The following is a 52824-nucleotide window of genomic DNA, read 5'->3' on the forward strand; positions in this document are numbered from 1 at the left end:
GGCGCATGTCATCGGGCCCCTGCGGGGCAAGCTGGCCCTGGGTGTCGCGGGTCGTGGCGAACTGTTCGGTGCGCAGGGTCAAGGCCTGCAGCGGACGGGTCAGCCGCCCGAGGATCAGGGCAATGACGCCGACCAGCAGGCCGTAAAGCAGCAGGGTCTGGCCGACGAGAGTCAGCCCGGGGCGGAAGCCCGCCGCGGGGACCAGCACACGGGCGATCAGCCAGCGCGGATTGTTGTCCATCCTGACCGCGGCAAGCATGACGCGATCGGGCTTGAGCAAGCGGCGATCGGGGCGCAGCCGGCGCCGCTCATCCAGCCGGCGCTGAGCCGGAAGGTCATCAACAAAGGCCCGGTGAATCACCCGGACATCGGCAAAGTCGATGCCCTGTTCGGTCAGCACCCGGCGCAGTTCGGCCTCGCTCTCGGCGTCGCGGCGGTCGGTCGGCAGCATTGCTACAGCATCAGCCACCTGCAGCCGCATGCCGCGGGGGCGGGTTCGCGTGATCGGCGAATCTTCCGGAATCAGCGCAACGTCGCCGCGCGCCACCGGCAGCAGGCGCATTGCCGCAGTGTGCACCAGCGCGGCGTTGCGGCGGTCATTCTGCGCCGAGTAGAGCAGGGTCGCGCTGATCGCCTGGGCCAGTAGCAAGGCGAGCGCCACCGCCAGGAGCAATTGCCCCTGCAAGCTGCGGGGCCACAACCGGCGAAGCGGATTGGCGGGCACGTGCGTGCTAGTCCTGCGGAGCGGATACGCGCCGGACGTCGGCAGCGAGCATATAGCCGCCGCCCCAGACGGTCTGGATCAGGGTCGGATTGCGGCTGTCCGGTTCGATCTTGCGGCGCAGGCGGCTGACCTGGTTGTCGACCGCGCGGTCGAACAGGTGCGCCTCGCGCCCCTGGACCATGTCGAGCAGCCGGTCGCGATCAAGCACCTGACGGGGATGTTCGACAAAGGCCATCAGCAGGCGGAATTCAACCGAAGAGATTGGCACCAGGGCGGCATCGGGGGCGGTGAGGCGGCGCTTGAGCGGATCGAGCGTCCAGCCTTCAAATTCGAACAGTTCGTCTTCGGCTGGACTGGTTCCGCCCTTCGCGGCGCGGCGCAGGACCGAGCGGATCCGCGCGACCAGTTCGCGCGGCTCGAAAGGCTTGACCACATAGTCGTCGGCACCGATCTCCAACCCGACCACGCGGTCCATCGCTTCGCCCTTGGCAGTCAGCAGGATGGTGGGGATGCCGCGGGTTTCCGACAGGTGCCGGCACAGCGACAGACCGTCCTCGCCCGGCATCATGATGTCGAGCAGGACGATGTCGGGTGCCCCGTCACGCAGCGCCGATCGCGCTTCCGCGGCGTTGGCGGCCTGCAGCACGCCAAACCCCTGGCGCGACAGATAGTCGGCCAGGGGCTGGCGCAGGGCCTCCTCGTCATCGACGAGGAGGATGCGGGATTGCACTGCGTCGTTCATGCGGGCGCAGGGTCAGCGTTAGCCGGCCGGCGGCGGCGGCATGTCGTCGCCCATCTGACCACGCATGCCTTTCATGTGGCTGCGCATCTTGGCCATGGCCGCCTTGCGCTCTTCCGGGGTGACCTTGCCGTCACGATTGGTGTCGGTCATGTCGAAGTGCTTGAGCGCGCCGGCGACGGCTTCGTCCCTGGTCACTGCGCCGTCCTTGTTGGTATCGGCCATCTTCATCATCATGCCGCCGCCGCGGCCGTGCCTGCCGCCGTGCCGGCCCATCTTGCCGCCTTCATCGCCCATCGCCATGCCGGCGTGGTCGCCGTGGTTCTGGTGGCCGGCCATGAATTCGGCGCGCGACAGTGCGCCATTGCGGTCGGTGTCCATCGCATCGAACTTCTTGCCCATCATCGCGGCGCGGTCGGCCTGGTCGATCCTGCCGTCGCCATTGGCGTCGTGCTTGGCGAACATTGCTTCGGCCTTGGCCTGCGCATCGGCGCGGGTCACGGTGGCATTGGCGTCGGGGCCGCCCCAGCCGCGCTGGTCCTGGGCTGCGTGCGCAATCCCGGCAGCGGCCAGAACCATGGCAACGGCCGACAGGCCCTTGGTGATCGTCTTCATCGCTAAACTCCTTCAATCGGAAACAGGTGAAGCCGCAGAGCCTGTCAAGGGGGGAGGGGGAACCTTGGCTCTGCGGCTTCCTGTACGCTTTGTAGGCTGCGGATGTCGCGCGATTATGCCGCGCGGCACCCTATTTGTCGCAATTTGTCGCAGGCTTCGCAGGGCGTTCATCCCGGCGACACCTGCCGCCTTCAACCCATGACGAAGGCGTTGAGCTTGTTGCCGTCGGGGTCGCGGAAATAGGCAGCATAGAAACCGCCGTCGCCGCGCGGTCCGGGCGCGCCTTCATCGCTGCCGCCATGGTCGAGCGCGATCTTGTAGAGCCGGTCGACCTGGTCCTGGTCGCGCGCTTCGATCGCCACCATCACCCCGTTGCCGACCGTCGCGGCCGCACCATCGAACGGCTTGGTCGCGGCAATCCCGCAGCCGCCGCCCGGGGTGCCCCAGGCGATGAAAGTGTCGAACTCCATCATGCGCCCGGTGCCCATTTCTGCCGCGATCGCGTCATAGAATTGGGCTGCGCGCGGCAAGTCGTTGGTGCCGACGGTGACATATCCGATCATGATCCTGCTCCTTTGCGAGTCGGGTAGAACATTACAGGAACAAAGCTGCGGTCACAAGGGTGCGCAGGCATCCTTGAGCCAGGCCAGCGCTGCACCATCGAGTTGCGGCGATAGCAGCGCCCAAACCCTGGCGTGATAGGCGTTCCACCAGTCGACCTCTTCGCGCGTCAGCAGGCTGTCATCGACCAGGGTATGGTCGATCGGCGCAAAGGTCAGGGTTTCGAAGCCATAGTATTCGCCTTCCTGCCCGGCGATCGTGCGGCGCTCGACCAGCACCAGGTTTTCGGTGCGGATGCCGAAGTCGCCCGCTTTGTAGTAGCCGGGCTCGTTCGAAAGGATCATGCCGGGCAGCAGTTCCTGCCCGGTACCGGCCTGGCCGCCTTGGGCCTTGGCGATGCGTTGCGGCCCTTCGTGGACCGAAAGGAAGCTGCCGACGCCGTGGCCGGTGCCGTGGGCATAGTCGACCCCGGCCTGCCACAGCGCATAGCGCGCCAGCGTATCGAGCTGGCTGCCGACGGTGCCCTTGGGGAAAACGGCCAGGGCGAGCATGATGTGGCCCTTGAGGACGCGGGTGAAGCGGTCCTTGTGTTCGGCGCTTGGCTCACCCGGTCCGATCCACACCGTGCGGGTGATGTCGGTGGTGCCATCGGCATACTGCCCGCCGGAGTCGACAAGGTAGACCGACGATGGCGCGATAGGGATATTGCTGTGCTCGTCGACCTTGTAGTGCGGGCTGGCGGCGTGCGGCCCGGCGGCGCTGATCGTGTCGAACGACAGGTCGCGCAGCAATCCGGTTTCCTCGCGAAACGCCTGGAGCCGCGCCGCCGCGGACAACTCGTCAAGCCCGCCCTTGGGCGCTTCGATGCTCAGCCAGTGCAGGAACCGGGCGATGGCCGCGCCGTCGCGGGCCTGAGCGGCGCGCTGCCCGGCCTGTTCGGCGGGGTTCTTGACCGCCTTGGCCAGCACGGTCGGGTCGGTCAGCTCGACGACCTGCGCGCCCGCGCCGGACAGCGCGGCGAAGACCGCCTGGACCGAGCGCTCTGGATCGACCGCGACCTTCTTGCCGGCCAGCGCCTGCAATTGCGGGACGAAAGCTTCGCGTGTGCGAACCGTCACCGCGTTGCCGAGGTGCGCGCGCAGCTCGGGCGTGACCTTGTCCTCGGCGATGAACAGCTCGGCGGTGCCGTCGGCATGGGCAAGGACAAAGGACAAGGCGACGGGCGTGCGCTCGACATCGCTGCCGCGAATGTTGAGCAGCCAGGCCACCCCGTCGAGCGCCGATACCACCGCCGCGTCCAGCCCGCGCGCGGTCAGCCATTCGGCGACGTCGCTGCGCTTGGCTTCGCTCGACTGACCGGCCAGATCGGTCGGGTGAACCAGAGCCGGGGCCAGGCTGGGCGCAGGCTGATCGGACCAGATCGCGTCGATCGGATTGCCCTCGACCGGGACCAGACTGGCGCCCCTGGCTTTCAGCGCGGTCGTGGCGGCATCGACCCACGGCTTGCCATGAAGCCACGGATCGAAGCCGATCTTCGCTCCTTCACGCGCATTCTCGCCCAGCCAGGCGGCGAGCGAGGTGGCGGGAACCGACTGGTATTCGAACAGGCGGCCATCCACCTGCTCACGCACCTGCAGGGTGTAGCGCCCGTCGACGAACACCGCCGCCTTGTCGGCCAGCACCGCCGCGCTGCCGGCCGATCCGCCGAAGCCGGTCAGCCAGGCGAGCCGCTGGGCATAGCCGCCGACGTATTCGCTCATGTGCTCGTCCGAGATCGGCACCACGAACCCGTCGAGGCCGCGTTTCTTCAGTTCCTTGCGCAGCGCGTCAAGCCGCGCTTCGTGGGTGTTCATCAGCATGGGTTGCAGTCCTTCTGCCCCCAACATAGAGCCGGATCATGGCTCTTACCACACCCCCCGTCGCCGCGAAGCATCCGCACGTCGAAACGCAACACGGGATTGCGCTGTCCGACTACTATGCCTGGCTGCGCGATCCGGGCTATCCCGAGGTCAAGGATCCCGCGATCCTCGCCCATCTCGAGGCCGAGAACGCCTGGTTCGAGAGCCGCATGGCCGGCCAGCAGGACCGCATCGACATGCTGTTCAAGGAGATGCGCGCGCGGATCAAGGAGGCCGACAAGTCGGTCCCGCAAAGGGACGGCGACTGGCTCTACTGGATCGAGTTCGAGGAAGGCGCCGAATACAAGAAGTGGTGGCGCAAACCTGTGGCCGGCGGGCCGGACGAACTGATCCTCGACGAGGTCGCCCTCGCCGCCGGTCTCGACTATTTCCGCCTCGGCGCGATCGCGGTGTCGAACGATGGCAAGCTGCTCGCCTGGTCGGTCGATGACAACGGCTCGGAACGCTTTACCGCGCGGATCAAGGTGATCGCCACCGGCGAAATGCTCCCCGATGAGATCCCCGGCACGCTGTCCAGCCTGGTCTGGGTCGCGCAGGACAAGGGCCTGGTCTACAGCCTCGCCAACGAGCAGTGGCGCATCGACAATGCCCGGCTGCACTGGCTCGGCACGCCGATCTCAAGCGACGTTGAGCTTTACCACGAAGACGACGAAGGTTTCCGCGTCGGCGCCTCGCTTTCGGCCAATGAGGAATGGCTGATCATCGGTACCTCGGATCACGAAACCAGCGAGATCAGGCTGGTGCCGACCGCCGATCCGCTGGCCGCTCCGATCCTGATCTGGCCGCGCCAGACCGGGGTCGAGTACGATGTCGACCTGATTGAGGACATCGTCTTCATCCACTCCAATGCGCACCACGAGAACTTCACTATCGACTTTGCCCCGCTGGCCGAGCCGACCGTCACCGCGCCGCTGATCGCGGGCAGCGACGACGTCTATCTGACCGGGTTCGAACTGTTCGCGGATTTCTGGGTGGTCGAAAGCCGGGTCCGCGGGCTCGACCATATCGAGGTGCGCTATTACGGCGACGATGACCGGGTCGAGCCGATCGACTTTCCCGAAGCGAGCTATGTCGCCGGGCTGGGCGACAACCCCGAATGGGCAGTGACCACGCTGCGATTGTCCTACGAAAGCATGGTCAGCCCAGCCTCGGTGATCGACTACGATGTCGCGGCGCGGACGTTGACCACGCTGAAAGTCCAGGAAATCCCCTCGGGCTACGACGCCGCGCTCTACGCCACCGAACGACTGGAGATCGCGGCGCGCGACGGGACCATGGTGCCAGTCAGCGTGGTCTACCGCAAGGATCGCCAGCCGGGCGGGCCACTCCATCTTTACGGCTACGGCGCCTACGGCATCGCGATCGACCCCGGCTTCTCGACCACGCGGCTTAGCCTGGTCGACCGCGGCTTCGCCTATGCCATCGCCCACATCCGCGGCGGCGACGATCTGGGCCGGGCGTGGTACAAGGCGGGCAAGCTGGCAGCGCGGACCAACACCTTCACCGACTTCGTCGATGTCGCCAAGGGCCTCATCGAGCACGGCTATACCGCCGCGGGCAAGATCAGCATCTCGGGCGGCTCGGCCGGGGGCGAGCTGATGGGCGCGGTGATCAATTCAGACCCCGACCTGTGGGGCGCGGTGGTCGCCCATGTGCCCTTCGTCGACGTGCTCAACACAATGCTCGACGCCAGCCTGCCGCTGACCCCGGGCGAATGGCCCGAATGGGGCAACCCGATCGAGGACAAGGCCGCGTTCGAACTGATCCGCAGCTACAGCCCCTACGATCAGGTCAAGGCCCAGGCCTATCCGCCGCTGCTGGTCACCGCCGGGCTCAATGACCCGCGGGTGACCTATTGGGAGCCGGCCAAATGGGTCGCCCGGCTGCGCGAACTTAAGACCGACAACAACGAACTGCTGCTCAAGACCAACATGGGCGCGGGCCACGGCGGCAAGTCGGGCCGGTTCGAGAGCCTCAAGGAAACGGCGGAGGAGTTCGCTTTCATCCTGTGGCAGCTGAGCATCTAGGCCTAGACGGTCTCTTCGCCTTTCCAGCGTTCGATTGCTTTCATCGCCGGCTTGGGCAGGTCCATCTCCTTGGCCAGCTCGGCAATCAGGTCGCGCGCGGGCGGGTGCACTTCGCCAAGTCGGACGTAGAGCGCGGAATTGGTGAAGATCAGACCGAAACCGCCGCGATCGCCGAAGCGCGGGGTTTCCTTGGGCAGAGGCGCAGGATCGAACCCGGGCACCAGTTTCCATTCCAGTGCCAGCTTGCGGCTGTTGAGCGTGATGAAGAGCTCTGGCGCGAGCGCCGCGAATGCGTCATCGGACAGCTTGGCGATCAATCCTGCAGCGATCGCCACCGCGTAGCGTTTGCGGCCATCCCGGGCGCGGTGCAGCCAGTCGAGCAGGAACGGCCCGGCATCGGGACCAAGCGGATCGGATCCGGCGCTTTGCAACAGCCGCACCGTCTCCTTGTGCACAGAGTGACCAAGGGGATCGCTGGCGACCGCGGCCTTGAACGCGGCCACGGCGATCTGGCGGCTGGCGACAGCGGCGGCGAGATCGTCTCGCAATGCTGCGAGCCGTTCGGCAGGCAGCGGCATCACCGTTTCGGGCAAGGTTACGATCCCGGCGAGGCGGTCATCGAGTTTGCCGATCCACTTCCCCCGGCCATAGACATAGCCGATCCGCCAATGTCTTTGCCCGCCGAAGATCGCGGTCCAGTGAAAGGCTTCGAACAGCGGCAGAAGGGCAATCGTGTGAACCTGTCCCCACACCAGCGACCGGCACACTCCGTCATCGACCGTCACTTTCAGCAGACCGGGAGCCAGGGCGCGCAACGATGCCTTCCAGGGCGTGCTGGTGAGTCGAACTGCGTCGCTTGGAACCTGACCTTTCCGCTCCAGCATCGAGAACGCGCCATGGTTCGTGAGTTGCCACCCTTCGGGCATGGCTGCACCAGCAATTTCGCGCACCGCTTCTAGTGACATGGGATCGAGCCGGTAACAGCCCCGCCCGCTGGCCGGATCATCGCGGTCGATCATCCACAGGTCCGCAATCGCATACCGGTTCAGGATGTCGTACGGCGTGCCCCAGGTGAAATTGTCGCCCAGCGCCACAGGCTGGTCCGTAATCGCCGGCGGTGAAAAGGCCTTCCATCCGGCCAGCAGTCGCCGTTTTTGGACCTGTCCGACGACAAACAGCACCACCCACAAGCCGAAGTAGGCTGCCGGAATCACGCTCAGCCAGATTGTGACCTTACCGGCCATGGCCTGCGCAGCGAGCACGACCATGGCACAAAGGATCAGAACGGCCTGGATGATCCGGCCGCCCAGCGCCATGACCGCCCAGGCCAGGATCGGGACCGACATGGTCAACCCGAGCAAGCCCGCCGCGAACAGCATGCCCGGCCAGCCCGGCCCTACCGCATGAGCCACCGGCGTCAACGCGCTGCGGATGCCCCAGGCAATGATCAGCGCAATCGCCACAGGAAAGACCAGCGGGTGGAACGGCACCGGCATGGTGCCGATCGGGAAGACCCAGCGAAAGCCCAGCTTGCGCCCCCACGTGCCCAAAGGCCCCTGCATGAACCAGCCGAACCGATTGGGCTTTTTCCCCGTCATGGCGCGGGCTATGCCACGAAACCATGGCGAAATTCCAAATGAACTTCACTGCCGGGCCCGGGCACATCGACGAGCTGGGCCACGTCAACAATGCGGTCTGGGTCACCTGGATCCAGGATCTGGCGACCGGCCACTGGGCCGCGGTGGCTGCGCCCGATCACCAGGCGGCCTATGTCTGGGTCGTGACCCGGCACGAGATCGACTATCGCGGCAATATCGCGCTGGGTGAAAGCGTGACCGGGGAGACCTTCATCCCGACCGGCCCGACCGGGGCGCGGTTCCAGCGCCGGGTCGATTTTCGCGCATCCGATGGCAAGGTGATCGTCAGCGCCAACACCACCTGGGCGATCCTCGATCGCGCCTCGGGCCGGCTGGTCCGGGTGCCCAGGGAAGTCGCCGAACCGTTCCGGCCCTTCGCCGACGAGGTTTAGCCCAGCACCTGCTCTACCGGCACGTAGTCATAGCCCAGGTCGCGGGCCACCGCCTCATAAGTGATCTGGCCTTCGTGGACGTTGAGGCCGGCGGCGAGGTGCGGGTTGGCCTTCAGCGCCGCCTTCCAGCCCAGATCGGCGATGCGCAGCGCGTGGGGCAGCGTGACGTTGTTGAGCGCATAGGTGCTGGTCCGCGCCACCGCGCCGGGCATGTTGGCGACGCAGTAATGGACGATCCCGTCGACGACATAGGTCGGATCGGCGTGGGTGGTTGCCTTGCTGGTTTCAAAGCAGCCGCCTTGGTCGATCGCGACGTCGACCAGCACCGCGCCGGGCATCATCGTCTTGAGCATGTCGCGGGTGACCAGCTTGGGCGCGGCGGCGCCGGGGACCAGCACCGCGCCGATCACCAGATCGGCCGCGGCAACCTCGCTCGCCAGCGCAGCGCGGCCCGAATAGAGCGTGCGGGCGCGTCCTTCGAAATGGCTGTCGAGCCGTTCGAGCACGCCCGGATCGCGGTCGAGGATGGTCACGTCGGCGCCCAGGCCGACCGCCATCTGCGCGGCGTTGAAGCCGACCACGCCGCCGCCGATGACCACGACCTTGGCCGGGAGCACCCCGGGGACGCCGCCGAGCAGCACGCCGCGCCCGCCGTTGGCCTTTTCCAGCGCGGTTGCGCCGGCCTGGATCGACATGCGTCCTGCAACCTGACTCATTGGCTTCAGCAGCGGCAGCGAATTGTCGATCCCGGTGACCGTTTCATAGGCGATCGCGGTGACCCCGGACTTGACCAGATCGGCGGTCTGTTCCGGATCGGGGGCGAGGTGGAGATAGGTATAGAGGATCTGGCCCTTGCGCAGCATCGCGCGCTCGACCGGCTGGGGCTCCTTGACCTTCACCACCATTTCGCAAGCGGCAAAGATCTCGGCGGCGGTCGGCTTGATCGCCGCGCCCGCTGCGACATAATCGGCATCGGACGAACCGATCCCGTTGCCGGCACCGGTCTCGACCCACACTTCGTGGCCATGCGCGACCAGTTCGCGCGCGCTTTCGGGCGTCAGGCCGACGCGGTATTCGTGGTTCTTGATTTCCTTGACGGTGCCGACGCGCATGGGAGCTCTCCGCAGATAGTCTTGTGCGCCTAGAGTACGCCGGTTCGCAGCGAATGTTTCTCCAGAGTTTGCCTTGGATTTGAGCCGATGCGGTGATATTTCCCGTCTTGTAGCCAACTGCCGGACAAATTTTCCATGGACCGTGCCGATATTGCCTTGCTCGAAGCGCTGCAGGACGACTCCTCGCGCTCGCTGGCCCAGCTGGCGGAGCTGGCCGGCGTATCGTCCTCGGCCTGCCACCGGCGGATCAAGGCGCTGGAGGACGCGGGCATCATCACCGGCTATGCCGCGCAGGTCGACAGCGGCAGGCTGGGTCTCAAGCTGCAGGCCTTCGTCGAGATCACCTTGACCAGCCAGAGCCGCGAGGCGATGGACCGGTTCGAGGCGGCGGTCGGCGATTTCGACGATATTCTGGAATGCCACCTGATGAGCGGTCAGGCTGACTACCTGCTGCGCGTCGCGGCGATCGATCTGGAGCAATACGACCGCATCCACCGCGATTGCCTGGCCCGCCTGCCCGGGGTTTCTGCGATGCGATCGGCCTTCGCGATCCGCCGGATCAAGCGCTGGCAGGGCTATCCGGTGCCGCGGGGCTAAGCCATTGCATTCGCGCCTCTGTGCGATAGGTTTGCGCATGTGAACGAACGCAAGCTCTCCGCCTGGGTCGAAGCCGGGGTGATCGACCCCGCGGCGGCAGCGCGGATCCGCGCCTTCGAAGGCCAGCACAGCCGCCCGCTGGCGCTGTGGGCGGTGATCGGGATCGGCGCGCTGGCGATTGCGCTGGGGCTGATCTCGGTGGTTGCGGCCAATTGGGATGCGATCCCGGCCACGGTCCGGCTGGGGATTCACCTTGCCCTGCTGGCGGGCGCGGCGATCGCGTTGTGGGTGCTGCGCGGGCGCAATGCCTGGGGCGAGGAGGCGCTGCTGTTCGTCTTCGGCGCGCTGGGGCTGACCTTCATGGGCCATATAGGCCAGGCCTATCAGACGACCTCCCCGCTGTGGCAGCCGCTGGCCATTTGGCTGGTGCTGTTCGCGCCGCTGTTCCTGCTGCGTGGGCAAAGCTGGCTGGCGGCGCTGGGGCTGGGCGGCGTGCTGATCGTCGCGGTGTGGAGCTTCGCCGCCGACCATGACGCGCGCGACGGATCGTTCCTGGTCTTTGCCCTGCCGACGGCGCTGCCCTTGGTCCTTGCCCCGCTGGGGGCGGTGCTGCGGGTGCGCTCGGACCGCGCGGCGTTCTGGCGGCGGCTGGAAGAGCTCGGCTTCGGCTATGCGCTGGGCGGGGCAAGCCTGATTGCCATAACGAGCGGGATACAGGAACGGGCGACTGGCTGGTATGCTGATCGGGCGTGGACGAACCTAATGATCTGGGCTGCTGCTGCGTTTGCAGCGGCGGCAGCGGTCTGGCTTGTTCGCTCCGACCGTTCGAACCGCACTGCTGCAGTCGTACTCGCTGCTGCGGGCATAGTAGCCCTGCTTGCATGGCCAATTCAGAGCATGCAGGTCGCGGGCGCGCTGCTGTTCATGGCGCTGTGGGCGGTGGTTGCGGCCTGCGCGCTGCGCGGCGGCTGGCGCGGGGTGTTCCAGCTCGCGGTCGCCGTGCTGGCGCTGCGGCTGATCGTGCTGAGCTTCGAGCTGGAGGATGACCTGCTGTCCAGCGGTGCCGGGCTGATCGTCTCGGGCCTGCTGATCCTGGGGATCGCGTGGGTCGCGGTGCGGGTGGCGCGCAAATATGCCCCGGCGAAGGAGGATGCGGCATGAACCGCGCGTTGCTCCATATCGCCGCGCTGACGCTGCCGCTATTCGGGCTTGGCGGAATGTGGCTCCAGGCCGATCGTCTCAGCCGCCAGGGCACCGAATGGGACGTGCCGATCCAGGGCTACGACCCGCGCGATCTGCTGCAAGGGCACTACGTGCAGTTTCAATATGACTGGCCAACCGGGCTGCCCGCTGACGGAAAGCGGTTCGACCTGACATTCGAAGACCTGTGCCTGACCGGGAACGCCCCGGTCATTACCAAAGTACAGGAACGGACCACGGAGGCTTGTCCCGGGTTCATTCGCGCTGGCGAAGCGCAGCAGGGGCGGCTCTATGCCTCGCGGTCCGAAGCACTGCGTCTGCAAGAACGGCTGCGCGATCCCCAACAACAAGGCGTGGTCCGCATCCGGCTGCGCCCCGATGGCCACATCACCCCGCTGCGCATCACCTTCCGCCCGCGTCCGCCGGAGCAGCGGACCGCGCCTTGACCGCCGATTCCGGCCTTGTCGGCACGCTGCTGGCGCGGATCGAGCGCTGGCGCGGTCCGGGCTTCACCACCATTGGCATCTGCGGCGCGCAGGGCTCGGGCAAATCCACGCTGGTCGCGGCGCTGGCCGGACAGCTAGCCGCGCAAGGTGTGCGGGTTGCGACGCTGTCGCTCGACGATCTTTACCTTACCCGCACCGCGCGGCAGCGGCTGGCGCGCGAGGTCCATCCGCTCTTCGCCACCCGCGGGGTGCCGGGGACGCACGACATCGCGCTTGGTCTCGCTGTGCTGGGCGCGCTGACGCAGGGCGAACCCGCACCCTTGCCGCGTTTCGACAAGGCCAGCGACGACCGCGCGCCCGAAAGCCAATGGCCCCGCGCTCCCGCCGATACCCAGGTGCTGCTGTTCGAGGGCTGGTGCCTTGGCGCCGGCCCGCAGGCGGAGGCCGCACTGGCCGAGCCGATCAATGCCCTCGAAGCCAACGAAGATCCGCAGGGCATATGGCGTCGCCACGCTAACGCGGCGCTCGCAGAAGACTATCAGCGCCTGTTCGCGCGGATCGATCGGCTGATTCTCCTGGCCGCACCGTCATGGTCCGTCGTCGCGACCTGGCGTGAGCAACAGGAGACCGATCTGCGGACCAAGGGCGGCGCTGCGGTAATGGACCCGGCCGGTGTCGCGCGCTTCATCCAGCACTACGAGCGGCTGACCCGTCACATCCTTGCGACCATGCCCGCCTATGCCGACCTCACCGTAAGACTCGGTCCGGAGCGCGAGGTGCTCGGCCTGGGCTAAAGCGGGCTGCCGTCCTTGTCGCGGTAGATCTCGCGGCGGCCGACGTGGTTGGCTGGGCCGACAAAGCCGTCGGCCTCCATCCGTTCGACCCATTTCGCCGCGGTGTTGTAGCCGACGCCAAGCTGGCGTTGGAGCCAGCTGGCGCTGGCCTTCTGGCTTTCGAACACGATCTGGCAGGCCTGGCGGTACTTGCGCTCGTCCGGGCTGTCGCTGGCGGTGGCGTCAAGATCGTCGAAGCCGAAGCCGCCGTCCTCGGGCTCTTCGGTGACCGAATCGACGTATTCGGGGCTGCCCTGGCCGCGCCAGAAATCGGCGATCCGCTCGACCTCTTCGTCACTGACGAAAGGCCCGTGGACGCGCATGATCGGCAGGGTGTTGGGCTTGTAGAGCATGTCGCCCTTGCCCAGCAGCTGTTCGGCGCCCTGTTCGCCCAGGATGGTGCGGCTGTCGATCCGGCTGGTCACGGCGAAGCTGATCCGCGTCGGCAGGTTGGCCTTGATCACCCCGGTGATGACATCGACCGAGGGGCGCTGGGTGGCCATGATCAGGTGGATGCCGGCGGCGCGGCTCTTCTGGCTGAGCCGCTGGATCAGCACTTCGACTTCCTTGCCGACGGTGACCATCAGGTCGGCCAGCTCGTCGACGATCACCACGATCTGCGGCAGCGGCTGGTAATCGAGCTGCTGTTCCTCGAACATCTCTTCGCCGGTGTCGGGGTCAAAGCCGATCTGGATGCGGCGGCCCAGCGGCTTGCCCTTGGCCTGAGCGGTGCGGACCTTGTCGTTGAAGCCCGAAAGGTTGCGCACCGACAGCTCGCTCATCTGGCGGTAACGCCGCTCCATCTCCTCGACCGCCCATTTCAGCGCGCGGACTGCCTTGGCCGGTTCGGTCACCACTGGCGACAGCAGGTGGGGAATATCGTCGTAGGACTTGAGTTCGAGCACCTTGGGATCGACCAGGATCAGGCGGCACTGCGCCGGGGTCAGCCGGTAGAGCAGCGAGAGCAGGATGGTGTTGAGCCCGACCGACTTGCCCGATCCGGTGGTCCCCGCCACCAGCAGGTGCGGCATGGTCGCCAGATCGGCGACGATCGGTTCGCCGGCGATGTCCTTGCCCAGGATGATCGGCAGCATGCCCTTGGCCCCGGCGAACTGTTCGCAGGCGACCAGTTCCTTGAAACTGACCATCTGGCGGTCGGCATTGGGCAGCTCGATCCCCATGACTGTGCGCCCGGGGATCGAGGAGACGCGGGCGCTGATCGCGCTCATGTTGCGGGCGATGTCGTCGGCCAGGCCGATCACCCGGCTCGCCTTGATCCCCGGCGCGGGTTCCAGCTCGTACATGGTGACCACCGGACCGGTACGCACCGCGGTGATCTCGCCCTTGACGTTGAAATCGTCGAGCACGGTTTCGAGCAGGCGGGCATTGCGTTCCAGTGCCAGCTTGTCGATCTTCTTGCCCGATTGCGGCGGCGGTTCGTTGAGCAAATCGAGCCCGGGCAACTCGAAGGTGTCGAAAAGGTCGCCCTGGCGGCTGGTATTGGCCAGCTGTGCGGGCCTGGCGGGCCGGGTCGGGTCGCTGATCTCGGGCGGCTTGCGCGGCGCGGCGAGCGGCACCGGCGCGGCGGCGCGCTCGTCACGCGACCTCTTTTCGCGCACCGAAGGCAGCGGAATGGCGTTGCCCAGGCGTTCCAGGCTGGGCCGGCGCCGCAACACCCCGGGCAGGGTGAACAGGCTGCCCCAGTCGATCGCAAAGACCCGTCCGGCAAGGATCGCCCCCCCGGCCAGGCAGGCCACGCCGCCGCCCAGTATCGCCCACGCCTGCCCGGCTTCGGGCAGTTGCGCGGCAAGCCAGCGCAGTCCGCTGGCCCCCAGCAGGCCGGAAATCCCGCCGAAGCTGGCCGGGAACGAACCGCGGGTTTCGGTGACGATCAGCGACAGCACCGTGGACAGCAGGGCCATGGCGAACAGCAGCAGGCCGATCGGCCGCCACCAGGCATGATTGGCGTGAGGCAGGTCCTGGTCTTCTTCCTCGACCAGACGCCACAGCTTGCGCGCCACCACATACATCAGCGGCAGGAACAGCACCGATACCGGGCCGAACAGGAACAGCGCGCGCTCTGCTACCCAGGCGCCGGCGCCGCCCATCCAGTTCTGCGCCGGGCCCGCTGCCGCGGTCGAGGCGCTGGGATCGGTCTGGTGATAGCTGAGCAGCGCCAGGGTGAAGAACACCATCCCGGCACCCAGCAGCAGCGCCCCGCCGATCTCGGCGCTGCGCCGCACCGCGCGCCGGAACACCGCACGCCAATCGACCCGCGCGCCGCGCTGCCCCGCAGAAACCGGTCGTGTCGCCATGATGCTCCCCTTGTCTTGCGGGGCTTTATGCGCGCAGCACTGACTCCCCGTCAAGAATCCAAGGGATTCCGCGGAGTCGCTTTGCCGCAAAAGGCGTCGATTGCAGCCCACATCTGCCAGTCCAGACGCTGCGCCGCCTTGGCGTTCATGCCCCCCAGCGCGATGACCGGAACTTGCGCGCGGGCGGCGATCAATCGGAAGCGCAGCGGACCAAGCGTATTCGCACCGGGATGGCTGCGGGTGGCAAATACCGGCGAGAGCAGCACGGCATCGGCGCGTTGCGCGCGGGCCAGTTCGTGCAGCGAATGCACAGTCACCAGGCGCGGCAAGGCGCTGCCATTTTGCAAGGCCGTGCTCGAACCATAGGCGGCATCCGCGCCCAGGCGGCGCGCCTCGGCAACGCTGCCCGACCAGGCGATCAGATGCCCCCGGGCGTGGGCGAGGCGCTTCAGCGCGGCAAAACGGGTGCGGCGCTTTGCCAAGGGTAAGTGATAGTGGCGGAAAATCAGCCCGCTGCCGCGTGGCAACATTTTCAGCGCGCGGCCCAGCGCCGCATCATTGCGTGCGTCGGAAACGATCCACACTTTGGGCCAGTGTTTCGTCAGGGGCTTCATTCGCGCCATCGCACCGCTATAGCAGCGCCCCATGACCGATCCAGCCACCCGCCTTGCCGATATCCGGAACCGCATTGCCCATGCCGCGCAAATCGCCCGGCGCGATACCAGCGAAGTGACACTGATCGCGGTGAGCAAGACCCATCCGGCCGAAACGATCGTGCCGCTGATCCAGGCCGGCCAGCGCGTGTTCGGCGAAAACCGAGTGCAGGAAGCCCAGGCCAAGTGGCCCGCGCTGCGCGAAGCCCACCCCGGCCTTGTGCTTCACCTGATCGGGCAATTGCAATCCAACAAGACGGATGAAGCGGTGGCATTGTTCGATTGCATCCATTCGCTCGATCGCTCTTCGCTAGTCGCCGCACTGGCCAGGGCGATGGACCGGGCAGGACGGCAGCTGCCGTGCTTTGTTCAGGTAAATATCGGCGCCGAAGAGCAGAAGGGCGGCTGTGCGATCGCTGACTTGCCGACGCTGTTGACCGAGGCGCGCGCTGCCGACCTTCCGGTGATCGGCCTGATGTGTGTGCCGCCGCTGGGGATCGAACCCGCGCCGTTCTTTGCGCTGCTCGACAAGCTGGCGCGCGAACACGGCCTGGCCGGGCGCAGCATGGGGATGTCGGAGGACTTTGAGACAGCGGTTATGCTGGGCGCAACCCACGTCAGGGTAGGTTCGGCGCTGTTTGGCGAGCGGAGTTAGGTCTTGGCAACATTCCGGGCGAGTGTCTTGAACCGCTCGCCAGACGGTTCGCGCACGGTTACTGTGGCATGGCCAGTCTTGCTCAGCTTCCAGTCCTCGACCACGCCGCCGCGGCCCTTGTGTGTTCCGGCAACGACCACGCAGGCATCGCCGTTCACGATGGTGCCGTTGTCGCTCATTCCGCGGACGTGTGCTTCTTCAGCTCGTCCCCGCTCAGCGTGACCACATGCAGCAGGTTGGTCGAACCGGGCGTGCCGAAGGGAACGCCGGCCAATGCGATCAACTTTGATCCTGCGCCGCCAAATCCGTGGCGCAGCGCCATGCGCTTGCCCTTGGCAATCATCTCTTCGAAGCTGCCGATATCCTTGGTCACTACCGGGTGCGCGCCCCACAGCAGCGCCAGGCGGCGGGCGATGCGTTGCGACGGGGTCAGCACCAGCATCGGTACTGATGGCCGTTCGCGCGCGACGCGCCGCGCGGTCGATCCCGATCCGGTGAAGACGATGATCCCTTCGACCTTGACCGTGTTGGCGATGGTCGCGCTGGCCTGGGCCAGGGCGTCTGCGGTGGTCGCATCGGGGCGAACTTCGGTGAAGTGGACCCGCTCGGCATAGCCGGGATCGCGTTCGACCTGTGCCGCGATGCGGTGCATGATCGTCACCGCCTCGACCGGCCAGGCGCCGCTGGCGGTTTCGGCCGAAAGCATCACTGCATCGGCCCCGTCGTAAACCGCATTGGCCACGTCGGAGACTTCGGCGCGGGTCGGGGCCGGGCTTTCGATCATCGATTCGAGCATTTGCGTCGCCACCACCACCGGCTTGCCCGAACGCCGGGTCATGGCGACGATATGTTTCTGCAGCGGCGGCACTTCCTCGGGGTTGAGCTCAACCCCGAGGTCGCCGCGGGCGACCATGATGCCGTTGGCCAGCTCAATGATCTCTTCCAGCCGCTCGACAGCGGCGGGCTTTTCGATCTTGGCCATCAGCGCGGTTTCGCTGCCGCCCATCAGCTTGCGCGCTTCGGCCACGTCCTCGGGCCGCTGGACGAAGGACAGCGCGATCCAGTCCGCTCCTTGCTCCAGGGCGAAGGCGAGGTCGCGGCGGTCCTTGTCGGTCAGCGCCGGGACCGGGACAACCGCGTCGGGGACGTTGACCCCCTTGCGATCGGAGATCACCCCGCCGACTTCGGCCGAGCAGAAGATCTTGTTTTCGTCTGCCTCGATCACTTTCAGGCGCAGCTTGCCGTCGTCGATCAACAGGCGCTGGCCCTTCTTGAGGATGCCGAACAGTTCGGGGTGGGGCAGACAGACACGATTTTCATCGCCCGGCGTCGGATCGCGGTCGAGCGTGAAATGGCCCGAATGGCGGATCACCGCCTTGCCACCGGCAAACTGGCCGACCCGCAGCTTGGGTCCCTGCAGGTCGCAGAGCACGCCGATCGGCCGCGACAGGTCCTTTTCCACCGCGCGAATTGCGGCGATGGTCTCGGCGTGGGTCTCGTGATCGCCGTGGCTCATGTTGACGCGAAAGGCGTCAGCCCCGGCCTGGATAAGCTTGGTGATCATTTCCGGGCTGCGGCTGGCCGGACCCAGCGTTGCCAGGATTTTCACTTTGCGCCCGCGCGGGTCGATCTTTGCCACTGTACCATCTTCCTTTGTTGGCCTCTCCTATGGCAAAGCCGCCGGGAAAGACCAAGGACCGAGCCATGAGCTGCAGCGAAAATACGAATGCGACCCCGGGCGATCCGCTCGAGGCGCTCGACGATGCGGTCGCCGCCGCCGCGTTCCGCCGCCTTGTCCGCCATTTGCGTCACCGCCATGACGCCCAGAACCTCGATCTGATGATCCTTTCGGGTTTCTGCCGCAATTGCCTGGCCGACTGGATCCGCGACGCGGGCGCGCCCTTGGACAAGGACAACGCGCGCGAAGTGATCCACGGCATGCCGGCGGCCGAATGGAAAACACGTTTCCACAGGGAAGCGACCCAGGACCAGCTCGATCGCATGGCCGAGAGCTTGAAGAAGAACGCGCCCGCCCCCTAAGAGCGCGCTCGACCGATTCTCACTTCAACCGGAGCTTACCCCACCATGGCCGATGCCACCGACGACCGCCTGCGCCTGCTGATCGAGCGGATCGAACGCCTTGAAGAGGAAAAGAAGGGCATCGCCGACGACATCCGCGACGTCTACGCCGAGGGCAAGGCGGTGGGCTATGACGGCAAGATCATGCGCCAGATCGTCCGACTGCGCAAAATGAAGCCTGACGACCGTGCCGAAATGGAAATGTTGCTCGATACCTACAAGGCGGCGCTCGGCCTGGGTTGATCTTGGCAGCGGCGCCAGGCTCCCTATCTCGGCTGTCCATGCCACAAGGGAGTAACGCGATGCTGTCCACCACCACCAATGCCGTCGAGGGCCGCCCGGTCCAGAAGTATCTGGGCATCGTTACCGGTGAAGTGATCGTCGGCGCCAACCTGTTCCGCGACCTGTTCGCCAGCGTGCGCGACATCGTTGGCGGGCGCTCGGGCAGCTATGAGGACGTGCTGGCCCGCGCGCGCAAGCAGGCGCTTGAGGAGATGGAGGGCCAGGCCACCGCGCTGGGCGGCAATGCCGTGATCGGGGTCGATATCGACTACGAAGTGCTGGGCGCCAACGGGTCGATGCTGATGGTCAGCACTTCGGGCACGGCGGTCGTCCTTTAGGACCCGATTGAGCCGGAAGCGAGGGCGAGGCCGATGCTGCAGGCATTGGCCGCCACGTGCGCCAGGATCGCCTGCGCCAGCCCCAGCCGCTGGCGCAGGTATCCCAGCACCAGTGCGGCCCATAGCTGCGGCAGGACCAGCGGGACCATCAGCAGGCTGAGCCGCGGGTAATTGGTCAGGTGGAACAGCGCGAAGCCCACCGCCACCGCGTAGAAAATCCACGGAAAAAACCGCGCGAACCAGTCCAGCGGCGCTGGACGCTTGCGCAGCAGGAACCAGCCGATCGGCGCGGCGACCAGGGCTGCAAGCAGGATGCCGCCAGCCGGCCGCGCCTGCGCCGGATCGGTCACCAGGGTCAGCACGGCCGCGCCGACAAGGGCGCAAAGCAGCAACCAAAGCGCGGAGGCACTTCCCCGCTGCCAGCCGCGAAACAACAGTTCCTCTGCAACCGGCGCAAATAGCACGGTCACGGGGACCAGCCATTGCTTCGGGAAAGCGTCGAAGGCCGTGGGCGAGGGCAGATCGAAGGCCTTCTGCCAGGCGCCAAGGAAAGGCAGCAGCACCCCGATCAGGCCGGCAATGAGCAAGGCTGTCATCACCGCCCAGCGCCTAGCGCCTCCATTGCGCCAACCTAAAGGCGGGAGAACGGCGGGCCTCCGCAAGAACTTCAGAAATTCGCCGAGGAATGATTTCGCAGTCTCAGGCGCGTCGGTGGGTCCATCCTCGAAGACTGCCGCAAGTTCAGTATAATCAGTCATGCTGGAATTGCTTCCCCATCCTTGCCCAAAAGGCCTTGCCCGGTGTAAGGGCGCGCGCAATCCACTTCCAGTCGAAACAGGACGCCATGGCCGGCCATTCCAAATTCAAGAACATCATGCACCGCAAGGGCGCGCAGGATAAGAAGCGGGCGGGGCTGTTTTCCAAGCTTAGCCGCGAAATTACTGTCGCGGCGAAAATGGGCATGCCCGATCCCGACTTCAATCCGCGCCTGCGTGCTGCGGTCAATGCCGCCAAGGCGCAGTCGGTGCCGAAGGACAACATCCAGCGCGCGATCGACAAGGCCGCCAAGGGCGATGGCGAGAACTATGAGGAAGTGCGCTACGAAGGCTACGGCCCGGGCGGGGTCGCGCTGATTGTCGAGGCGCTGACCGACAACCGCAACCGCACCGCCACCAACGTGCGCACCGCCTTTGCCAAGAATGGCGGCAATCTGGGTGCCAGCGGCGCAGTCAGCCACGGCTTCGAGCGGCTCGGGCTGATCGAATACGGGGCCAAGGCGGGCGATGCCGACAGGGTGTTCGAAGCCGCTCTGGAAGCCGGCGCCGACGATGTCGAAAGCGATGTCGACGGCCACGCGATCTGGGTCGCGGTGGAAAACCTCCATCCCGTGGCGCGCGAGCTGGAAAAGGCGCTCGGCGAGGCCGAGGGCGTCAAGCTGGCGTGGAAGCCCAGCCTCAAGGCCGAAGTGGGCGAGGCCGACGCCGCCACGCTGCTCAAGCTTATCGACGTGCTCGACGACGATGACGACGTCCAGACCGTGTGGGGCAATTACGAAATTCCCGACGCGGTGATGGAAAAGCTTGGTTGATCATTATCGGCCTTGACCCCAGCCTGACCTGCACCGGCTGGGGCATCGTCGCGAAAAGCGGCAATCGGCTGAGCCACATTGCCAATGGCCAGGTCAGGACGGATGCGAAGGCATCGTTGCCCGAACGGCTGGTCGTGCTCGACCGCGAGCTCAGCGACGTGATCGCCCGCTGGCAACCCACCGACAGCGCGGTCGAAGAAGTCTTCGTCAACAAGAACCCCCAATCGACGCTCAAGCTCGGCCAGGCCCGCGGGGTCTGCCTGCTCGCCCTGGCCCGCGCCGGACTGCCGATCAGCGAATATGCCACGCGGCTGGTCAAGAAGGCCGTGGTCGGTACCGGCGGCGCGGAAAAGGCCCAGGTTCAGGCGATGGTCAAGGTGCTGCTGCCGGGGGTGGTCCTGAGCGGTGCCGATGCCGCCGATGCGCTGGCCGTCGCAATTGCTCACGCCCATTTGGGAACAAGCCGCCAGTCCGGGCATTTACCGGGTTGAAGCGTGCACCTTTCGTCGGCCTGCCCGGCGGAGCAATCTGAGGTTCAAGGACCACGGGCTAGGGGCGGCGCTTGTTTCGCAGCCGGAGTTTCCCCATGCGCCTTGCCAAGACCCTTTCGCTCGCCGCCGTTGCCGGCCTCTCGCTGTCGGCCTGCACCGCCAGTCGCTACCAGATTTCCGATGCGCTGCAGCGCTATGGCCTGTCCGAGAACAAGGCAAGCTGCGCGGCAGAATTCCTGCGCGGACATCTGACGACTGGACAGGTCGATCGCCTAGCCCGCGCCGCGCGCGATTACGACACCGGCGGCTCGCCGACCTTCGGCGATCTGGTGCGTGTCGCCGGCTCGCTGCGCGACAACCAGACCACCTTGCAGGTCGCCGGTGCTGCGCTGGCCTGCGGGCTGGCCGCGGACATACGGATCCCTGGTCTCTAACCCCGCAAGACCTGTCCCGGTGGAAATCTGACGCCGCGCCTTTACGGGCGCGGCGTTTTCCGTCAGGAACAAAGCATGATCGCCCGCCTTTCCGGTACGCTCGACGATTTCGGCCCTGACTGGGCGGTGATCGACGTCGGCGGAGTGGGCTATCTGGTTCATTGCAGCGCCAAGACGCTCGATGCCTTGGGCGCGCGCGGGGATCGGGTGACGGTCCACACCGAACTGCAGGTTTCGGAAAACGACATGCGCCTGGTCGGCTTTGCCAGCGGCGAGGAACGGGCCTGGTTCCGCCTGCTCACCGCGGTGCAGGGGGTGGGCAGCAAGATGGCCCTCGCCGTGCTTTCGGCGCTTTCGACTGATGAGCTATCCCGCGCCTGCGCTGCCGGCGACGCGGCGATGGTGGCGCGGGCGCAAGGCGTCGGGCCCAAGCTGGCCGGGCGGATTGTCAACGAGCTGAAGGACAAGGCCGGCGGCGTGCCCGGTGGGCCGGGCGCGGCAATGGCGGCGGTCCCGGCGGGTTCGGCCAGCGCCGACGCAGTTTCGGCGCTGCAGAACCTGGGCTTCAAGCCGAACGTGGCGACCATGGCGGTGTCACGGGCTATCGAGGAACTGGGCGAGGGCGCGGTGCTCAACGACCTTGTGCGGGTCGCGCTGAAGAGGGCGGCGGGGTAACCTAGCCGCCCCAAGCGTCCTTGTAGGCACGCAGGAAATTTCCGCCGAACAGCTTCTCGAGCCGCGCCTGGCTCCAGCCGCGCTTGGCAAGGTCAGCGGCGAGGCGGCGATAGCGGTCCACCGTATTGTAGTCCGCGACCAGGGTGTAGACACCCACAGCTTCGCCCGGCGCGGCGATGCCGCGCTTGATCCGCTCCAGCGTCCAGTCGTCCATCGCCTTCTTGCTCTTTTCGTCGAGCAGCGTCGGCAGCACCCCGTTGTCGGTGCCGATCCCGACGTGATCGTCGCCGGCGACCCGCGCGATATGCTCGATATGGGCGATCAGCGCCGCGCCGCTGGGGTGCCTGTCAGCGGTCAGGTACGGCATGAAATAGACCCCGATCACGCCGCCCTTTTCGGCCACTGCACGCATCACCTCATCGGCAATGTTGCGGGGGTGATCGTTGAGGGCGCGGGCGCCGGTGTGGCTGATTACCAGCGGGCGCTTGGCGAACTGGGCGGCCTCGATCATGGTCCGCGCGCCGCCGTGGCTAAGGTCGAGCAGCAGTTTTTCCGCCTCGATCCGCGCGATCGTCGCCTTGCCCAGCTTGGTCAGGCCGCCGTCGCGCGGCTCCAGCGCGCCGTCTCCGGCAAGGTTGCCGTTGTTGTAGGTCAGCTGGATCGAAAGCACACCGTCCTTCTTCATCTCGGCCACCCGGTCGAGCGCGGGACCGATCATGCAGGTGTCCTGGGTTCCGATCATCACGCCGAACTTCTTTTCGCGCTTGGCCCTGAGGATGTAAGCCGCGCCGCGGATAAGCACCAGCCGATCGGGATTGGCGGCCAGGGCCTGATGGAACTGGTCCATGCTCTTGCGGTATTCGTCCCACGGATCCGCGACGTTGCCGACCGGCATTACCGTGCCGCGCAGCATGGTCACTCCGGTCGCCATCATCTCGGAAATCGCCCGATCCGACAGGCGCGAGATGGATTCCTCGCCGTAAGGATCGTCCAGGCCGCCCAGCGCGTCGATGACGATTGCCCGGTCGAACCAGTCATCCTTTGCCCTGGATTTGGCTTCGACCGTGGCTGCGGCGGCAGCGGCGAGCGATCCGGCGATCATTGTGCGGCGGTTCAACATTTCGGCTGGCCTTCCCCCAAAGGAAATGCTGGTCTAGCGGCAGCGTCCTGCTAATTCAAATCCGATGGCCAGCGATCCCAATCCCCTCCTGTCCGCCCAGCGCCAGCCCGAAGACGCCGATGCGGCGCTGCGGCCCAAGACGCTGGCCGAGTTTGTCGGGCAGGCGGGGGCGAAGGACAACCTCAAGGTGTTCATCGATTCCGCCCGTTCGCGGCGCGAGGCGATGGATCATGTGCTGTTCTATGGCCCGCCGGGGCTGGGCAAGACCACGCTGGCGCAGATTGTCGCGCGCGAGCTGGGGGTGGGGTTCCGCGCCACCTCTGGTCCGGTGATCGCCAAGTCGGGCGATCTTGCCGCCCTGCTGACCAATCTCGAGCCCGGCGACGTCCTGTTTATCGATGAAATTCATCGGCTTAATCCGGTGGTCGAGGAAGTGCTCTATCCCGCGATGGAGGACCGCGCGCTCGATCTGATCATCGGCGAGGGACCCTCGGCGCGCTCGGTGCGGATCGACTTGCCGCCCTTCACCCTGATCGGCGCGACGACCCGTCAGGGGCTGCTGACCACACCGCTGCGCGACCGTTTCGGGATCCCGGTGCGGCTCAATTTCTACTCGGTGCCCGAACTGGAACGCGTGGTGACGCGCGGCGCTGGACTGCTCGGCATCGGGATCGATCCGGGCGGGGCGCAGGAGATTGCCCGGCGCGCGCGCGGCACCCCGCGGGTGGCGGGGCGGCTGCTGCGGCGGGTGCGCGACTTTGCCCATGTCGGCGGCGATGGCACGATCACGCAGGGCCTCGCCGATGCCTCGCTGACCCGGCTCGAAGTCGATGCACTGGGTCTTGATGCACAGGACCGACGCTATCTCCACATGATCGCCGACATCTACAAGGGCGGCCCGGTCGGTGTGGAAACCCTCGCCGCAGGCCTGAGCGAACCGCGCGACACGGTCGAGGACGTGATCGAGCCGTTCCTGATCCAGCTGGGCCTGATCGCACGGACCGCGCGTGGCCGCTGCCTCAACGATCGCGGCTGGCAGCACCTGGGGCTGACCCCGCCGGGCGGTTCGGCGCCCGACCTATTCGGCGAGGAAAAATAGCGCCTCGACCGGCTCGCCGAGCACCGCGGCCAGTTTCAGCGCTATGATCGTCGAGGGCACGAACACCCCGTTCTCGACCGTATTCACGGTCTTGCGGCTGACCCCGATCGCTTCGGCCAACTGCGCCTGGGTCAGGCCGCGCGCCTCACGCAGTTCCTTCAGGCGGTTGGTCAGGTGCTCAGCCAAGGGCGCGCCGCTCCAGGATCGAAAAGCGGATCAGTGCCGAAAACACCCCCGCGGTAACGATCAGGTGGATCGCCTCGCCGGCAGTGAACGCCCAAACGCGCTGCAGCACGAACAGGATCATCGCCGTCAGCATCGCGCACAGGAAGCCGAGCGACAGCGCCGCGGCGCGGTTGGCGCGGGTGCCCTCATCGTCGAGCATGGCCCGCACTTCGTGGCTGCGCAGCCAGAACCCGCCGGTGGTCAGGACCAGCAGGATCATCGCGCTGGTCACAACCCAGGCGCTGATTCGCACCTGGTCGACCAAGCGCGAGCCGTCGCCATGGGCAAAATAGGCCGACTGCTGAATGATCATGAACAGCCCAAGCACCGGCAGGATCCGCGTACGGCGGCGGGCCAGACGTTCCACGAGTGCGCCATTCGATGCTGATTCGGACATCGTCGATCTTCCTCTCCAAGTAACCTTCGGGTTACATGTAACGCCTGGGTTACATCTGTCAAGAGCGTCTCCGCATTGATCGGTGCCGCGCCATTCCGTTATAAGCCGTCAGCTAACGGTTTCAGAATGGCACACAACTGCTGCCGACCTTCTGAACCGGCACTTTTTCGCGCATCCGGCACCTCAAAAGACGGTTAACCCCATTGTCGGCTTAACCTCTCTCTGTCCTCTTGCAGCTAAGGGGGCGCATTGGCCGGCCAGTCGGTCGGTGCAGTTTCGCTCAACAGGGCAAAGAGAGCAAAGCTTATGTCGGTAAGGATGGCCATTGCGAAACTTGCGGCGCTTGCTGCCGGCGGCGCGGTAATTGGCGGCGGTGCCGTTCACGTTGCCGAAGCCCCTGCAAAGCGGGTGCAATATGTCAAGCATGCTGCGGCCGCCCCGGCAAAGGTTCGCCACAAGGCGGTGCGCCGGATTGCCAAGGGCGAACCGCGCAAGATGAAGCGCATCCGTCGCGTCGTCACCAAGAGCTACACTTGCGCCGCGCAGGATCCGGCACCGCAGATGGCGATGGCCATGCCATATATGCCCCAGCTGCCCGCACAGCCTGCGCCCGAAGGCGGCAGCGGCGGCGGCACCGTGGTGATCGGCGGTTCGGGCGGCTTCGGCTTCGGCGGCGGGTTCTTCGGTGGCTTCTTCGGCGGCAGCGGCGGATCGAGCGGCTCGGTCGTGATCACCTCGACTACCACCGGGTCGACCTCCAGCTCCAGCTCGGGCGGTTCGACTTCCACATCGGGTGGATCGACATCGTCGTCGACCGGCGGGTTGACAAGCACCACCACCACCGGCGGCATCACGTCAAGCTCGACCACATCGACCGGCGGCGTCTCGACCTCGACCGGCGGTGTCTCAAGCACCACGACTTCGGGCAATGTTTCGACCTCGTCGGGTAACGTAACCAGCTCGAGCAGCACCTCGACCTCGTCGGGCAATGTCACCAGTTCGAGCAGCACGTCATCGTCGAGCTCGACCTCGTCTTCGACGTCCTCGTCCACCTCATCCTCGTCGTCGACCTCTTCTTCGACCTCGACCAGCACCGGCGGTGAAACTTCTTCGGGAACGACCTCTGGCACTACATCGGGTACCACTAGCGGCACCGAAGTTCCGGCGCCCCCGATGCTGGTCCTGTTTGGTGCAGCAGCTGCTGCGGTCATCAACCGCCGCCGCCAGCCCAAGGGCGACAGGGTCGCATAGTCCCGGATAGCATCACACAAACAAAAAAGGGCGGCCCCGCAAGGCCGCCCTTTTCCGTTGTTTGCCAGGCTACTGCCAGCGTCGTTCAGCTTGCCAGCTTCCTCAGCACATAGTGCAGGATACCGCCGTTGTTGAAATACTCGATCTCGTTGGCGGTATCGATCCGGCACAGCGCGGTGAAGGTGAAGGTCGAGCCGTCCTTGCGGGTGACTTCGACCGTCACGTCCTGACGCGGGGTCAGGCTGGCGACACCGTGGATCGTGAAGGTGCAATCGCCGTCGAGGCCGAGCGAATTGCGCGTGTCGCCGTCCTTGAACTGCAACGGCAGCACGCCCATGCCGACCAGGTTTGAGCGGTGAATGCGCTCAAAGCTCTCGACAATCACCGCGCGCACACCCAGCAGGTTGGTGCCCTTGGCCGCCCAGTCGCGGCTTGAACCGGTGCCGTATTCCTTGCCCGCGACGACCACCATCGGCACGCCGTCGGCCTTGTTCTTCATCGCCGCGTCGTAAACCGGCATGACTTCGCCGTTATAGCGGCTCATTCCGCCTTCGATGCCCGGAACCATCTCGTTCTTGATCCGGATATTGGCAAAGGTGCCGCGCATCATCACTTCGTGATGGCCGCGGCGCGCGCCGTAGGAGTTGAAGTCGGCCTTGGCGACCTGGTGCTCCATCAGCCACTGCCCCGCCGGGCTGTCGGCCTTGATGTTACCGGCCGGGCTGATGTGATCGGTGGTGATCGAATCGCCCAGGATCAGCAGCGGCTTGGCATCGACGATGTCGAGCACCGGGGCCGGGGTCATGCTCATGCCCTCGAAATAGGGCGGGTTGGCGACATAGGTGCTGCCGGCGCGCCACTGGTAGGTTTCGCTGCCGGTGACGTCGATCGCCTGCCAGTGCTTGTCGCCCTTGTAGACGTCGGCATAGCGTGCCTGGAACATCGAGCGGTCGAGGCACGAGGCCATGGTTTCGGCGACCTCGAGGTTGGTGGGCCAGATGTCCTTCAGGAACACGTGCTGGCCGTTGCTGCCGGTGCCGATCGGGGTCGTGGTGAAATCCTCGATCACCGTGCCCTTCAGCGCATAGGCGACCACCAACGGCGGGCTGGCGAGGAAGTTGGCGCGCACGTCGGGCGAAACGCGACCTTCGAAGTTGCGGTTGCCCGAGATGACTGCCGCGGCGACCAGCCCGTTGTCGTTGATCGCCTTGCTGATCGGTTCGGCCAGCGGACCCGAATTGCCGATGCAGGTGGTGCAGCCATAGCCGACCAGATTGAAGCCGATATTGTCGAGGTGTTGCTGCAGTCCGGCCTTGACCAGATAGTCGGTCACCACCTGGCTGCCGGGAGCGAGCGAGGTCTTGACCCACGGCTTGGGCTTCAGACCCAGCGCGTCGGCCTTCTTGGCGACGAGCCCTGCGGCGACCAGCACGCCCGGGTTGCTGGTGTTGGTGCAACTTGTGATCGCGGCGATCATCACGTCGCCGTCGCCGATGTCGAAATCCTTGCCTTCGACCGCGACGCGGCTGTTGGCCTTCTTGTAGACCTCGGCCATGTCCTTGGCGAAGACGTCGTCGACGTGGGTCAGGTCGACCCGGTCCTGCGGGCGCTTGGGCCCGGCAAGCGAGGGCACCACGCTGCCCATGTCGAGTTCGAGGGTGGACGAGAACACCGGTTCGACCGACGGATCGATCCAGAAGCCCTGTTCGCGGGCATAGGCTTCAACCAGCGCGATCTGGCTTTCCTCGCGGCCGGTGAGGCGCAGGTAGTCAAGCGTCTTGTCGTCGATCCCGAAGAAGCCGCAGGTCGCGCCGTATTCGGGGGCCATGTTGGCCAGCGTCGCGCGGTCAGCCAGGCTCAGCGAGGCAAGGCCCGGGCCGTAGTATTCGACAAAGCGGCCGACCACGCCGTGCTGGCGCAGCAGGTTGGTGCAGGTCAGGACGAGGTCGGTGGCGGTGACGCCTTCTTTCAGTTCGCCGGTCAGCTTGAACCCGACCACCTCGGGGATCAGCATCGAAACCGGCTGCCCGAGCATTGCCGCTTCGGCCTCGATCCCGCCGACGCCCCAGCCAAGCACGCCCAGGCCGTTGATCATCGTGGTGTGGCTGTCGGTGCCGACGCAGGTGTCCGGATAGGCCACGGTGACGCCGTCCTGGTCCTTCGAGGTCCACACCGTCTGGGCGATGTTCTCAAGGTTGACCTGGTGGCAGATTCCGGTGCCCGGGGGCACGGCGTAGAAGTTGTTGAGGCTCTTCGATCCCCACTTGAGGAAGTCGTAGCGCTCCATGTTGCGGTGGTATTCGATCTCGACGTTTTCTTCGAAGGCCTTGGGATGGCCGAACTCGTCGACCATGACCGAGTGGTCGATCACCAGGTTGACCGGGACCAGCGGGTTGATCCGTGAGGTATCGCCGCCCAGCGTGGCGATCGCATCGCGCATCGCCGCCAGATCGACCACGCAGGGCACCCCGGTGAAGTCCTGCAGCAGCACGCGGGCCGGGCGGTACTGGATTTCCTCGGACGATTCGGTGGGATTGTGCTGCCAGTCGATCACCGCCTTGACGTGGTCGGTCGAGACGGTGAAGCCGCCGTCTTCGAAGCGGAGCAGGTTTTCCAGCAGAACCTTCATCGAAAAGGGCAGGCGGCTGACATCACCTAATTTGGCCGCAGCCTTGGCCAGCGAGTAATAGGCATAATCCGTGCCGCCGACGCTAAGCGTGCTGCGCGTGCCGAGTGTATCCTGTCCGACCTGGGTCATCCCGCGTGATCTCCTGAACTGTGGAACCTGCGCGCCGCGCGACCGTATTCGCAGCAGCAGCATGGCCTGTTGTCGGCGCCGCCGATGCGCGTGATTCCATTGCGCGTCAAGGGTGCGGGACGCACTATTCGATTAAAGTGCGGTCTGTTCGGTGTGCCCGCGCGCGGCGATCCAACAGCCGATCACGATCAGCACGGCACCGGCCACGGTTGCACTTGTCAGTTTCTCGTCAAACATCAGCCAGCCCATCAGCGCAGCCCAGATGAAGGCGGTATATTCGATCGGCAGCAGCACCTGGGTTTCGGCCCGGGCATAGCCCCAGGCGATCAGCATCAGCGATGTCATCGCCAGGACCGCCGACAGGCCGACGCCCAGCCATTGCGCCAAGGGCAGCCAGACGGCGAACCACGGCGCGAAGACGGACAGGACCAGGCCAGTAAACACCGCCTGGAACAGGGCGATCTCCACCGGATCGGCAATCTGGGCCTGGCGGCGCTGCAGGATCAGGTTCCAGGCATAGAGCACCGCCGACAGCAGGATCGCGGCGATCCCCAGCACGGCTTCGTCGTCCAGCCCGCCCTGGCTGAACCGCGCCGCGCAGATAACAGCGACTCCGGCCAAGCCAAGCAGTGAGGCAAGGACCGCCTTGCGCGTCACTTTCTCGCCCAGCAGGATCGCGGCAAGGTAGAGCGCGATCAGCGGCGCAATGAACGAAATCGCGATGCCTTCGGCCAATGGCAGCTTGGTGATGCCATAGAAGAACGACACCGCCATGCCGGCCGTATTGGCCCCGCGCAGCGCGTGCAGCCGCATTCGCGGAGCAGGTGGCAGGGTGCCGCCGCGCGCCTTCCACAGCGGCGCCATCAGCACAGTCCCGGCGGCCGAGCGCCACAGCATCGCGCTGTAAGCCCCGACTGCCAGGCTCGCGCCCTTCATCAGCGCGTCCATGATCGAAAAGCAGGCGATTCCGATCGTGACCGCCACGAAGGGCAGCAGATGGTGGTGACGATGCTGGCCCGCAGGCACCTTGGTTCTCCCCTGCCCGGCTGGGTAGGGGAGCCCGGCGATCAGGGCAAGGTCACAGCGTCTTGATGATCCCCGAAAAGTCGCTGCCGCCGTTGCCGGCATCGCTGAACGCTGCGTAGAGCTCTTCGGCGCGCTGGCCCATCGGCACCCTGGCGCCGACGCTGGCGGCAGCTTGCATCGCCAGCTTGAGGTCCTTGAGCATCAGCGCCGCGGCGAACCCGCCCTGATAGCCGTTGTCGGCCGGGCTGGCTGGGCCGACCCCGGGGACAGGGCAATAGCTGGTCATCGACCATGACTGGCCCGAAGCCTTGCTGGAGATGTCGTAGAAGGTCTGCAGATCGAGCCCGAGCTTGTCGGCAAGGGCAAAGGCCTCGCACGTCGCGATCATCGTCGCGCCGAGGATCATGTTGTTGCAGATCTTGGCCGCCTGGCCCGCGCCCGATGCTCCGGCGTGGATCACCGCCTTGCCCATCGCGGACAGGATCGGTTCGGCGCGCGCAAAAGCCGCATCGCCGCCGCCGACCATGAAAGTCAGCGTGCCGCCATTGGCCGCAGCGATCCCGCCCGAAACCGGGGCGTCGACCATGGCGTAGCCGGCGGCCTCGGCCGCCCCGGCAACCTTGCGCGCGGTATCGACGTCGATCGTGGAGCAATCGAGCAGCAGCGCCGACGGGGGGGCCTTGCCAATCACCTCGGCGGTGTAGACGCTTTCGACGATCTTGCCATTGGGCAGCATCGAAACCACTGCATCGACGCCTTGGACTGCTTCGGCAACGGTCGGATGGACCGAGCAGCCGTTGCCCTCGGCCCGCGTTGCAGCTTCGGCGGATAGATCGAAAGCGCGAACCACGTGCCCGGCCTTGACCAGGTTGGCGGCCATCCCGCCGCCCATGTTGCCAAGGCCGATGAAAGCGATTTTCATGTCACTTCCCCTTCCACACCCCGGCCCGCTTCTCGATGAAGGCGGCCATGCCCTCGGCCTTGTCTTCGGTCGCAGTAAGGACCTGGAAGATGCGGCGTTCGATCAGGATGCCCTGATCCAGCCCGGTCTCGAACGCGGCATTGACCATTTCCTTGTTGGCGATCGCGGCAAGCGGCGGCATCGCGGCGATTTCGGCGGCCGTCTTGACTGCTTCCTCGACCAGACTGGCGAGCGGCACGACGCGGGCGACCAGGCCGGAGCGTTCGGCTTCGGCAGCGTCCATCATGCGGCCCGTCAGGCACATTTCCATCGCCTTGGCCTTGCCCACCGCACGGGTCAGGCGCTGCGATCCGCCCATTCCGGGGGCGACGCCCAGCTTGATCTCGGGCTGGCCGAACCGGGCATTTTCGCTCGCGATGATGAAATCCGCCATCATCGCCAGCTCGCACCCGCCGCCCAGCGCGAAACCATTGACTGCGGCGATCCATGGCTTGCGGGTTGTCTTGACCAGGTGGCTGGTCCAACGGGCGAAGAAGTCGTCGGCGTAGAACGCGGCGGCAGGTTTGTCGGCCATTTCCTTGATATCGGCCCCGGCGGCAAAGGCCTTTTCGCCTGCCCCGGTCAGCACCGCGCAGCGCTGCGTCGGATCAGCCTCGAACGCGGCGAAGGCGGTGATCAGTTCCTCGAGCACGCCCGAATTGAGGGCGTTGAGCGAGGCAGGACGGTTGAGGGTTATCAGGGTGACCGCGCCGCGCTGTTCGACGAGGATGCTTTCAAAGCTCATAGGGGTTTCCATTCTTCATCCGCCGGCAAGGGCGCAAAAATGCTGTCGATCAGGGCGTCGGTGACCCCTTCGGGCGAGGCCGGATCCCACTTGGGCGCGCCATCCTTGTCGACGATCACCGCACGCACACCCTCGGCAAAGTCTGGCAGGGTCAGCACGCGGCTGCCTATGCGGTATTCCATCGCCATGTTGGCGGCGAAATCCGTGCAGGTCAGGCTGTCCTTCAGCTGGCGCAGTGCGACCTTGCACGTCTGCGGCGACTTGGTGCGCAGCGTGGCCAGCTCCTTGGCCGCCCAGTCGCTGTCTTCGCCTTCAAGGCTGGCTAGCACGTCCTCAAACCGGTCGGAGGCAAAGTGCCTGGCAATCCGGGCAGCGTTGCCTTCGATCCGCGCTTCGGGCGGGGTCACCGCCAGCGCGGCAAGGACCTGTGCCGGGTCGTGACCCGCGGCAAGGCGCGCCTTGGCGTCGGCCAGGCCGTCGTGCGGCAGGTAATGCGTGGCAAGACCGGCCCACTTGCACTCCGCGCCGTCGAGCCGCGCGCCGGTAAGCGCCAGGAACTGCCCGATCCGCCCGGGCAGACGCGACAGATACCAGCCGCCGCCGACATCGGGGAACAGACCGATTCCCGTCTCGGGCATGGCATAGCGCGTATTCTCGGTCGCGACGTGGAACCTGGCCGGCTGCGAAATCCCGACCCCGCCGCCCATGGTGATGCCGTCCATGAAGGCGACCACCGGCTTGGGATAGGTGAAGATCAGATGGTTGAGCTGGTATTCGTCGTGGAAGAACCGGCGGCCCGAAATGCCGCCATCGTTCAGCGCCGAATTGCGCAGGAATGCGATGTCTCCGCCCGAGCAGAACCCGCGTCCTTCGGCGTGGTCGATGATTACCACCTCGACGCTGGGATCCTCGCGCCATTGCAGCAAGGCCTGAGTCATGGCGTGGACCATATCGAGCGTCAGCGCATGGATCGCCTTGGGCCGGTTCAGCGAAAGGAACCCGGCAGCGCCTTCGCGGCGGATCAGGACGTCTTCGGTCATTGTTCGGTTCCTGCAAGCTGGATCAAGTCCCAGCGGTTGCCGGCCACATCGGTGAACACCGCGACCGACCCATAGCCCTCATGGCGCGGTTCGCCGTCAAATGCCACGCCCTTGGCACGCATCGCGGTGTGGGTGGCGGCAAAATCGTCGGTGTAGAGGAAAAAACCGACGCGCCCGCCGGCCTGGTTGCCGATGGCTGCGGCCTGCTGCGGGCTCGCAGCGCGTGCCAGCAGCAATCGCAGGCCGCCGTTTCCGCCCACTTCTACCCAGCGCTTGGTCGCGCTTTCCTGCCGGTCGACCACCAGGCGCATTCCCAACTTTCCGACGAAAAAGGCGATGGCCTCGTCGTAGTCGGGCACGACCAGGGTGACCATGCCCAGCGATAGCGCGGTCATTGCCGCAGCAGATCCCGCCCGACGATCATCCGCATCACCTGGTTGGTCCCTTCAAGGATCGAATGGACCCTGAGGTCGCGCCAGAAGCGTTCGATCGGGTAGTCCTTGAGATAGCCATAGCCGCCGAACAGCTGCAACGCGTCGTTGACGATCTTGCTGCCGCTGTCGGTCGCCAGGCGCTTGGCCATGGCGGAGAAGCGGCTCTTGTCGGGCGCTCCGGCATTGACCTTGGCGGCGGCGAGATAAAGCAGCGCGCGTGCGGCTTCCAGGTCGGTGGCCATGTCGGCCAGCATGAACTGGGTGTTCTGGAAATCGGCCACTGGCTGACCGAACTGCTGGCGTTCCTTGGTGTACTTGACCGCTTCATCCAGGCAGCGCTGTGCCCCGCCCAGCGAGCAGGCGCCGATGTTGAGCCGTCCGCCATCGAGCCCAGCCATGGCGAAGCGGAAGCCTTCGCCCTCGGCGCCGACGCGGTTGGCGACCGGTACCCGGCAATCCTCGAACACCACCTGCGCGGTCGGGCTGGCATTCCAGCCGAGCTTCTTCTCGGGCGCACCGAATGAAAGGCCGGGTGTGTCCTTTTCGACGACCAGGCAGGAAATGCCCTTGGACTTGTCCTCGCCGGTGCGGACCATGCAGACGTAGATGTCGTTGTAGCCCGCGCCGCTGATGAACTGCTTGGTGCCGTTGAGGACGTAGTGATCGCCATCAAGTCGGGCGCTGGTCTTGAGCGCTGCCGCGTCCGAGCCCGAGCCCGGTTCGGTCAGGCAGTAAGAGGCGATCTTGTCCATCGAGACGAGGCTGGGCAGGTAGCGCGCCTTGATCTCGTCACCGCCGAAGCGGTCGATCATCCACGCCGCCATGTTGTGGATCGAGATGTAGGCACTGGTCGCCGGGCAGCCATAGGCCATGGCCTCCATGATCAGCGCGGCTTCCAACCGACCCAGGCCGATCCCGCCGTTCGCTTCCGAGACATAGATCGCCCCGAAGCCCAGCTCGCCCGCGGCTTTCCACACCTCGACCGGATAGTGGGCCTTCTCGTCCCATTCGGCAGCAAAAGGCGTGATGCGGTCGGCCGTGAATTTCTGCGCCATGTCCTGGATGGCCAGCTGATCCTCGGTCAGCGCAAACTGATCGTGCATTCTGTCTTTTCCCCCTTGGCGGCCAACTAACTGCAGCCAACGCTGGCGATTGCCATCGCGTCGTCATAGCCCACGGTCAGCCGGCCGTACTTGAATTCCATGGTCACCGCGGTGCGCGGCGGGACCCAGCGAATTTCCTTTGCCCCGGTGGCGGCAAGCAGGGCCGAACCAAGGCTGCTGCTAGCAGTCTGGCCAATGAACGATTGGCCTGGCGCGGCGTCACAGCTGTTGGCAGCAAGCGGCGGGGGCGTAGCCGCGCCGTCCATCGGGGCGCAGGCGGCCAGCAGGCACGTACCTGCGACTAGTGTCAGTTTCACAGCTGTGCGCAATCGGTCCTCCTCTGCTTACTTGCACCGCGTGTAGGTGCGCGGCCCCGGCACCGCATCGTCGCCGTATTCCTGCAGCACCAGCTGGCCCGCGCCGGACTTGACTTCGAACTGTGCATCGCGGCTCCACTGCATGCCTTCGCCGTCATAGGCCAGGGTCGCGCGCATGCGGTTTTCACTGCTGTCCTTGACCTTGTCGATCCGCGCAACCGATTCGTAGAAACGGATTTCGCGGGCCGAGACGGTGATCATGCCCTTGTTGTCACCCCTTTGCGAGGTGCAGTCGGCCGGAACCAGGCCCCACCGGCCCAGCATCGCCGCCGGGAAGGCGGCGGCCGCAACCGGGCCGGACGGTGCGGCGGTCGGAGTCGCGGTCGGTGCGGCGGGTTCGCTGGCCGCTGGCGGGGGCGGGGCAAAGGTTGCAGCGTCTTCGCTGGGCACGGGCGCCGGTGTTTCGTTCGAGCAGGCGGCGAGGGCGAGCATCGCTGCAAGGGCCAAAACAGAGGTCGGCTTCATCGCTTTGTCTCCAATCCAGGGCCGCCCCGGCTGGAGCGACAAGACTCGACAAACGCGTCGGCGACCGGATCGGTTCCGGCCGTGCCGGTCACCGTAACTGCTGCGCGGGGCAGGGCACCCGTCATGCCTCCATCACCTCGGCCTCGATCTCGACTTTCCACTCGGGGCGGATGAAACCAGAGACGATCAAGGTGGTGCAGGCAGGGCGGGCATCGCCGAACCATTTGCCGTGGACCTGCGCCACGCTGTCAAAATCGGCGCGGTCGGTCAGATAGATGCAGGTCCGCACCGTTTCATCGATATGGCCGTCCAGATCGGCGATCGCCTTGGCGACGATTGCGCAGCACCGCTCCATCTGCGCCGCGGCATCGCCGGGCGTGGTCGATCCGTCGGGTTCGATCGGCGCCGTCCCCGCGACCATGATCTGTTTGCCGGTGCGCACTGCCCGGCAGAACCCGATCACCGGTTCGAGCGGCGAGCCGCTGCTGATACGGCGCTTGGTCAAGCCCTCACCCCATCGTCGGGATGACGAAGGCGTTCGACCCATCGCCGCCGCCATCGGGCCAACGCGCGGTGACCTTCTTGACCTTGGTCCAGAACTTCAGCCCTTCCATCCCGTACTGGTCGGTATCGCCAAAGCCCGAACGCTTCCACCCGCCGAAGCTGTGGTAAGCCACCGGGACAGGGATCGGCACGTTGATTCCGACCATCCCGACATTGACCCGGGCAGCAAATTCGCGCGCGGCGTGGCCGTTGCGGGTGAAGATGGCGACGCCGTTGCCGTACTGGTGCTTGCTGGGCAGGGTCAGCGCCTCTTCGAAATCGTGCGCGCGGACGATCTGCAGCACCGGCCCGAAAATTTCGTTCTGATAGCTCGACATCGCCGGAGTCACCCGGTCAAGCAGCGTCGGGCCGACGAAGTATCCGTCCTCGTGCCCCTGCAGGCTAAAGCCGCGCCCATCGATGACCAGTTCGCTGCCTTCGTCGACCGCGGTCTGGATCCAGCGTTCGATGCTGGCCTTGTGCTGCGCGGTGACGACCGGGCCGTACTGGGCCTCGGGATCGCTCGAAATGCCGATCTTGAGCGCGTGGATCGCCGGGATCAACTTGGCCCTCAGCCGTTCGGCGGTGTCCTCGCCCACCGGCACCACTACCGGCAGCGCCATGCAGCGCTCGCCCGCCGAACCGAAAGCCGCGCCGCACAGATCGCCGACCACCTGGTCAAGATCGGCATCGGGCATGACGATGCCGTGGTTCTTGGCCCCGCCCATCGCCTGGACCCGCTTGCCCGCGGCGACCCCGCGCGAATAGACGTACTGGGCAATGTCGCTGGAGCCGACAAAGCTCACCGCGGAGATCGCCGGGTGATCGAGGATCAGGTCGACCATTTCCTTGTCGCCGTGAACCACCTGGAAAATGCCTTCGGGCAGACCCGCTTCAAGGAACAGTTCGGCCAGCCGCACCGGCACCGAGGGATCGCGCTCGCTCGGCTTGAGGATGAAGGCATTGCCGACGCTGACCGCCATCGCGCCCATCCACAGCGGGATCATCGCCGGGAAGTTGAACGGGGTGATGCCGGCACCGATGCCGAGCGGCTGGCGCATCGAATAGACGTCGATCCCCGGACCTGCGCTCTGGGTATATTCGCCCTTCAGCACGTGGGGCAGGCCGCAGCAGAATTCGACCACTTCCAGCCCGCGCTGGATATCGCCCTTACTGTCGGCGATGACCTTGCCGTGCTCGGCCGACAGCATCGCCGCCAGCTCGTCCATGTGCTTTTCAACCAGCGCCTTGTAATTGAACATCACCCGGGCGCGGCGCTGCGGGTTCATCGCCGCCCAGGCGGGCTGCGCGGCCTGCGCCGCAGCTACTGCGCGATCAAGCGCATCGGCGCTGCCCAGCACGACTTCCGCCTGCTGGCCGCCGTTGTTGGGGTCCATGACCGGGGCCGTGCGCGTGGAAGCCAGGCCGCCCGTACCGCCAACGATGAAATGATCGACCACGCGCATGAAATAATCCTCTCGCTATCTTGCCTTGCCACTGCACCTAGCAGCGAGTCGCGACAAGCGTCGAAATGATAGTTTTCGTCGTTTGGAAAAAACAGTGTAACCATTGGCGAGCGTCGCAGGACCGGTGCATCGGGAGCATGGATAGGGTGGAACAGGCTGAACCCCGTAGCGGCGACCTCGTCCGCAGACATCACCTGGTCACGCGGCTGTGGCACTGGGCCAACGTCGTGACGGTCGCGGTCATGCTGATGAGCGGACTGATGATCTTCAACGCCCATCCGCGGCTCTATTGGGGGGAATACGGCGCAAACGCCCCCGCACGCCGCGATTACGCCTGGCTGGACCTGTCTCACGTCAACAACGGCATACCCTTTCCCGGATGGGCCACGATCCCGTCGAACTACAGCCTGGCCGACGCGCGGCTGTGGCACTTCGCATTTGCCTGGCTGCTGGTAGCGATCCTGGTCGGTTATCTTCTATGGTCGCTGGTCAGTGGTCATCTGAAGCGCGATCTCGCGCCAGATCGAGCCGAGCTGGCCCCGCGTCACCTGTGGCACGATATCCTGGACCATGCCCGGCTGCGCTTTCCCACGGGCGTGGCGGCGCTGCGCTACAACATCCTGCAGAAGCTGGCCTATGGCAGCGTGCTGGCCGTGCTGCTGCCTGGCGTGGTCCTGACCGGGCTGACCATGTCACCCGGGTTCAGCGCGGCGGCCCCGTTCCTGCTGGACCTGTTTGGCGGACGGCAATCGGCGCGATCGTTGCATTTTCTATGCGCAGGCGGACTGTTCGCCTTCTTCCTTGTCCATATTGCGATGGTCGTGCTGGCCGGGCCGATCAACGAAGTGCGCTCGATGATCACGGGCTGGTATCGTTTGCCCGGCAATCCGGAGCAACAGCCATGATCGTTTCCCGCCGCAAGCTGATCGGAATGGGCGCGGCCGGCGCGGGCGGGCTGCTGCTGGGCGGCTGTGACAAGCTCAATGGCTCTGAAACCTTCCGCGGCGCGCTTGGCAGTGCAACCGACCTGACCATGCGCAGCCAGCGCCTGCTGATGGGCGATGCCCTGGCGCGCGAGTTCACCGAGGCCGAGATGTCGCCGGTGTTCAAGGCCAACGGCAGCCTGGGGGTGAGCGATCCGGTCTATCGCCAGCACTTCGACCAGGGCTTTGCCCAGTGGACCTTGCAGGTCGACGGCCTGGTCAAGCAGCCGCTGGCCTTGCCGCTCAGCGCGCTCAGGGCATTGCCGCAGCGCACCCAGATCACCCGGCACGACTGCGTTGAGGGGTGGAGCGCGATCGGCAAGTGGCAGGGGCCGCCGCTCGCCGCCGTGCTGGCCCAGGCAGGCCTGCTGCCATCCGCCCGCTATGTCGTGTTTCACTGCGCCGACATGCTGCGCGGCGCGCCCTATTACGAATCGATCGACCTGGTCGATGCCTTCCACCCCCAGACGATCCTGGCCTGGCGTATGAACGACCAGCCGCTGAGCGAGCCGCATGGCGCGCCGATCCGGCTGCGCGTCGAACGCCAGCTGGGCTACAAGCAAGCCAAGTACATTATGCGGATCGAACTGCGCGATACCCTGGCCGGGCTCCACGGCGGCAAGGGCGGGCGCTGGGAAGACGCGCTCGGCTACCAGTGGTACGCCGGGATCTGATCAGATCAGCTTGCGTACCTGTTCCGCCGAATAGAGCCACAGGTCCGCGCCTTCGCGCCGGACGCTGCCCATCGCCTTGTTGAATTCGGCCATATGCGCACTGGCGGAATGGCCGGCGAGCGCTTCCTGGCTGTCCCAGCGTTCCGAAATGCGGATCAGATCGGGATCGGCGATGTCGCGGGCAAAAGAATAGTGCAGGCAACCCGCTTCCTGGTTGGTCGCGGTGACCATCGCCCGGGCCTGGTCGGCGACCTTGTCGAATTCACCAGTCGCCAGCTTTATCCAGCCTTCGATCAGCAGCATATCGTCTCTCCCTTGTATCCCTTAGCACCACGGCTGGCGTGCGCCGCCGGCGTAGCGCCGGACAGTGCCGCTGGCCACCATTTCGTCGGCGATCGACTGGACACTGCTGCCGGGCGGCACGCGGACCAGGTTGAACAGCTCGCGGCCGTATTCATCGCGCCCTGCCGGGCCGGTCAACGAAAACGAGCCGCGGTTGAGCACGGCCAGCAACTTGGACTGTGCCTCTAGCCCCTTCTTCGCTTCGTCGAGGCAGCGCGGCGGATGCAGTTCAGGCGCGTCGATGCCGATGATGCGGATCGAACGCTGGCCCAGCTTGATCGTATCGCCGTCGACCACGCAATTGGTGGCGCGGCCTTTGCCGCAGACGGTAAAGGCGGGGGAGACGGTCTCGCTGCTGGCATCGGGCGCTGGCACCGCCGTTTCGCGTACGCCCAGCCATATGCTGATCGCGACGATCGCCGCCAAGGGCAGCCAGGTCCGTGCCAGACGGCGCCAGTCGCGCCGCCGCTTGCCGCCCTGCCACTGGCTGGTCGGCAGGACCTGGCCGTAATCGCCGGGGCGGGTCCATTTGCGGCGGCGGCGGAAGGGAAGCAGGTCACCCATTCCTCCGCGCTAGGCCACATCAGCCCCTCGAGGCAAGCAGCGTGCACCAGTCCGAGCGGCGCCCTCGCCAGGTTTCGGCCAGTCCCTCTTCGACCAGCTGCGCGCCCAGCGACCTGCCGCCGCGCGTCAAGACCCGCAACTGTCGGCCATAGCGATCGACCGCGCGGCCCTGGGTGACCAGCACGAACTGGCCCGCATTGAGCAGCGCGGCCAGGCGACTGGCGGCGCGTTCGCCCAGCACATGTTCGGCCGGACAGCCCGCGCCATGTGTCTCGGGCGCGTTGATGTCGGCGATGCGGATTTTCTCGCCGTGTAGCCAGAACGTGTCGCCATCGACCACGCAGGTGTCGCGCGGTCCGGACGGGCAAAGGGCGAAGGCGGCAGCCGCCAAAGTGAGGATGTCCATGCCCGCGAACTGGTCGCGGAAATGGGCTTTTCACTATCCGGGCAACTACGTGGTTTCGCTCCGTTACGGAGCTTCAAAGCCCGGATTCAAGCCGCGGCAAGCGTCAGGAACATGCCCGCAAGCGCTGCGCTCATCAGGTTGGACAGGCTGCCCGCGGCCAGGGCTTTCAGGCCCAGGCGCGCGATCACCGGACGCTGGTTGGGGGCAAGCCCTCCGGCGACCGCCATCTGGATCGCGATCGAGCTGAAATTGGCAAAGCCGCACAGCGCAAAGGTGACGATCGCCTGGGTCTGCGGGCTGAGGCCACTGGCCTTGCCCAGGTCGATGAAGGCAACGAATTCGTTCAGCACCACTTTGGTCCCGAAAAACCCACCGGCGCGCATCGATTCGGACCAGTCGGGCGCGCCGAGCAGATAGAATACCGGGGCGAAAACATAGCCCAACACTTGCTGGAACGACAGTTCCGGATGACCGAACCATCCGCCGATACCGCCGACGATGCCGTTGGCCAGCGCGACCAGCGCGACGAAGGCCAGCACCATGGCGCCGACTGCCACTGCCAGCCGCACCCCGGTTTGCGCGCCTTGCGCCGCAGCCATGATGATGTTTGCCGGGCGTTCTTCGCCATTGTCGCCGTCCAGTGCGACGACGTCGGGTTCGGAGACGACCTCATCTTTTGGATCGGGCATGATGATCTTGGCCATCAGAATGCCGCCCGGTGCCGACATGAAGGCCGCGGCAACCAGATAGTCGATGCGGATGCCCATGCTGGCATAGGCCGCCAGGATCGTACCGGCGACCCCGGCCATGCCGACGCTCATCAGGCAGAACAGCTGCGACGGCGTCAGCGCGGCCAGATAGGGGCGGATCACCAGCGGGCTTTCCGACTGGCCGACGAAGATGTTGGCGGCTGCGGACAGGCTTTCCACGCGCGAAATGCCGGTGATCTTTTCAAGTCCCCCGCCGATCCATTTAATGACCAGCTGCATGATCCCGACGTAATAAAGGATCGAGATCAGTGCGGCGAAAAAGATGATCACCGGCAGTGCGGCAATAGCAAAGCTGTTGCCGCCGATTTCCGGCTTGGCCAGCGGGCCGAAGATGAATTCGGTCCCGGCGTGGGCATAGCTGAGCAGCGCCGATACGCCCCCTGATATCGCCTGCAGCGCGCGGTTGCCCCACGGCACATAGAGCACCAGCGCGGCAAGGCCAGCCTGCAGGGCGAAGGCGGCTCCGACCACGCGCGGCCGGATCGCGCGGCGGTCCGACGACAATAGGAACGCGATGCCCAGGATCAGCAGCATGCCCAGCAGGCTCAACAGGATTTTCATGGCGGCCCAGCGTTCCCTAATTGCTCTCGAGACCGGGTGGTAACGCCTCTGCCTGCGCAGTCAAATCGCCGCCGCGTCAGGGCTGGGGACGAATGTGCTCGCGCCACTTTCGCACCGTGCCCGCCCTCGCTAAGCCTGCGCGGATGGATAAGCCCAGCCCGGCCGGGGTCGTCTCGATCCCCAAATCGCTTTTCGTTTTTTCGCTGCTTTATGGCGGCCTGTGCGTTCTGGCCGGGGTGCTGGGAACCAAGATCGCCTCGCTGGGACACTGGCCTGTGCTGGGCGATCTGGCAGTGGAAAGCGGGATCTTCGCGTTCCTGCTGCTGGTCGTGATGAGCAGTGCCGTGTCCGAACTGTTCGGCCAGGCGACGGCCAACCGCATGGTTCGTTATGGCTTCATCCCGCTGATCGTCTCGATGATTTTGCTGACGATCGTCATCCGCCTGGTGCCGCCGGCGCCGTTCTGGAACGATCAGGACGCCTTCGCGCGCTTGCTGGGTCAGGGCGCGCGGATGCAGTTTGCCGGGTTGATTTCCTATGGCACCTCGCAAACGCTCAACGTCTATCTGTTCTCGCGCCTGATGGGCGGGCAGGGCAAGCAACTGATGGTCCGCGCCTGGATTGCCAGTCTGCTCAGCCAGGTGGTCGACACGATCCTGTTCATCACGATCAGTTTCTATGGCCAGGACATGCCGCTGATGCAGATCATGGAAGGCCAGATCATTTCGAAGCTGGTGCTTTCGACCATCATGGTCCCGCCGCTGATCGTGGTCTTTGTCCGGCTGGGCCGCTGGCTTGACGGGCACACGGCCTAAAACAGGTTCAATTCGCGGCAAAGCGGGGTAAAGGCGGCCCATGCCGAATACCACCGACCCTGACGCTGAACGCACCCGCAACCTGGCCAAGGCCGAAACGCTGATCGAGGCGCTGCCTTACCTGCAGCGCTATGCCGGCAAGACCTTTGTCGTGAAGTACGGCGGCCACGCCATGGGCGATCCGGAACTGGCACGCGACTTTGCCGAAGACGTCGTGCTGCTGAAAGCGGTCGGGATCAATCCGGTCGTGGTTCATGGCGGCGGGCCGCAGATTGGCGCAATGCTCAAGAAGCTGGGGGTCGAAAGCCGTTTCGTCGATGGATTGCGCGTGACCGACAAGGAAACTGCCGAAGTCGCCGAAATGGTCCTGTCCGGCGCGATCAACAAGGAGCTGGTCGGCTGGATCGCCGGGGCCGGCGGCAAGGCAATCGGCATATCGGGCAAGGACGGCGGACTGGTTACCGCGAGCAAGGTCCAGCGCACCACCCGTGACCCGGACAGCAATATCGAACAGGTGGTCGACCTGGGCTTTGTCGGCGAGCCGGAAACGGTCGACATCACCATCATCGAAACCGCCTGCGCTGCCGGGATGATCCCAGTGATCGCGCCGATTGCGGCAGGCAGCGACGGTGCGACCTATAATATCAACGCCGATACCATGGCAGGGGCGATCGCGGCGGCGCTGGGCGCATCGCGGCTGTTCCTGCTGACCGACGTTGCCGGCGTGCTCGACAAGGACAAGCAGCTGCTCACCGACCTTAATCCCGCAGACATTGCCGCGCTGCAGGCCGACGGCACGATCAGTGGCGGGATGATCCCCAAGCTGGAAACCTGCATTCACGCGGTCGAGGCCGGGTGCGAGGCGGCGGTCGTGCTCGACGGCCGGGTGCCCCACGCGATGCTGCTCGAATTCTTTACCTCTCGCGGCGCAGGTACGCTGATCCGCGCCTGATCATTGCCTGGCGGCGGGAACTGCAAGGAGGCTTCATGCGTCTTAGGCCCATGCTTTCACGAATGTCCGCCATGACGGTGCTTTCGGCCCTGGCGATCCATCTTTCCGGGTGCGACCGGGCTGAGCCGGTGCCGCAGGCCAGCGGTACTGCAGAAGCAGTTACCGCGGAATCGGCGGCCGCTGTGCCCGCGCCTGTCGAAACGTCGCTGGCCATCCTGCCCAAGGCCGTGCCGCCGTCGACCTCGCGCGACCCGCAGGAAGTATTGCTATCCTGGGCCAAGGCCGTCAGCCTGAAGGACTGGCCCACAGCTTACGGCTATTGGGGCGATCATGGCGCGCAGAGTGGTATGACTCTCGACCAGTTCAAGGCCAGCTGGGGCAAGCTGCAGCAGCCGGACCTGGAGATTGGCAAGGGCGACCAGGAAGGCGCGGCCGGCTCATCCTACTACACCGTCCCGATCACCATCATCGACGGCCAGCGCCGCATTCCCGGCGAAGTCGTGCTGCGCCGCGTCAATGACGTCGATGGCGCTACTTCAGAGCAGCTGCGCTGGCATATTGAAAGCACCACGCTGAAGCCCTAGGGCGGATTCCAGCCCAAACGCGGGCGTTGAAGGGAAACCGCCTTGCTTTTGATGTCGATTTTGTCGGCGCTGGGTTATCTGATCTGGATCGTCCGGATGGTGCTCATCTGCCAGTTCGTGCTTTACCTCTTGATCGCGTTCAACGTGATCGACTTGCGCAACCGCTTCGTTGCCGGGCTGTGGGAAGCGCTGAATGCCATCCTTGAGCCGATGCTCGGACCGATCCGGCGGCGGATGCCGGCCGTTGGCGGCATGGATTTCTCGTACATGGTCTTGCTGTTCGGACTGTGGATTCTCCAATCGATCCTCAATGCCGTGGCCGTTTCGGTGCTGGCATGACGGCGCAGGTCATTGATGGAAAAGCCTTTGCCGCGGGTCTTCGTGCGCGGGTCGCGGACTTGGCAGCGACGTTCGAGCAGGCGGCCGGACGCAAGGCTGGCCTTGCCGTCGTGCTGGTCGGCAGCGATCCAGCCAGCCAGGTCTATGTCGCCTCGAAGGCCAAGCAGACCGCCGAATGCGGCATGGCCAGCTTCGAACACCGCCTGCCCGAGGATACGGTACAGGCCGATCTGCTGGCGCTGGTCGATGCGCTCAACGCCGATCCTGCGGTTGACGGCATCCTGGTCCAGCTGCCCTTGCCGGGCCACCTCGACGAGCAGCAGGTGGTGGCGCGGATCGATCCGGACAAGGACGTCGACGGGCTCACCCCGCTCAGCAGCGGGCGGCTCGCGCTGGGTCAGCCGGGCCTGGTGCCGTGCACTCCGCTGGGCAGCCTGATGCTGCTCAAGGACCGGCTCGGCAATCTTTCCGGCCTGGATGCTGTGGTCATCGGCCGCTCGATCCTTGTCGGTAAGCCGATGGCCCAGCTGCTCCTGGCGGAGAACTGCACGGTCACCATTGCCCACAGCCGCACCCGCGACCTGCCCGAAGTGGTTCGCCGCGCCGACATCGTCGTCGCTGCTGTCGGCCGGCCGGAAATGGTTCGGGGGGATTGGATCAAGCCGGGCGCGACGGTGATCGACGTCGGCATTAACCGCCTGCCGCCCGAAGCGGGTCAGGCGAAAGGCCGGCTGGTCGGCGATGTCGCCTTTGCCGAAGCGCTTGAAGTGGCCGGGGCCGTGACCCCGGTGCCGGGCGGGGTCGGTCCGATGACCATCGCGGTGCTGCTGCGCAACGCCCTGGTCGCGGCGCATCGCAATGCCGGGGTGGCGCTGGCTGAAGCAGCGTTGTAAGCCCTTGCCCATGAAGCGCGCGCTCCTTGGCCTTGTGGCCGCATCGATTGCCTTGTCTCCCGCCCTGGCCCGTGATCGCGATCCCGGGCGCGGCTATGCCAACCCCAGCGCGGTGATTGCCGCGGAAATCGCCTTTGCCAAGCTGGCTGCCGAGAAGGGCCAGTGGACCGCGTTCCGTGCCACCGCAACCAAGGATGCGGTGATGTTCGAACCGCACATGGTGCTGGCTCAGGACTGGCTGAAGACCAGGATCGACCCGCCGAAGTCGGTCGCCTGGCAACCGCACCAGGTCTGGTCGAGCTGCGACGGCAGCTATGCCGTGACGCGCGGGGCGTGGCAGCGCGAGGGCAGCACCGGCTATTTCACCACCGTCTGGCAGCGCCAGAAGGACGGCAAATACAAGTGGATCATGGACCAGGGCGATGCGCTCCCATTTCCCATGGATGCGCCCGAAATGATCATGGCCAAGGTCGCCGATTGTCCGCCGGGCTATCGCGGCAAGTCGCCCAAGCCGGCCAAGGTGCCGCCCGCGCCGTTCGATCCGGCGCTGCGCGCGGGCAAGTCGGATGACGGCACCCTGACCTGGACCGCCACGGTCGCGCCGGACAATGCGCGCCGCTTCATCGTCACCATGGTCAGTGCCGGTCAGCCGGTGACGGTGCAGGACCTTCAGGTCGAAGCCCCCGCCAGATAGGGCTGGCTGCGCGATGCTCGATCTTTTCCTATCAGCCTTCATCACCTTGTTCGTGGTGATCGATCCACCCGGCTGCGCCCCGATCTATGCCGGTCTGGTCAGCGACGCCACCGCGCGCCAGGCGACGGCGATGGCCGTCAAGGCATGTCTCATCGCCCTGGCGATCCTGATCGTCTTCGCGCTGTTTGGCGAGGATCTGCTTGGCGCGCTGCACATCGAACTCAATTCGTTCCGCCTGGCTGGCGGGATCATGCTGTTCGTCATCGCGCTCGACATGGTCTTCGAAAAGCGCACCCAGCGGCGCGAGGAGCGCGCCGAAAAGGTCAAGGCGCAGAATGCCCAGACGCCCGAGATCGAAGACGTCTCGGTGTTTCCCATGGCCATGCCGATGATTGCCGGGCCCGGCTCGATCGCAACCATCATGCTGCTGACCGGCCGCGCCCACGGCACGTCGGAAACGCTGGTGATACTCGGCGCGCTGGCTGCGGTACTGGCGCTTACCCTGCTGGCCCTTGTTGCCGCCAAACCACTGATGAAGCTGCTGGGCCGCCAGGTCGAAGCCGTCATCACCCGCCTGCTCGGCGTGCTGCTGGCCGCACTGGCGGCGCAGTACGTGATCGACGGGGTGAAAGCGGTACTTACTGCAACGTGACCCGGCCGTCGTCGCTGTCGCGGCGGCCGAAGAATTGCATCAGCTGGACCAGCAGCTCGCACCGCGCGGCCAGATCGGACGCTTCGAGCAGCGCCTGCTTGGCCGCGGCATCGAACGGGGCGATCTGGCTGACGCCGTCGATCAGCGAGCGATCGTCGAGCCGGGTTACCGCTTCCCAGTCGACCGAATAGCCCTGGGCATCGGCAAAGCGCCGCGCCTCGCGTTCAAAGCTCGCGCGTTCGACGGGGGATAGTGCTGCATCCTCGTCCTCTTCGCCGATCAGTTCACCCTCGATCTGGCGGAACGGGGTGGCGGCATCAAGCTCGCGCAGGACGCGAAAGCGCGATTCGCCTTCGAGCACGATGTTGAAGCGGCCATCCTCCAGTGCCTCGACCTCGCCGATCCGGCCAAGGCACCCGACCGCAAACAACGGTGCGCCTTCGTCCGGTCGCTGCGGCTGGATCATCCCGATCCGCCGGTCGCGCGCCAGTGCGTCCTTGACCATCGCCTGATAGCGCGGCTCGAAGATATGCAGCGGCAATTGCAGTCCAGGAAACAGGATTGCACCGGGCAGGGGGAAGATCGAAATGCGCAAGGGCCGCGCCTCCTAACCGAACAGGATCAGCGACAGGCGTCGCCGCATGGCGGCCACCCAAGGATCTTCCAGCCCGACTGCCTCGAAGATCTGCAGCAGCTTGGCCCGGGCCGCGCCTTCGTTCCATTCGCGGTCGGCGGCGATCGCGGCCAGCAGGCGCTCCGCCGCACTGTCCCGGTCGCCCGCCGCGAAGGCGGCCGACGCATAGGCCAGCTGGGCGTCGTGGTCCTGCGGTGCGGCGTCGGCGGCGGCTTTCAGGCCAGCAAGCTCGCTGTCCTCCGGGCGGCTCCGCGCCAGTTCGAGTGCGGCCACTGCGCGGTGCACGTCGGGATCGCTGCGCAGCGCTTCGGGCACGCCGGCTGCAACCGCATCGGCGGCATCGAGCTCGCCGGCCAGGGCCAGTGCGCGGATCTGACCACCCAGCGCAGCGCCGTTTTCTGGCGCAATCTCACTGATTTGGGCAAAGATATTGGCGGCGCGCGCGCCGTCGCCTTCGGCCAGCGCGGCTTCGCCCATGGCCAGCAGCGGCTCGATATCCGCAGCGGGCGCGGCGCCGGCATTGATCGGCAATTGGGCAAGCAACTGATCGAGCATCTGCTTCAGTTGCGATTCGCTGCGGGCGGGGGTCAGGTCGGCGACCGGCTGGCCCTGGAACAGCGCATAGACCGTCGGGATCGAGCGGACCTGGAACTGGGCGGCGATGAACTGTTCATCGTCGACATTGACCTTGGCCAGGACCACGCCCTTGTCAGCGTAGTCTGCTGCGACCTTCTCCAGCACCGGCGACAGCGCCTTGCACGGGCCGCACCATTCGGCCCAAAAATCGAGGATGACGAGCGAATGCATCGAAGGTTCGACCACGGTCTTGCGAAACCGGTCGACGGCCTTCTGTTCGTCGAGATTGAGGCCCATGCTCGCCAAGGGTAAACTCCATAGACTGTTTGCGGATAACTGGCCGCCAATGTGGGCCTTCGGCGTCATTTGTGAAGGGACAAAGCGCGCGGGCACGCGATTGCCACTTTTCCCCTTGGCAAGCCCTTGGGGCGATGCTAACGGCGCGCCTCACCCCGGACCCACCGCCGTTTTGGCACAGGGTTGCAGGCGTTCGAGCGGGCGTAGCTCAGGGGTAGAGCACAACCTTGCCAAGGTTGGGGTCGAGGGTTCGAATCCCTTCGCCCGCTCCAGTTTTCCCCCTAAAACATCAGAAGGCGATTGCGCCTGATCGTGCTTTCACTTGCGCGACGGGTGATTTCAATCGCTGCTTTGTCGGCAGTTCTGACGGTGCTGCGTTCATGTCGGTGCGGTTTTGGGTGATGCTGTTTCGTCCGCCTGAGGCCAGGCATTTTGGAGGACTGGCCGACGAGCTGAATTACTGTGCGGCGGGTCGGTCGTTGCTGTTGCTGCCGCTTGCGGACCCGGCCCGAAGTACCACCTCGAGGAACTCTTCTTTTGCAACAGTGCGCACCTTTGGCGACCGGCAAAGCCAGTCATAAGCGAAACTTCGCATGGCGCGCTGGTCGCGGGCAGCGAAAAACAGGTCGTCGAGATGGTCTAGCTTGGGCAGCCGGGACCGCGACTCGCTCAGCTCGGAGATCAACCGCATGATCTCATCCGGATTGCGCTGCGAACAGGCTATCAGCGCGACGATAATGCCCTCGTATGCTTGCGCGCCGACTAATCGTGTTCCGTTCAGCGCCGCACCGAACATTTCGGCCCGGTTGTCGCAGTTGGCTATGTATCCGGTATGGCCACCGTTGTTCACACTGCCTTCGTAGTACAACGCATGGTAGAGATTTATGGCTTCGTCCGCACCAGTGGGAGACCAGAGCGCCTCGCGCGTAAGCGTACTGTTCATGAGCCAGCAGAAACTCTCGACCGCTTCAACTTCGTCTTCGAGCCCGTCGTCGGGCATGATGATGGTCGACATGGTCATCGGCTTTCCCGCCCTTCATCACTTATCTGGGGGCTTGCGAAAGGTCCGTCTGATGGCACGTCCGGCAAAGATGAAGAAGGCAGCGCCCGACAGGCCGCCGATCAACGGGAAATAGGCGTGGTTCCTGGTACTTTCGATCACAAATTCGCTGAAGCCATCGGCACGCAGTTGCGCAAAGCGAAATTCCGTTTGCGCGGCGTGCCAGATGATCATGCCAACGATCAATACGGTAGCGACGATACGGACATTGCGCTTTGGCGAAGGAACCGGTTCCGGTGTTTGTACGCCAGGGCTGGGCTGCGGGTCTTCTTGCACCACGGCGATCCTCCGGTGGGTAAGATCACCATGCCTACACCACCGGCGCAGCCACCTTTCCGCGAAAATGGAACTGGTACATCCTTGGCCCTTCGTACGGTCATCGTCTGACGGCACAATAATGCTGATAGACATGCAACGATCTGAAGGCCCACGCCCATTCGAAACCGTTTGACCAGCAACGTCGCCTCGATTGTGGCCATTCTTCTGTCCAGCATTGCCTGGGTGGGCAAAAGTGGCGCGCAGGACAGGATTGGCGAGATTGTGCAGCCCGCTTCAGGCACGGGCCGGGCTGTATATGCAGCTCTGGATCAAGCGGTGATTTTGCCGCGATTCCTTGGGAAATGGGCAATAGATCGGGATTCATGCCGACGCCGGGAAAGCGCCGGCCACATCGAATTGCAGCAACGCCTGGCCATTATGGGCAAATCGCGCTTGGCCGTCCAGGCAGCACTGGTGGAAATTGATCCCGACAGCGCGGGCGATGACGGCAAATCGCCGCGCGCAAGGGACTACGCCAATGCCGACGACATTCTGGTTCGGTTTGGTCAGCAGGGCCGGGAGCCGCGCTACATTCATTTCCGCTTCGGGTACGGCGGAGCGCGCTTGATCGTCGAGGAAGTGGGTCAACCACGACGGGCCTATGTTCGCTGCGCATGAGCGCGCAGTCGGTCGTCTTGCCATCGCGAAGACCAAAGTTGAGCGCAGCCACGCGGCGGCATGACCTGCGCGTCAACGTTGCGCCGCAATAGCATTCATTTAAAGTGCGACCCGACGGCTCTTAGCTGTCGTGATATTCTTCTTGCGAGCATGTTTCTACTGCCTGAGGGCATTCTGCAAGCCACCGGAAGGTACCAGTACAACGCGATCAGTGCTTCAAGGGGCGTTCGTAGGGCAATGTCGCAGCACAGTCTCGCGCGAACCATTTCCGGTCGAAACGCGAATGCCGCGGTGATCGGTGGAGATGTCCAGATTCAGCCGCTGATCGGTCCCATCATCCCTGCGCACAGTAACGAATACCGCTTCAAAGTCGCTATAGCCCTCAACTGCGATAACGGGCTGCAGTTCAACGGTTTGCGCGGTGACAGCCAAGTGGATCCCGCGGTCCCCTGTCACGCCGCAGTCCTGTAAGCGGCCAACCCATTCGCCGTGATAAATCGCGGGTACCGCGGGATAATCATAAAGCATCAATGCACCGCGCGGCGCCGGATCTGACCAGCTGCGGCACCCGCTGGTCAACAATGTGTCAAAAGCCAACGCCGCTGCAATGTACCACTGCCATGGCTTCCGCAGAAGCGGCCGTTCAATTGAACTCCAGGCTGTCATTGGCGTTTTTCAGAACCTCGCACTGGACTGACAGTCAAGCAAAGGCCGCCATTATCCCGCTTATCGACTTTTCGGCATTACCACCGCAGCCCCCGGGCATGCCGATGCCGCCGCATCAGATGCCAAAAGTCTGCGTGGTGGTTTGGCTCAAGTCGATAATGGCGCGCTGGGTGCAGGTCACTTGCGCCTTGGTACAGGCAAGCTTCGCGCGATATTCCAGCTCGTCAGGTGCAAAGCCGATATAGGTCCGCACGTTGCCGGCGGTGTCCTTGTAGACCGCCAGGTATTGTCCGTTGCCGAGATCCTCGTCGTCAAAGTAGGAAACGCAGCGTTCCTTGCTTTGCGCCGCGCACTGCGAAACAGCTGCGGCGATAGCGTCTGCGCTGGTCCTGCGCCCCGTTACGACAACCATTTTGGGCCACTTGCTTCCCCAGGCCAGCGAAAAGAAGCCGCGGCCGGGAGCGCGCATCTTGTTTTCATCGATGATCTTGAACCGGGGCGTGCCGGTATCCGTCGTCTCGACCACCCAGCAACGCGAGCCGTTGGTGCAGAGCTTGTTGACGCGGGTTGAGGCCGTCGCCGCATCGGGTGCACCAACCCAAAATATCACGCCCTTGTCATTGACGTAACGGACCAGGACGCCATTGGCCACCGTCGTACCCATAGTGCATGGCGTTCCGGTGTCGGCCTGGCATTTCGCCAGAAGGCGATCCCGTGCTTGCCGCCAGTTTTGTTCTCCGGTCGATAGCCAGACCGAACCGCGCCAGCGATCGGCTGGCTGGCTTTCCGGCCATGCGACCAAAGCAAATTTGTGGCGAGCGACCGGGCCGGGTGGGAAATGATTTTCGGTCAGGTCGAGCCCGGCCGGGGCGCTAAGCGGCAGAGGCGTATAGGCATAGACCTGTGTCACTCTGCAGCCGACGGAGTTCTTCCGACAGTATTCCAGCGCATCACTTTCGGCGACCGAAATGACGTTCGCGCCGCCCCGAACCCAAGGGAGGCCGTACGCATCGTGCGCCACCGCGATGAAGCTGTTGTTGATCCAATGTGCGCCGATCATACAGCCTCCGCCCATGATCCGGTTGCATGCCGACAATGCTGCCTTTTCCGCTTCATCACCCGTGCGATGCCCCGACGTAGCCCAAACCTCGGACGTGTCGAAATTCCAGGCTACTGCCATGTGGCTGTCAGCGAAACGGGGCGGGGGCGGAAAGTAGGCGCGTCGTTCCGATTCGTAATCGTCTTCCGCTGCTGCCGCTGCCGCATCGTCTTCATCCTGGATCCAATCCTGCTGAATTCGCGCTTCTTCCGCACGCTGACGCGCAATGTCTTCTTCATAGGTGGGCTGGGCAAAGGCGGGGGCGGCCATCAGGGTCAGGCCAAGCCAATGGCTCGACCAACTTGCATATCTGGCAAATAGTCCAATCAATCGCGTATCCCTTTCGGAGTGCAAAGGATGCCATTGCTGAACGTCATGATTTGCACAGAGCACTCATAACAGACCGCGTTGGCGGATCGCACGCCGAATTGAACCGGTACATTACGTCGAATGACGCGCCGGCGCGGCAGAGCTAATGCTTCCAGGCAGCTACCGAGGTCTATTGAACAAATGCGTTTGCACGGGTTTTCGTTGCTTCGGAGCAGCATCGGGGTCATGCTCTGTTCGCTATTGACGGGATGCTTCTTTCTCCCCGGCAATTTCGTCTCGCAGCTCGACGTCCGGCGCGATGGCACGTTCGATTTCACTTATGTCGGGGAAATCGTCACCACACTGCCGGAAGAAGGCGGTGCCCGAAAATGGGATCCCGCGATGGCTCATTGCTACCGCGAAGATTCGGACGATGAGCGGACCTGTGCAACCGATGAGATTGCGCGGCAGCGGACACGCTTTGACGCCAGCGAAAACGCCCGTGAACAGCAGGCTGCAGACATCGCCGAGCTCGTTGGATACGATGCTTACGACGAGGCTGCCAATGAAGAATTCGCCCGAAAGATGGAAAATTTCAAAGGCTGGGACAAGGTGGCTTACAAAGGTCACGGCGTGTTTGCGGTGGAATACCGCTTGTCTGGCACGCTGGAGCGCGAAATGACATTCCCCGTGCTG

Annotated in this window: 63 protein-coding genes and 1 tRNA gene (2 of these 64 running past the window's edge); 27 read left to right on the top strand and 37 right to left on the bottom strand. The window is 65.1% G+C overall.

Going from position 1 to position 52824, the window contains the following annotated elements; genetic code table 11:
* The 5 genes from ACFFF7_RS11665 to ACFFF7_RS11685 all read right to left on the bottom strand — a co-directional run.
* Nucleotides 1–724, bottom strand: partial view of a sensor histidine kinase gene (locus tag ACFFF7_RS11665; protein WP_379481524.1) — the 5' portion only. It extends 689 nt beyond the left edge of the window; only the first 724 of its 1413 coding nucleotides appear in the window; it begins with the start codon at nucleotides 722–724; its stop codon lies beyond the left edge, outside the window.
* Nucleotides 725–731: 7 nt separating this feature from the next.
* Nucleotides 732–1466 carry a response regulator gene (locus ACFFF7_RS11670; RefSeq protein ID WP_379481525.1) on the bottom strand — a complete coding sequence of 245 codons (735 nt, stop codon included), beginning with the start codon at nucleotides 1464–1466 and terminating at the stop codon, nucleotides 732–734.
* An 18-nt stretch (nucleotides 1467–1484) separates the two neighbouring features.
* The gene (locus tag ACFFF7_RS11675) at nucleotides 1485–2078 is read right to left on the bottom strand and encodes an EF-hand domain-containing protein (RefSeq protein WP_379481526.1); all 594 of its coding nucleotides are present in this window, start codon (nucleotides 2076–2078) and stop codon (nucleotides 1485–1487) included.
* A 191-nt stretch (nucleotides 2079–2269) separates the two neighbouring features.
* Complete coding sequence (locus tag ACFFF7_RS11680) at nucleotides 2270–2641, bottom strand: VOC family protein (protein WP_379481527.1); 372 nt, start codon at nucleotides 2639–2641, stop codon at nucleotides 2270–2272.
* A 51-nt stretch (nucleotides 2642–2692) separates the two neighbouring features.
* The gene (locus tag ACFFF7_RS11685) at nucleotides 2693–4498 is read right to left on the bottom strand and encodes an aminopeptidase P family protein (RefSeq protein WP_379481528.1); all 1806 of its coding nucleotides are present in this window, start codon (nucleotides 4496–4498) and stop codon (nucleotides 2693–2695) included.
* A gap of 38 nt (nucleotides 4499–4536) precedes the next feature.
* Here ACFFF7_RS11685 and ACFFF7_RS11690 point away from each other — a divergent pair, with 38 nt between their 5' ends.
* On the top strand, nucleotides 4537–6585 hold the full coding sequence (locus ACFFF7_RS11690; RefSeq protein WP_379481529.1) for a S9 family peptidase: 2049 nt from the start codon (nucleotides 4537–4539) through the stop codon (nucleotides 6583–6585).
* 2 nt (nucleotides 6586–6587) lie between these two features.
* Here ACFFF7_RS11690 and ACFFF7_RS11695 read toward each other — a convergent pair whose 3' ends face one another.
* The gene (locus ACFFF7_RS11695) at nucleotides 6588–8183 is read right to left on the bottom strand and encodes a hypothetical protein (protein ID WP_379481530.1); all 1596 of its coding nucleotides are present in this window, start codon (nucleotides 8181–8183) and stop codon (nucleotides 6588–6590) included.
* 23 nt (nucleotides 8184–8206) lie between these two features.
* Between ACFFF7_RS11695 and ACFFF7_RS11700 the strand changes: the two genes are divergently transcribed.
* Nucleotides 8207–8614 carry an acyl-CoA thioesterase gene (locus ACFFF7_RS11700; protein ID WP_379481531.1) on the top strand — a complete coding sequence of 136 codons (408 nt, stop codon included), beginning with the start codon at nucleotides 8207–8209 and terminating at the stop codon, nucleotides 8612–8614.
* On the opposite strand, the gene ald is transcribed toward ACFFF7_RS11700, so the two are convergent.
* Nucleotides 8611–9726, bottom strand: a complete 1116-nt coding sequence (gene ald, locus ACFFF7_RS11705) for an alanine dehydrogenase (RefSeq protein WP_379481532.1) — start codon at nucleotides 9724–9726, stop codon at nucleotides 8611–8613. The two genes, ACFFF7_RS11700 and ald, sit on opposite strands and share 4 nt — an antisense overlap.
* Before the next feature lie 135 nt (nucleotides 9727–9861).
* On the opposite strand from ald, the gene ACFFF7_RS11710 reads away from it, so the two are divergent.
* From ACFFF7_RS11710 to ACFFF7_RS11725, 4 genes are read left to right on the top strand one after another with little or no spacing between them, the layout of a single operon-like run.
* A complete protein-coding gene (locus ACFFF7_RS11710) occupies nucleotides 9862–10323 on the top strand; it encodes an Lrp/AsnC family transcriptional regulator (RefSeq protein WP_379481533.1) in 462 nt (153 codons plus the stop codon).
* A gap of 39 nt (nucleotides 10324–10362) precedes the next feature.
* Entirely contained in the window at nucleotides 10363–11484 is a 1122-nt protein-coding gene (locus tag ACFFF7_RS11715; protein ID WP_379481534.1) for a DUF2157 domain-containing protein, read from the top strand.
* Complete coding sequence (locus tag ACFFF7_RS11720) at nucleotides 11481–11969, top strand: GDYXXLXY domain-containing protein (RefSeq protein WP_379481535.1); 489 nt, start codon at nucleotides 11481–11483, stop codon at nucleotides 11967–11969. Before ACFFF7_RS11715 ends, ACFFF7_RS11720 begins: the two co-directional genes overlap by 4 nt.
* Entirely contained in the window at nucleotides 11966–12763 is a 798-nt protein-coding gene (locus tag ACFFF7_RS11725) for a kinase (protein WP_379481536.1), read from the top strand. The genes ACFFF7_RS11720 and ACFFF7_RS11725 overlap by 4 nt, the downstream gene beginning before the upstream one ends.
* Here ACFFF7_RS11725 and ACFFF7_RS11730 read toward each other — a convergent pair.
* A complete protein-coding gene (locus tag ACFFF7_RS11730; protein WP_379481537.1) occupies nucleotides 12760–15117 on the bottom strand; it encodes a DNA translocase FtsK in 2358 nt (785 codons plus the stop codon). The genes ACFFF7_RS11725 and ACFFF7_RS11730 overlap by 4 nt on opposite strands.
* A 50-nt stretch (nucleotides 15118–15167) precedes the next feature.
* Nucleotides 15168–15731, bottom strand: a complete 564-nt coding sequence (locus tag ACFFF7_RS11735; RefSeq protein WP_379481538.1) for a thiamine phosphate synthase — start codon at nucleotides 15729–15731, stop codon at nucleotides 15168–15170.
* 31 nt (nucleotides 15732–15762) lie between these two features.
* On the opposite strand from ACFFF7_RS11735, the gene ACFFF7_RS11740 reads away from it, so the two are divergent.
* Nucleotides 15763–16425, top strand: a complete 663-nt coding sequence (locus ACFFF7_RS11740) for a YggS family pyridoxal phosphate-dependent enzyme (RefSeq protein ID WP_379481539.1) — start codon at nucleotides 15763–15765, stop codon at nucleotides 16423–16425.
* Here ACFFF7_RS11740 and ACFFF7_RS11745 read toward each other — a convergent pair.
* Nucleotides 16422–16604 carry a KOW domain-containing RNA-binding protein gene (locus tag ACFFF7_RS11745; protein WP_379481540.1) on the bottom strand — a complete coding sequence of 61 codons (183 nt, stop codon included), beginning with the start codon at nucleotides 16602–16604 and terminating at the stop codon, nucleotides 16422–16424. The genes ACFFF7_RS11740 and ACFFF7_RS11745 overlap by 4 nt on opposite strands.
* The gene (gene pyk / locus ACFFF7_RS11750) at nucleotides 16601–18064 is read right to left on the bottom strand and encodes a pyruvate kinase (RefSeq protein WP_379481541.1); all 1464 of its coding nucleotides are present in this window, start codon (nucleotides 18062–18064) and stop codon (nucleotides 16601–16603) included. The genes ACFFF7_RS11745 and pyk overlap by 4 nt, the downstream gene beginning before the upstream one ends.
* A gap of 65 nt (nucleotides 18065–18129) precedes the next feature.
* Between pyk and ACFFF7_RS11755 the strand changes: the two genes are divergently transcribed.
* The 3 genes from ACFFF7_RS11755 to ACFFF7_RS11765 are packed head-to-tail and all read left to right on the top strand — an operon-like array spanning nucleotide 18130 to nucleotide 19124.
* A complete protein-coding gene (locus ACFFF7_RS11755; RefSeq protein WP_379481542.1) occupies nucleotides 18130–18465 on the top strand; it encodes a DUF1244 domain-containing protein in 336 nt (111 codons plus the stop codon).
* A gap of 45 nt (nucleotides 18466–18510) precedes the next feature.
* On the top strand, nucleotides 18511–18747 hold the full coding sequence (locus ACFFF7_RS11760; protein WP_379481543.1) for a DUF2312 domain-containing protein: 237 nt from the start codon (nucleotides 18511–18513) through the stop codon (nucleotides 18745–18747).
* Nucleotides 18748–18806: 59 nt separating this feature from the next.
* Complete coding sequence (locus ACFFF7_RS11765; RefSeq protein ID WP_379481544.1) at nucleotides 18807–19124, top strand: YbjQ family protein; 318 nt, start codon at nucleotides 18807–18809, stop codon at nucleotides 19122–19124.
* Here the strand turns inward: ACFFF7_RS11765 and ACFFF7_RS11770 are convergent.
* Nucleotides 19121–19720, bottom strand: a complete 600-nt coding sequence (locus ACFFF7_RS11770; protein WP_379481545.1) for a CPBP family glutamic-type intramembrane protease — start codon at nucleotides 19718–19720, stop codon at nucleotides 19121–19123. The two genes, ACFFF7_RS11765 and ACFFF7_RS11770, sit on opposite strands and share 4 nt — an antisense overlap.
* Before the next feature lie 248 nt (nucleotides 19721–19968).
* Between ACFFF7_RS11770 and ACFFF7_RS11775 the strand changes: the two genes are divergently transcribed.
* The 4 genes from ACFFF7_RS11775 (at nucleotide 19969) to ruvA (ending at nucleotide 22312) form a co-directional block, all read left to right on the top strand.
* Nucleotides 19969–20712: a YebC/PmpR family DNA-binding transcriptional regulator gene (locus tag ACFFF7_RS11775; RefSeq protein WP_379481857.1), complete on the top strand. Its 744-nt coding sequence runs from the start codon at nucleotides 19969–19971 to the stop codon at nucleotides 20710–20712.
* Nucleotides 20709–21203, top strand: coding sequence for a crossover junction endodeoxyribonuclease RuvC (gene ruvC, locus ACFFF7_RS11780; protein WP_379481546.1), 495 nt, complete (start codon nucleotides 20709–20711; stop codon nucleotides 21201–21203). Before ACFFF7_RS11775 ends, ruvC begins: the two co-directional genes overlap by 4 nt.
* A 95-nt stretch (nucleotides 21204–21298) precedes the next feature.
* Nucleotides 21299–21637: a hypothetical protein gene (locus ACFFF7_RS11785; RefSeq protein WP_379481547.1), complete on the top strand. Its 339-nt coding sequence runs from the start codon at nucleotides 21299–21301 to the stop codon at nucleotides 21635–21637.
* 75 nt (nucleotides 21638–21712) lie between these two features.
* The gene (gene ruvA / locus ACFFF7_RS11790) at nucleotides 21713–22312 is read left to right on the top strand and encodes a Holliday junction branch migration protein RuvA (protein ID WP_379481548.1); all 600 of its coding nucleotides are present in this window, start codon (nucleotides 21713–21715) and stop codon (nucleotides 22310–22312) included.
* A 1-nt stretch (nucleotide 22313) separates the two neighbouring features.
* On the opposite strand, the gene ACFFF7_RS11795 is transcribed toward ruvA, so the two are convergent.
* Complete coding sequence (locus tag ACFFF7_RS11795; RefSeq protein WP_379481549.1) at nucleotides 22314–23432, bottom strand: dipeptidase; 1119 nt, start codon at nucleotides 23430–23432, stop codon at nucleotides 22314–22316.
* Nucleotides 23433–23496: 64 nt separating this feature from the next.
* Here ACFFF7_RS11795 and ruvB point away from each other — a divergent pair, with 64 nt between their 5' ends.
* Complete coding sequence (ruvB, locus tag ACFFF7_RS11800; RefSeq protein ID WP_379481550.1) at nucleotides 23497–24531, top strand: Holliday junction branch migration DNA helicase RuvB; 1035 nt, start codon at nucleotides 23497–23499, stop codon at nucleotides 24529–24531.
* Here ruvB and ACFFF7_RS11805 read toward each other — a convergent pair.
* The 14 genes from ACFFF7_RS11805 to ACFFF7_RS11870 all read right to left on the bottom strand — a co-directional run bounded on the left by ACFFF7_RS11805 (nucleotide 24511) and on the right by ACFFF7_RS11870 (nucleotide 37322).
* On the bottom strand, nucleotides 24511–24717 hold the full coding sequence (locus ACFFF7_RS11805) for a helix-turn-helix transcriptional regulator (RefSeq protein ID WP_379481551.1): 207 nt from the start codon (nucleotides 24715–24717) through the stop codon (nucleotides 24511–24513). The two genes, ruvB and ACFFF7_RS11805, sit on opposite strands and share 21 nt — an antisense overlap.
* Entirely contained in the window at nucleotides 24710–25153 is a 444-nt protein-coding gene (locus tag ACFFF7_RS11810; RefSeq protein WP_379481552.1) for a hypothetical protein, read from the bottom strand. Before ACFFF7_RS11810 ends, ACFFF7_RS11805 begins: the two co-directional genes overlap by 8 nt.
* A gap of 527 nt (nucleotides 25154–25680) precedes the next feature.
* Nucleotides 25681–26364, bottom strand: a complete 684-nt coding sequence (locus tag ACFFF7_RS11815; RefSeq protein ID WP_379481553.1) for a hypothetical protein — start codon at nucleotides 26362–26364, stop codon at nucleotides 25681–25683.
* A gap of 125 nt (nucleotides 26365–26489) precedes the next feature.
* Nucleotides 26490–29162, bottom strand: a complete 2673-nt coding sequence (gene acnA / locus ACFFF7_RS11820) for an aconitate hydratase AcnA (RefSeq protein WP_379481554.1) — start codon at nucleotides 29160–29162, stop codon at nucleotides 26490–26492.
* Nucleotides 29163–29294: 132 nt separating this feature from the next.
* The gene (locus ACFFF7_RS11825; protein ID WP_379481555.1) at nucleotides 29295–30188 is read right to left on the bottom strand and encodes a DMT family transporter; all 894 of its coding nucleotides are present in this window, start codon (nucleotides 30186–30188) and stop codon (nucleotides 29295–29297) included.
* Nucleotides 30189–30240: 52 nt separating this feature from the next.
* Nucleotides 30241–31110 (bottom strand): 3-hydroxyisobutyrate dehydrogenase, encoded by an 870-nt coding sequence (gene mmsB, locus ACFFF7_RS11830; RefSeq protein ID WP_379481556.1) that lies wholly within the window; start codon nucleotides 31108–31110, stop codon nucleotides 30241–30243.
* 1 nt (nucleotide 31111) lies between these two features.
* Complete coding sequence (locus tag ACFFF7_RS11835; RefSeq protein ID WP_379481557.1) at nucleotides 31112–31894, bottom strand: enoyl-CoA hydratase-related protein; 783 nt, start codon at nucleotides 31892–31894, stop codon at nucleotides 31112–31114.
* A complete protein-coding gene (locus ACFFF7_RS11840) occupies nucleotides 31891–32934 on the bottom strand; it encodes an enoyl-CoA hydratase/isomerase family protein (RefSeq protein WP_379481558.1) in 1044 nt (347 codons plus the stop codon). The genes ACFFF7_RS11835 and ACFFF7_RS11840 overlap by 4 nt, the downstream gene beginning before the upstream one ends.
* Nucleotides 32931–33329, bottom strand: coding sequence for a VOC family protein (locus tag ACFFF7_RS11845; RefSeq protein ID WP_379481559.1), 399 nt, complete (start codon nucleotides 33327–33329; stop codon nucleotides 32931–32933). The genes ACFFF7_RS11840 and ACFFF7_RS11845 overlap by 4 nt, the downstream gene beginning before the upstream one ends.
* On the bottom strand, nucleotides 33326–34471 hold the full coding sequence (locus ACFFF7_RS11850) for an acyl-CoA dehydrogenase family protein (RefSeq protein ID WP_379481560.1): 1146 nt from the start codon (nucleotides 34469–34471) through the stop codon (nucleotides 33326–33328). The genes ACFFF7_RS11845 and ACFFF7_RS11850 overlap by 4 nt, the downstream gene beginning before the upstream one ends.
* A 26-nt stretch (nucleotides 34472–34497) precedes the next feature.
* Nucleotides 34498–34788, bottom strand: a complete 291-nt coding sequence (locus tag ACFFF7_RS11855) for an I78 family peptidase inhibitor (RefSeq protein ID WP_379481561.1) — start codon at nucleotides 34786–34788, stop codon at nucleotides 34498–34500.
* A gap of 27 nt (nucleotides 34789–34815) precedes the next feature.
* Nucleotides 34816–35313, bottom strand: coding sequence for a hypothetical protein (locus ACFFF7_RS11860; protein WP_379481562.1), 498 nt, complete (start codon nucleotides 35311–35313; stop codon nucleotides 34816–34818).
* Nucleotides 35314–35434: 121 nt separating this feature from the next.
* A complete protein-coding gene (locus tag ACFFF7_RS11865; protein WP_379481563.1) occupies nucleotides 35435–35818 on the bottom strand; it encodes a RidA family protein in 384 nt (127 codons plus the stop codon).
* A 4-nt stretch (nucleotides 35819–35822) separates the two neighbouring features.
* Nucleotides 35823–37322, bottom strand: a complete 1500-nt coding sequence (locus ACFFF7_RS11870) for a CoA-acylating methylmalonate-semialdehyde dehydrogenase (protein ID WP_379481564.1) — start codon at nucleotides 37320–37322, stop codon at nucleotides 35823–35825.
* A 137-nt stretch (nucleotides 37323–37459) separates the two neighbouring features.
* On the opposite strand from ACFFF7_RS11870, the gene ACFFF7_RS11875 reads away from it, so the two are divergent.
* Nucleotides 37460–38227 carry a cytochrome b/b6 domain-containing protein gene (locus ACFFF7_RS11875; RefSeq protein ID WP_379481565.1) on the top strand — a complete coding sequence of 256 codons (768 nt, stop codon included), beginning with the start codon at nucleotides 37460–37462 and terminating at the stop codon, nucleotides 38225–38227.
* Complete coding sequence (locus ACFFF7_RS11880) at nucleotides 38224–38979, top strand: molybdopterin-dependent oxidoreductase (RefSeq protein ID WP_379481566.1); 756 nt, start codon at nucleotides 38224–38226, stop codon at nucleotides 38977–38979. The genes ACFFF7_RS11875 and ACFFF7_RS11880 overlap by 4 nt, the downstream gene beginning before the upstream one ends.
* Here the strand turns inward: ACFFF7_RS11880 and ACFFF7_RS11885 are convergent, their stop codons facing one another.
* The 4 genes from ACFFF7_RS11885 to ACFFF7_RS11900 all read right to left on the bottom strand — a co-directional run bounded on the left by ACFFF7_RS11885 (nucleotide 38980) and on the right by ACFFF7_RS11900 (nucleotide 41622).
* Nucleotides 38980–39282 carry a putative quinol monooxygenase gene (locus ACFFF7_RS11885; protein WP_379481567.1) on the bottom strand — a complete coding sequence of 101 codons (303 nt, stop codon included), beginning with the start codon at nucleotides 39280–39282 and terminating at the stop codon, nucleotides 38980–38982.
* 21 nt (nucleotides 39283–39303) lie between these two features.
* Entirely contained in the window at nucleotides 39304–39885 is a 582-nt protein-coding gene (locus ACFFF7_RS11890) for a thermonuclease family protein (RefSeq protein ID WP_379481568.1), read from the bottom strand.
* Between the two features lie 19 nt (nucleotides 39886–39904).
* Nucleotides 39905–40291 carry a thermonuclease family protein gene (locus tag ACFFF7_RS11895; RefSeq protein ID WP_379481569.1) on the bottom strand — a complete coding sequence of 129 codons (387 nt, stop codon included), beginning with the start codon at nucleotides 40289–40291 and terminating at the stop codon, nucleotides 39905–39907.
* 86 nt (nucleotides 40292–40377) lie between these two features.
* Complete coding sequence (locus ACFFF7_RS11900; RefSeq protein WP_379481570.1) at nucleotides 40378–41622, bottom strand: NupC/NupG family nucleoside CNT transporter; 1245 nt, start codon at nucleotides 41620–41622, stop codon at nucleotides 40378–40380.
* 143 nt (nucleotides 41623–41765) lie between these two features.
* Between ACFFF7_RS11900 and ACFFF7_RS11905 the strand changes: the two genes are divergently transcribed.
* Genes ACFFF7_RS11905 through ACFFF7_RS11935 form a run of 7 tightly spaced genes read left to right on the top strand, consistent with a single transcriptional unit; the run spans nucleotide 41766 to nucleotide 46551 of the window.
* Nucleotides 41766–42437 (top strand): queuosine precursor transporter, encoded by a 672-nt coding sequence (locus ACFFF7_RS11905; protein ID WP_379481571.1) that lies wholly within the window; start codon nucleotides 41766–41768, stop codon nucleotides 42435–42437.
* A 40-nt stretch (nucleotides 42438–42477) separates the two neighbouring features.
* Nucleotides 42478–43389, top strand: a complete 912-nt coding sequence (argB, locus tag ACFFF7_RS11910) for an acetylglutamate kinase (RefSeq protein WP_379481572.1) — start codon at nucleotides 42478–42480, stop codon at nucleotides 43387–43389.
* A 35-nt stretch (nucleotides 43390–43424) separates the two neighbouring features.
* Nucleotides 43425–43973, top strand: a complete 549-nt coding sequence (locus tag ACFFF7_RS11915; protein WP_379481573.1) for a hypothetical protein — start codon at nucleotides 43425–43427, stop codon at nucleotides 43971–43973.
* Nucleotides 43974–44024: 51 nt separating this feature from the next.
* Nucleotides 44025–44312, top strand: a complete 288-nt coding sequence (locus ACFFF7_RS11920) for a YggT family protein (RefSeq protein ID WP_379481574.1) — start codon at nucleotides 44025–44027, stop codon at nucleotides 44310–44312.
* The gene (gene folD, locus ACFFF7_RS11925) at nucleotides 44309–45205 is read left to right on the top strand and encodes a bifunctional methylenetetrahydrofolate dehydrogenase/methenyltetrahydrofolate cyclohydrolase FolD (protein WP_379481575.1); all 897 of its coding nucleotides are present in this window, start codon (nucleotides 44309–44311) and stop codon (nucleotides 45203–45205) included. Before ACFFF7_RS11920 ends, folD begins: the two co-directional genes overlap by 4 nt.
* Nucleotides 45206–45215: 10 nt before the next feature.
* Complete coding sequence (locus ACFFF7_RS11930) at nucleotides 45216–45899, top strand: Cif family virulence factor (RefSeq protein WP_379481576.1); 684 nt, start codon at nucleotides 45216–45218, stop codon at nucleotides 45897–45899.
* Between the two features lie 13 nt (nucleotides 45900–45912).
* Complete coding sequence (locus ACFFF7_RS11935; RefSeq protein ID WP_379481577.1) at nucleotides 45913–46551, top strand: MarC family protein; 639 nt, start codon at nucleotides 45913–45915, stop codon at nucleotides 46549–46551.
* Here ACFFF7_RS11935 and ACFFF7_RS11940 read toward each other — a convergent pair.
* Nucleotides 46538–47146, bottom strand: a complete 609-nt coding sequence (locus ACFFF7_RS11940; RefSeq protein ID WP_379481578.1) for an LON peptidase substrate-binding domain-containing protein — start codon at nucleotides 47144–47146, stop codon at nucleotides 46538–46540. The two genes, ACFFF7_RS11935 and ACFFF7_RS11940, sit on opposite strands and share 14 nt — an antisense overlap.
* A 12-nt stretch (nucleotides 47147–47158) precedes the next feature.
* Entirely contained in the window at nucleotides 47159–48058 is a 900-nt protein-coding gene (locus tag ACFFF7_RS11945) for a tetratricopeptide repeat protein (protein ID WP_379481858.1), read from the bottom strand.
* 197 nt (nucleotides 48059–48255) lie between these two features.
* On the opposite strand from ACFFF7_RS11945, the gene ACFFF7_RS11950 reads away from it, so the two are divergent.
* Nucleotides 48256–48330: transfer RNA gene (locus ACFFF7_RS11950), tRNA-Gly, on the top strand.
* Nucleotides 48331–48515: 185 nt separating this feature from the next.
* Here ACFFF7_RS11950 and ACFFF7_RS11955 read toward each other — a convergent pair.
* Both ACFFF7_RS11955 and ACFFF7_RS11960 read right to left on the bottom strand, forming a co-directional pair.
* Nucleotides 48516–49079, bottom strand: a complete 564-nt coding sequence (locus ACFFF7_RS11955) for a DMP19 family protein (protein WP_379481579.1) — start codon at nucleotides 49077–49079, stop codon at nucleotides 48516–48518.
* A gap of 18 nt (nucleotides 49080–49097) precedes the next feature.
* The gene (locus ACFFF7_RS11960; protein WP_379481580.1) at nucleotides 49098–49394 is read right to left on the bottom strand and encodes a hypothetical protein; all 297 of its coding nucleotides are present in this window, start codon (nucleotides 49392–49394) and stop codon (nucleotides 49098–49100) included.
* A 171-nt stretch (nucleotides 49395–49565) separates the two neighbouring features.
* Between ACFFF7_RS11960 and ACFFF7_RS11965 the strand changes: the two genes are divergently transcribed.
* Complete coding sequence (locus ACFFF7_RS11965; protein WP_379481581.1) at nucleotides 49566–50054, top strand: hypothetical protein; 489 nt, start codon at nucleotides 49566–49568, stop codon at nucleotides 50052–50054.
* A 216-nt stretch (nucleotides 50055–50270) separates the two neighbouring features.
* On the opposite strand, the gene ACFFF7_RS11970 is transcribed toward ACFFF7_RS11965, so the two are convergent.
* Both ACFFF7_RS11970 and ACFFF7_RS11975 read right to left on the bottom strand, forming a co-directional pair.
* Nucleotides 50271–50720 (bottom strand): hypothetical protein, encoded by a 450-nt coding sequence (locus ACFFF7_RS11970; protein WP_379481582.1) that lies wholly within the window; start codon nucleotides 50718–50720, stop codon nucleotides 50271–50273.
* A gap of 115 nt (nucleotides 50721–50835) precedes the next feature.
* Nucleotides 50836–52089: a DUF4189 domain-containing protein gene (locus ACFFF7_RS11975; protein ID WP_379481583.1), complete on the bottom strand. Its 1254-nt coding sequence runs from the start codon at nucleotides 52087–52089 to the stop codon at nucleotides 50836–50838.
* 285 nt (nucleotides 52090–52374) lie between these two features.
* Here ACFFF7_RS11975 and ACFFF7_RS11980 point away from each other — a divergent pair, with 285 nt between their 5' ends.
* Nucleotides 52375–52824, top strand: the 5' portion of a protein-coding gene (locus tag ACFFF7_RS11980) for a hypothetical protein (protein ID WP_379481584.1). 321 nt of this gene lie beyond the right edge of the window; 450 of the gene's 771 nt are visible here — the first part of the coding sequence; it begins with the start codon at nucleotides 52375–52377; its stop codon lies beyond the right edge, outside the window.

The organism is Novosphingobium aquiterrae, from assembly GCF_042434435.1.
Classification (GTDB): domain Bacteria; phylum Pseudomonadota; class Alphaproteobacteria; order Sphingomonadales; family Sphingomonadaceae; genus Novosphingobium; species Novosphingobium aquiterrae.

Coding starts and splice junctions, on each gene's coding strand:
- ACFFF7_RS11670 (WP_379481525.1), bottom strand. CDS start 1,466: ATGAACGACGCAGTGCAATCCCGCATCCTCCTCGTCGATGACGAGGAG.
- ACFFF7_RS11675 (WP_379481526.1), bottom strand. CDS start 2,078: ATGAAGACGATCACCAAGGGCCTGTCGGCCGTTGCCATGGTTCTGGCC.
- ACFFF7_RS11680 (WP_379481527.1), bottom strand. CDS start 2,641: ATGATCGGATATGTCACCGTCGGCACCAACGACTTGCCGCGCGCAGCC.
- ACFFF7_RS11685 (WP_379481528.1), bottom strand. CDS start 4,498: ATGCTGATGAACACCCACGAAGCGCGGCTTGACGCGCTGCGCAAGGAA.
- ACFFF7_RS11690 (WP_379481529.1), top strand. CDS start 4,537: ATGGCTCTTACCACACCCCCCGTCGCCGCGAAGCATCCGCACGTCGAA.
- ACFFF7_RS11695 (WP_379481530.1), bottom strand. CDS start 8,183: ATGACGGGGAAAAAGCCCAATCGGTTCGGCTGGTTCATGCAGGGGCCT.
- ACFFF7_RS11700 (WP_379481531.1), top strand. CDS start 8,207: ATGGCGAAATTCCAAATGAACTTCACTGCCGGGCCCGGGCACATCGAC.
- ald (WP_379481532.1), bottom strand. CDS start 9,726: ATGCGCGTCGGCACCGTCAAGGAAATCAAGAACCACGAATACCGCGTC.
- ACFFF7_RS11710 (WP_379481533.1), top strand. CDS start 9,862: ATGGACCGTGCCGATATTGCCTTGCTCGAAGCGCTGCAGGACGACTCC.
- ACFFF7_RS11720 (WP_379481535.1), top strand. CDS start 11,481: ATGAACCGCGCGTTGCTCCATATCGCCGCGCTGACGCTGCCGCTATTC.
- ACFFF7_RS11730 (WP_379481537.1), bottom strand. CDS start 15,117: ATGGCGACACGACCGGTTTCTGCGGGGCAGCGCGGCGCGCGGGTCGAT.
- ACFFF7_RS11735 (WP_379481538.1), bottom strand. CDS start 15,731: ATGAAGCCCCTGACGAAACACTGGCCCAAAGTGTGGATCGTTTCCGAC.
- ACFFF7_RS11740 (WP_379481539.1), top strand. CDS start 15,763: ATGACCGATCCAGCCACCCGCCTTGCCGATATCCGGAACCGCATTGCC.
- ACFFF7_RS11745 (WP_379481540.1), bottom strand. CDS start 16,604: ATGAGCGACAACGGCACCATCGTGAACGGCGATGCCTGCGTGGTCGTT.
- ACFFF7_RS11755 (WP_379481542.1), top strand. CDS start 18,130: ATGAGCTGCAGCGAAAATACGAATGCGACCCCGGGCGATCCGCTCGAG.
- ACFFF7_RS11760 (WP_379481543.1), top strand. CDS start 18,511: ATGGCCGATGCCACCGACGACCGCCTGCGCCTGCTGATCGAGCGGATC.
- ACFFF7_RS11765 (WP_379481544.1), top strand. CDS start 18,807: ATGCTGTCCACCACCACCAATGCCGTCGAGGGCCGCCCGGTCCAGAAG.
- ACFFF7_RS11770 (WP_379481545.1), bottom strand. CDS start 19,720: ATGACAGCCTTGCTCATTGCCGGCCTGATCGGGGTGCTGCTGCCTTTC.
- ACFFF7_RS11775 (WP_379481857.1), top strand. CDS start 19,969: ATGGCCGGCCATTCCAAATTCAAGAACATCATGCACCGCAAGGGCGCG.
- ACFFF7_RS11785 (WP_379481547.1), top strand. CDS start 21,299: ATGCGCCTTGCCAAGACCCTTTCGCTCGCCGCCGTTGCCGGCCTCTCG.
- ruvA (WP_379481548.1), top strand. CDS start 21,713: ATGATCGCCCGCCTTTCCGGTACGCTCGACGATTTCGGCCCTGACTGG.
- ACFFF7_RS11795 (WP_379481549.1), bottom strand. CDS start 23,432: ATGTTGAACCGCCGCACAATGATCGCCGGATCGCTCGCCGCTGCCGCC.
- ruvB (WP_379481550.1), top strand. CDS start 23,497: ATGGCCAGCGATCCCAATCCCCTCCTGTCCGCCCAGCGCCAGCCCGAA.
- ACFFF7_RS11810 (WP_379481552.1), bottom strand. CDS start 25,153: ATGTCCGAATCAGCATCGAATGGCGCACTCGTGGAACGTCTGGCCCGC.
- ACFFF7_RS11815 (WP_379481553.1), bottom strand. CDS start 26,364: ATGACCGCAGCAGCTGCTGCACCAAACAGGACCAGCATCGGGGGCGCC.
- acnA (WP_379481554.1), bottom strand. CDS start 29,162: ATGACCCAGGTCGGACAGGATACACTCGGCACGCGCAGCACGCTTAGC.
- mmsB (WP_379481556.1), bottom strand. CDS start 31,110: ATGAAAATCGCTTTCATCGGCCTTGGCAACATGGGCGGCGGGATGGCC.
- ACFFF7_RS11835 (WP_379481557.1), bottom strand. CDS start 31,894: ATGAGCTTTGAAAGCATCCTCGTCGAACAGCGCGGCGCGGTCACCCTG.
- ACFFF7_RS11840 (WP_379481558.1), bottom strand. CDS start 32,934: ATGACCGAAGACGTCCTGATCCGCCGCGAAGGCGCTGCCGGGTTCCTT.
- ACFFF7_RS11845 (WP_379481559.1), bottom strand. CDS start 33,329: ATGACCGCGCTATCGCTGGGCATGGTCACCCTGGTCGTGCCCGACTAC.
- ACFFF7_RS11850 (WP_379481560.1), bottom strand. CDS start 34,471: ATGCACGATCAGTTTGCGCTGACCGAGGATCAGCTGGCCATCCAGGAC.
- ACFFF7_RS11860 (WP_379481562.1), bottom strand. CDS start 35,313: ATGAAGCCGACCTCTGTTTTGGCCCTTGCAGCGATGCTCGCCCTCGCC.
- ACFFF7_RS11870 (WP_379481564.1), bottom strand. CDS start 37,322: ATGCGCGTGGTCGATCATTTCATCGTTGGCGGTACGGGCGGCCTGGCT.
- ACFFF7_RS11875 (WP_379481565.1), top strand. CDS start 37,460: ATGGATAGGGTGGAACAGGCTGAACCCCGTAGCGGCGACCTCGTCCGC.
- ACFFF7_RS11880 (WP_379481566.1), top strand. CDS start 38,224: ATGATCGTTTCCCGCCGCAAGCTGATCGGAATGGGCGCGGCCGGCGCG.
- ACFFF7_RS11885 (WP_379481567.1), bottom strand. CDS start 39,282: ATGCTGCTGATCGAAGGCTGGATAAAGCTGGCGACTGGTGAATTCGAC.
- ACFFF7_RS11890 (WP_379481568.1), bottom strand. CDS start 39,885: ATGGGTGACCTGCTTCCCTTCCGCCGCCGCCGCAAATGGACCCGCCCC.
- ACFFF7_RS11895 (WP_379481569.1), bottom strand. CDS start 40,291: ATGGACATCCTCACTTTGGCGGCTGCCGCCTTCGCCCTTTGCCCGTCC.
- ACFFF7_RS11900 (WP_379481570.1), bottom strand. CDS start 41,622: ATGAAAATCCTGTTGAGCCTGCTGGGCATGCTGCTGATCCTGGGCATC.
- ACFFF7_RS11905 (WP_379481571.1), top strand. CDS start 41,766: ATGGATAAGCCCAGCCCGGCCGGGGTCGTCTCGATCCCCAAATCGCTT.
- argB (WP_379481572.1), top strand. CDS start 42,478: ATGCCGAATACCACCGACCCTGACGCTGAACGCACCCGCAACCTGGCC.
- ACFFF7_RS11915 (WP_379481573.1), top strand. CDS start 43,425: ATGCGTCTTAGGCCCATGCTTTCACGAATGTCCGCCATGACGGTGCTT.
- ACFFF7_RS11920 (WP_379481574.1), top strand. CDS start 44,025: ATGTCGATTTTGTCGGCGCTGGGTTATCTGATCTGGATCGTCCGGATG.
- folD (WP_379481575.1), top strand. CDS start 44,309: ATGACGGCGCAGGTCATTGATGGAAAAGCCTTTGCCGCGGGTCTTCGT.
- ACFFF7_RS11930 (WP_379481576.1), top strand. CDS start 45,216: ATGAAGCGCGCGCTCCTTGGCCTTGTGGCCGCATCGATTGCCTTGTCT.
- ACFFF7_RS11935 (WP_379481577.1), top strand. CDS start 45,913: ATGCTCGATCTTTTCCTATCAGCCTTCATCACCTTGTTCGTGGTGATC.
- ACFFF7_RS11945 (WP_379481858.1), bottom strand. CDS start 48,058: ATGGGCCTCAATCTCGACGAACAGAAGGCCGTCGACCGGTTTCGCAAG.
- ACFFF7_RS11955 (WP_379481579.1), bottom strand. CDS start 49,079: ATGACCATGTCGACCATCATCATGCCCGACGACGGGCTCGAAGACGAA.
- ACFFF7_RS11970 (WP_379481582.1), bottom strand. CDS start 50,720: ATGACAGCCTGGAGTTCAATTGAACGGCCGCTTCTGCGGAAGCCATGG.
- ACFFF7_RS11975 (WP_379481583.1), bottom strand. CDS start 52,089: ATGGCCGCCCCCGCCTTTGCCCAGCCCACCTATGAAGAAGACATTGCG.